45 protein-coding genes (1 of these 45 running past the window's edge) are annotated in these 55655 nt (G+C 71.6%); 26 read left to right on the top strand and 19 right to left on the bottom strand.

What is annotated here, in order from left to right; genetic code table 11:
• Window positions 1–164: 164 nt before the first annotated feature.
• Both Adu01nite_RS22095 and Adu01nite_RS22090 read right to left on the bottom strand, forming a co-directional pair.
• Window positions 165–1910 (bottom strand): alpha/beta hydrolase, encoded by a 1746-nt coding sequence (locus Adu01nite_RS22095; protein ID WP_203728822.1) that lies wholly within the window; start codon window positions 1908–1910, stop codon window positions 165–167.
• A gap of 268 nt (window positions 1911–2178) precedes the next feature.
• A complete protein-coding gene (locus tag Adu01nite_RS22090) occupies window positions 2179–3180 on the bottom strand; it encodes a CPBP family intramembrane glutamic endopeptidase (RefSeq protein WP_203728821.1) in 1002 nt (333 codons plus the stop codon).
• A gap of 124 nt (window positions 3181–3304) precedes the next feature.
• Between Adu01nite_RS22090 and Adu01nite_RS22085 the strand changes: the two genes are divergently transcribed.
• The 3 genes from Adu01nite_RS22085 (at window position 3305) to Adu01nite_RS22075 (ending at window position 7434) form a co-directional block, all read left to right on the top strand.
• Entirely contained in the window at window positions 3305–5899 is a 2595-nt protein-coding gene (locus Adu01nite_RS22085; RefSeq protein WP_203728820.1) for a sensor histidine kinase, read from the top strand.
• A gap of 100 nt (window positions 5900–5999) precedes the next feature.
• Entirely contained in the window at window positions 6000–6644 is a 645-nt protein-coding gene (locus tag Adu01nite_RS22080; RefSeq protein ID WP_239132613.1) for a response regulator, read from the top strand.
• A gap of 622 nt (window positions 6645–7266) precedes the next feature.
• Complete coding sequence (locus tag Adu01nite_RS22075) at window positions 7267–7434, top strand: hypothetical protein (RefSeq protein WP_203728819.1); 168 nt, start codon at window positions 7267–7269, stop codon at window positions 7432–7434.
• Window positions 7435–7846: 412 nt separating this feature from the next.
• Here the strand turns inward: Adu01nite_RS22075 and Adu01nite_RS22070 are convergent, their stop codons facing one another.
• From Adu01nite_RS22070 to Adu01nite_RS22055, 4 genes are all read right to left on the bottom strand, one after another.
• Window positions 7847–8611 (bottom strand): pectate lyase, encoded by a 765-nt coding sequence (locus tag Adu01nite_RS22070; protein ID WP_203728818.1) that lies wholly within the window; start codon window positions 8609–8611, stop codon window positions 7847–7849.
• 66 nt (window positions 8612–8677) lie between these two features.
• On the bottom strand, window positions 8678–10402 hold the full coding sequence (locus tag Adu01nite_RS22065; RefSeq protein WP_203728817.1) for an ABC transporter ATP-binding protein: 1725 nt from the start codon (window positions 10400–10402) through the stop codon (window positions 8678–8680).
• Window positions 10399–11946, bottom strand: a complete 1548-nt coding sequence (locus Adu01nite_RS22060) for an ABC transporter transmembrane domain-containing protein (RefSeq protein ID WP_239132616.1) — start codon at window positions 11944–11946, stop codon at window positions 10399–10401. The genes Adu01nite_RS22065 and Adu01nite_RS22060 overlap by 4 nt, the downstream gene beginning before the upstream one ends.
• 201 nt (window positions 11947–12147) lie before the next feature.
• A complete protein-coding gene (locus tag Adu01nite_RS22055) occupies window positions 12148–14223 on the bottom strand; it encodes a cellulase family glycosylhydrolase (RefSeq protein WP_203728815.1) in 2076 nt (691 codons plus the stop codon).
• Window positions 14224–14389: 166 nt separating this feature from the next.
• Here Adu01nite_RS22055 and Adu01nite_RS22050 point away from each other — a divergent pair, with 166 nt between their 5' ends.
• Complete coding sequence (locus Adu01nite_RS22050; RefSeq protein ID WP_203728814.1) at window positions 14390–15214, top strand: PhzF family phenazine biosynthesis protein; 825 nt, start codon at window positions 14390–14392, stop codon at window positions 15212–15214.
• A gap of 112 nt (window positions 15215–15326) precedes the next feature.
• The gene (locus Adu01nite_RS22045; RefSeq protein ID WP_203728813.1) at window positions 15327–15602 is read left to right on the top strand and encodes an excalibur calcium-binding domain-containing protein; all 276 of its coding nucleotides are present in this window, start codon (window positions 15327–15329) and stop codon (window positions 15600–15602) included.
• Here the strand turns inward: Adu01nite_RS22045 and Adu01nite_RS22040 are convergent, their stop codons facing one another.
• Both Adu01nite_RS22040 and Adu01nite_RS22035 read right to left on the bottom strand, forming a co-directional pair.
• Entirely contained in the window at window positions 15603–16286 is a 684-nt protein-coding gene (locus Adu01nite_RS22040; protein WP_203728812.1) for a response regulator, read from the bottom strand.
• On the bottom strand, window positions 16283–17794 hold the full coding sequence (locus Adu01nite_RS22035; RefSeq protein ID WP_239132612.1) for an ATP-binding protein: 1512 nt from the start codon (window positions 17792–17794) through the stop codon (window positions 16283–16285). The genes Adu01nite_RS22040 and Adu01nite_RS22035 overlap by 4 nt, the downstream gene beginning before the upstream one ends.
• A 96-nt stretch (window positions 17795–17890) precedes the next feature.
• Between Adu01nite_RS22035 and Adu01nite_RS22030 the strand changes: the two genes are divergently transcribed.
• Window positions 17891–19243 (top strand): cation:dicarboxylate symporter family transporter, encoded by a 1353-nt coding sequence (locus Adu01nite_RS22030; RefSeq protein ID WP_203728810.1) that lies wholly within the window; start codon window positions 17891–17893, stop codon window positions 19241–19243.
• Between the two features lie 49 nt (window positions 19244–19292).
• Here the strand turns inward: Adu01nite_RS22030 and Adu01nite_RS22025 are convergent, their stop codons facing one another.
• Complete coding sequence (locus tag Adu01nite_RS22025) at window positions 19293–21119, bottom strand: glycoside hydrolase family 5 protein (RefSeq protein ID WP_239132611.1); 1827 nt, start codon at window positions 21117–21119, stop codon at window positions 19293–19295.
• 153 nt (window positions 21120–21272) lie between these two features.
• On the opposite strand from Adu01nite_RS22025, the gene Adu01nite_RS22020 reads away from it, so the two are divergent.
• The 3 genes from Adu01nite_RS22020 to Adu01nite_RS22010 are packed head-to-tail and all read left to right on the top strand — an operon-like array spanning window position 21273 to window position 27273.
• The gene (locus Adu01nite_RS22020) at window positions 21273–24428 is read left to right on the top strand and encodes a hypothetical protein (RefSeq protein ID WP_203728808.1); all 3156 of its coding nucleotides are present in this window, start codon (window positions 21273–21275) and stop codon (window positions 24426–24428) included.
• Window positions 24425–25801, top strand: coding sequence for a hypothetical protein (locus Adu01nite_RS22015; protein ID WP_203728807.1), 1377 nt, complete (start codon window positions 24425–24427; stop codon window positions 25799–25801). The genes Adu01nite_RS22020 and Adu01nite_RS22015 overlap by 4 nt, the downstream gene beginning before the upstream one ends.
• Window positions 25798–27273 (top strand): hypothetical protein, encoded by a 1476-nt coding sequence (locus tag Adu01nite_RS22010; RefSeq protein ID WP_203728806.1) that lies wholly within the window; start codon window positions 25798–25800, stop codon window positions 27271–27273. Before Adu01nite_RS22015 ends, Adu01nite_RS22010 begins: the two co-directional genes overlap by 4 nt.
• Here Adu01nite_RS22010 and Adu01nite_RS22005 read toward each other — a convergent pair.
• Window positions 27230–28318: a Gfo/Idh/MocA family oxidoreductase gene (locus tag Adu01nite_RS22005; RefSeq protein WP_203728805.1), complete on the bottom strand. Its 1089-nt coding sequence runs from the start codon at window positions 28316–28318 to the stop codon at window positions 27230–27232. The two genes, Adu01nite_RS22010 and Adu01nite_RS22005, sit on opposite strands and share 44 nt — an antisense overlap.
• A gap of 82 nt (window positions 28319–28400) precedes the next feature.
• On the opposite strand from Adu01nite_RS22005, the gene Adu01nite_RS22000 reads away from it, so the two are divergent.
• The 4 genes from Adu01nite_RS22000 to Adu01nite_RS21985 all read left to right on the top strand — a co-directional run bounded on the left by Adu01nite_RS22000 (window position 28401) and on the right by Adu01nite_RS21985 (window position 34681).
• Window positions 28401–29432, top strand: coding sequence for a DUF418 domain-containing protein (locus Adu01nite_RS22000; RefSeq protein WP_203728804.1), 1032 nt, complete (start codon window positions 28401–28403; stop codon window positions 29430–29432).
• Complete coding sequence (locus Adu01nite_RS21995) at window positions 29429–30811, top strand: sensor histidine kinase (protein ID WP_203728803.1); 1383 nt, start codon at window positions 29429–29431, stop codon at window positions 30809–30811. Before Adu01nite_RS22000 ends, Adu01nite_RS21995 begins: the two co-directional genes overlap by 4 nt.
• Complete coding sequence (locus Adu01nite_RS21990) at window positions 30808–31464, top strand: response regulator (RefSeq protein WP_203728802.1); 657 nt, start codon at window positions 30808–30810, stop codon at window positions 31462–31464. The genes Adu01nite_RS21995 and Adu01nite_RS21990 overlap by 4 nt, the downstream gene beginning before the upstream one ends.
• A gap of 136 nt (window positions 31465–31600) precedes the next feature.
• The gene (locus Adu01nite_RS21985; RefSeq protein WP_203728801.1) at window positions 31601–34681 is read left to right on the top strand and encodes a TIR domain-containing protein; all 3081 of its coding nucleotides are present in this window, start codon (window positions 31601–31603) and stop codon (window positions 34679–34681) included.
• Here Adu01nite_RS21985 and Adu01nite_RS21980 read toward each other — a convergent pair.
• Window positions 34671–34928: a hypothetical protein gene (locus Adu01nite_RS21980; RefSeq protein ID WP_203728800.1), complete on the bottom strand. Its 258-nt coding sequence runs from the start codon at window positions 34926–34928 to the stop codon at window positions 34671–34673. The two genes, Adu01nite_RS21985 and Adu01nite_RS21980, sit on opposite strands and share 11 nt — an antisense overlap.
• A 361-nt stretch (window positions 34929–35289) precedes the next feature.
• Between Adu01nite_RS21980 and Adu01nite_RS21975 the strand changes: the two genes are divergently transcribed.
• Window positions 35290–35886, top strand: coding sequence for a helix-turn-helix domain-containing protein (locus Adu01nite_RS21975; protein ID WP_203728799.1), 597 nt, complete (start codon window positions 35290–35292; stop codon window positions 35884–35886).
• On the opposite strand, the gene Adu01nite_RS21970 is transcribed toward Adu01nite_RS21975, so the two are convergent.
• Genes Adu01nite_RS21970 through Adu01nite_RS21960 form a run of 3 tightly spaced genes read right to left on the bottom strand, consistent with a single transcriptional unit; the run spans window position 35883 to window position 37551 of the window.
• Complete coding sequence (locus Adu01nite_RS21970) at window positions 35883–36518, bottom strand: hypothetical protein (RefSeq protein ID WP_203728798.1); 636 nt, start codon at window positions 36516–36518, stop codon at window positions 35883–35885. The two genes, Adu01nite_RS21975 and Adu01nite_RS21970, sit on opposite strands and share 4 nt — an antisense overlap.
• Window positions 36515–37048: an RNA polymerase sigma factor gene (locus tag Adu01nite_RS21965; protein ID WP_203728797.1), complete on the bottom strand. Its 534-nt coding sequence runs from the start codon at window positions 37046–37048 to the stop codon at window positions 36515–36517. The genes Adu01nite_RS21970 and Adu01nite_RS21965 overlap by 4 nt, the downstream gene beginning before the upstream one ends.
• Window positions 37049–37089: 41 nt before the next feature.
• Window positions 37090–37551 (bottom strand): Lrp/AsnC family transcriptional regulator, encoded by a 462-nt coding sequence (locus Adu01nite_RS21960; protein WP_203728796.1) that lies wholly within the window; start codon window positions 37549–37551, stop codon window positions 37090–37092.
• Window positions 37552–37653: 102 nt separating this feature from the next.
• On the opposite strand from Adu01nite_RS21960, the gene Adu01nite_RS21955 reads away from it, so the two are divergent.
• Window positions 37654–39282 carry an alpha-keto acid decarboxylase family protein gene (locus Adu01nite_RS21955; RefSeq protein ID WP_203728795.1) on the top strand — a complete coding sequence of 543 codons (1629 nt, stop codon included), beginning with the start codon at window positions 37654–37656 and terminating at the stop codon, window positions 39280–39282.
• On the opposite strand, the gene Adu01nite_RS21950 is transcribed toward Adu01nite_RS21955, so the two are convergent.
• Window positions 39273–39932 carry a TetR/AcrR family transcriptional regulator gene (locus tag Adu01nite_RS21950; protein ID WP_239132610.1) on the bottom strand — a complete coding sequence of 220 codons (660 nt, stop codon included), beginning with the start codon at window positions 39930–39932 and terminating at the stop codon, window positions 39273–39275. The two genes, Adu01nite_RS21955 and Adu01nite_RS21950, sit on opposite strands and share 10 nt — an antisense overlap.
• A 20-nt stretch (window positions 39933–39952) precedes the next feature.
• Here Adu01nite_RS21950 and Adu01nite_RS21945 point away from each other — a divergent pair, with 20 nt between their 5' ends.
• A complete protein-coding gene (locus tag Adu01nite_RS21945) occupies window positions 39953–40600 on the top strand; it encodes a DUF4386 domain-containing protein (RefSeq protein ID WP_203728794.1) in 648 nt (215 codons plus the stop codon).
• Window positions 40601–40606: 6 nt separating this feature from the next.
• Here Adu01nite_RS21945 and Adu01nite_RS21940 read toward each other — a convergent pair whose 3' ends face one another.
• Entirely contained in the window at window positions 40607–42175 is a 1569-nt protein-coding gene (locus Adu01nite_RS21940; protein WP_203728793.1) for an amidohydrolase, read from the bottom strand.
• Between the two features lie 99 nt (window positions 42176–42274).
• On the opposite strand from Adu01nite_RS21940, the gene Adu01nite_RS21935 reads away from it, so the two are divergent.
• Window positions 42275–42865, top strand: coding sequence for a TetR/AcrR family transcriptional regulator C-terminal domain-containing protein (locus tag Adu01nite_RS21935; protein WP_203728792.1), 591 nt, complete (start codon window positions 42275–42277; stop codon window positions 42863–42865).
• Here Adu01nite_RS21935 and Adu01nite_RS21930 read toward each other — a convergent pair.
• Both Adu01nite_RS21930 and Adu01nite_RS21925 read right to left on the bottom strand, forming a co-directional pair.
• Complete coding sequence (locus Adu01nite_RS21930) at window positions 42848–44245, bottom strand: FAD-dependent oxidoreductase (RefSeq protein WP_203728791.1); 1398 nt, start codon at window positions 44243–44245, stop codon at window positions 42848–42850. The two genes, Adu01nite_RS21935 and Adu01nite_RS21930, sit on opposite strands and share 18 nt — an antisense overlap.
• Before the next feature lie 47 nt (window positions 44246–44292).
• Window positions 44293–45150: a LysR family transcriptional regulator gene (locus Adu01nite_RS21925; protein WP_203728790.1), complete on the bottom strand. Its 858-nt coding sequence runs from the start codon at window positions 45148–45150 to the stop codon at window positions 44293–44295.
• 69 nt (window positions 45151–45219) lie between these two features.
• Between Adu01nite_RS21925 and Adu01nite_RS21920 the strand changes: the two genes are divergently transcribed.
• The gene (locus Adu01nite_RS21920) at window positions 45220–46161 is read left to right on the top strand and encodes an EamA family transporter (RefSeq protein ID WP_239132609.1); all 942 of its coding nucleotides are present in this window, start codon (window positions 45220–45222) and stop codon (window positions 46159–46161) included.
• A 194-nt stretch (window positions 46162–46355) separates the two neighbouring features.
• Complete coding sequence (locus Adu01nite_RS21915) at window positions 46356–47174, top strand: hypothetical protein (RefSeq protein ID WP_203728788.1); 819 nt, start codon at window positions 46356–46358, stop codon at window positions 47172–47174.
• Here the strand turns inward: Adu01nite_RS21915 and Adu01nite_RS21910 are convergent.
• Window positions 47171–48301 carry a sulfatase family protein gene (locus tag Adu01nite_RS21910; RefSeq protein ID WP_203728787.1) on the bottom strand — a complete coding sequence of 377 codons (1131 nt, stop codon included), beginning with the start codon at window positions 48299–48301 and terminating at the stop codon, window positions 47171–47173. The two genes, Adu01nite_RS21915 and Adu01nite_RS21910, sit on opposite strands and share 4 nt — an antisense overlap.
• A gap of 182 nt (window positions 48302–48483) precedes the next feature.
• On the opposite strand from Adu01nite_RS21910, the gene Adu01nite_RS48530 reads away from it, so the two are divergent.
• The 7 genes from Adu01nite_RS48530 to Adu01nite_RS21875 all read left to right on the top strand — a co-directional run.
• Window positions 48484–51027, top strand: coding sequence for a tetratricopeptide repeat protein (locus Adu01nite_RS48530; protein ID WP_275414685.1), 2544 nt, complete (start codon window positions 48484–48486; stop codon window positions 51025–51027).
• 125 nt (window positions 51028–51152) lie between these two features.
• The gene (locus Adu01nite_RS21900) at window positions 51153–51431 is read left to right on the top strand and encodes an MSMEG_0570 family nitrogen starvation response protein (protein ID WP_203728785.1); all 279 of its coding nucleotides are present in this window, start codon (window positions 51153–51155) and stop codon (window positions 51429–51431) included.
• Complete coding sequence (locus Adu01nite_RS21895; protein WP_203728784.1) at window positions 51428–52738, top strand: MSMEG_0569 family flavin-dependent oxidoreductase; 1311 nt, start codon at window positions 51428–51430, stop codon at window positions 52736–52738. The genes Adu01nite_RS21900 and Adu01nite_RS21895 overlap by 4 nt, the downstream gene beginning before the upstream one ends.
• Window positions 52735–53550, top strand: a complete 816-nt coding sequence (locus tag Adu01nite_RS21890) for an amidohydrolase family protein (RefSeq protein WP_239132608.1) — start codon at window positions 52735–52737, stop codon at window positions 53548–53550. The genes Adu01nite_RS21895 and Adu01nite_RS21890 overlap by 4 nt, the downstream gene beginning before the upstream one ends.
• On the top strand, window positions 53547–54059 hold the full coding sequence (locus tag Adu01nite_RS21885; RefSeq protein WP_203728783.1) for an MSMEG_0572/Sll0783 family nitrogen starvation response protein: 513 nt from the start codon (window positions 53547–53549) through the stop codon (window positions 54057–54059). The genes Adu01nite_RS21890 and Adu01nite_RS21885 overlap by 4 nt, the downstream gene beginning before the upstream one ends.
• 1 nt (window position 54060) lies before the next feature.
• Entirely contained in the window at window positions 54061–55113 is a 1053-nt protein-coding gene (locus Adu01nite_RS21880) for an MSMEG_0568 family radical SAM protein (RefSeq protein ID WP_203728782.1), read from the top strand.
• Window positions 55110–55655: the 5' end (the start) of an MSMEG_0567/sll0787 family protein gene (locus Adu01nite_RS21875; protein WP_203728781.1), read on the top strand. The gene runs 855 nt beyond the window's last position; 546 of the gene's 1401 nt are visible here — the first part of the coding sequence; it begins with the start codon at window positions 55110–55112; the stop codon falls past the right edge of the window. The genes Adu01nite_RS21880 and Adu01nite_RS21875 overlap by 4 nt, the downstream gene beginning before the upstream one ends.

Genomic DNA, 55655 nt, shown 5'->3' with positions numbered 1-55655 from the left:
GCCTGCTCGCGCCCGGCCTGCTCGCGCCCGGCCTGCTCGCGCCCGGCCTGCTCGCGCCCGGCCTGCTCGCGCCCGGCCTGCTCGCGCCCGGCCCGCGTTGCCGGGCCGCTTGCGCCCGGCCTGGGCCGGGGCCCCGGCGTTTGCCTGGGCCCCGGCGGTTCTGGCTACGGCCAGACGTAGGGGGACGGGGTCTGGTGCGGCTCCCGCTTCTGGTTGTACGGGTGCGCCCGGAACTGGTCGCTGTGCAGCCCGAACGACCGGTCCAGCTTCGGCATCCAGTACGAGTCGGCGTGGTTGCCCGCGCCCAGTTGGTAGTCGTGCTTGACCCCCTTCGACGCCAGCGCCACGCTCATGTTCTTGGCCGCGGTGCCGAAGCCGTACTCGTCCTGATCTCCGCCGTCGAAGTAGTACGTGTGCTCGTTGAGCTGGGCCGCCGTCATCGCGGTGACCATCTTGATCGGCTGCAGGTTCGCGTTCGCGGCCTGCTCGGCGGGCGTGCCGACCAGCGGTGGCAGGCTCAGCGCGCCGATGTGGCTGGCGATCGAGCTGAACAGGTCGGGCCGGCCCAGCCCGAGCGTGAACGCGCCCTGGCCACCCATCGAGACGCCGGTGATCCCGCGGTGCTCGCGGTCGGAGATCGTCCGGTACTGCTTGTCGACCATCGGCACGATCTCCCCGACGATCATCGTCTTGTAGTTGCCGGCCGAGGTGTCCACATACCACCCGCTGCCGCCGTCCGGGAAGACCACGATGGTCTCCTCGAGGCCCTTGTCCTTGATCAGCTTGTCCAGGACGGTGTCGATGTCCCGGGCTTCCCACTCGATGTTGCTGCCGTTGAAGCCGTTCAGCATGTAGACGACCGGGAAGCGCTTCGCCGTGGTGCGGGTGTAGCCCTTCGGCAGGTACACGTTGAACTGAACCCGGCGACTCATCGCCGTCGAGACGTAGCTGTCCCGGAAGAACCGCGCGTGGTCGCCCAGCTCGACGTTCTTGCGCGGGTCGAGGTAGAGGAATTCGCGGGTGGCCGGCAGCAGTTCGGTGCCGTCGGTCGCGCTCCAGCTGCGGATGGTGTCGACCACGATCCGGCCCTGGCTGTCCACGAAGACCTCGGCCTGCGCGTCGGTCAGCGTGATCTTCTTCTTCTGGCTGATCCAGCCCTTCACCTCGGACAGTCGCCGGTCGGCGGTGTCGCCCTGGTGGAAGAAGCCGTCGGCCAGCGTCGACGCGTAGCTGCGCACGTCACCGGTGGCGATGGCGCGGTGCTGCTTGTTGAGGATCGCGCAGGCGTAGGCCAGCTGGGTCTTGGTGGCAGCCTTACCGGTGATGCCACTCAGCGCCCGCAGGTGCGCCTTGGTGTAGAGGCCGATCGGGCCCGCGTAGAAGCCGCCGCCGCCCGTCCCGTCATACATCCGGACCGCGACGGTGTTGCTGCCGCCCCAGTTGAGCAGGCCGTCCGCCGGGTAGTACTCCCGCGGGACCTCCCACGTGGAGTCGAAGTTGGGCGGGAAGCCGCCGGTCTTGCCGATCTCGGTGCCGTTCAGGAAGGTCTGGTCGGCGTCGTCGATCTGCCCGAGCGCGGCCACGATCGTCGAGTCGGTGACCCCGGCCGGCCGGGCCGGCAGCGTGAACGTCTTGCGATACCACGCGTACCCGTCGTACTTGGCCAGGGTGGCGTCGTTGTTCCAGTTGTCCGGGACCGTCCACGACTTCCAGTCGGTGTCGGCGAACGTGGGGGCGGCCCAGGCGAGGTCGTCGCCGGTGGAGAACTTCCAGCCGTCGCCGGCCAGATCGAATCCGAAGTCGACCGAGCCGGTGGTGGCGCAGCTGGTGTCGCCGCCGCCGGTGGCGAGGGCGGGCTCACCGGCGGTCACTGCGAACGCCGAGCCGGCCACGAGGGCGACGGCCAGCATGAGGCGAGGGCCTATTTGCTGAGGAAATTTGGTACGTGACATGGGAGTGGCTCCTTGCCGATGCCGCGAGTGTGCACAAAATCAAACACGAAACACGATGGTCGAACACTCGCAACAATCGTGACCGATGTCAACGGCTGTGCAGGCCAATCCTTTGCCCTGCCTGTGACGGCCTTGACGCAAGTTGCTCGTCCATGTTCGAAAATGTGCCGAACTTGCCGCGACCCCGGGTTTTCGCGGGCTTTCGAAAGTGGCGCCCCGCAACCTCTCATCGCCGAGCCGACGAACTGGGTGACAGGTGGCGGTTGCTGCTGTCCTGAGGGTCCTCCCGGTGATCCGCCAGGCCGGTCTCGGCCTCGGGACCGCGTGGCGGAGGGACGCGATCACAGGGCTCGACGCTGCTTTCGGTGGCGACGCCCGCTCCGCGGGCCAGCCGCACGACCACCCAGGCGTACGCCAGGAGCACCGGAACGTCGATCACCGCGAACTGCCACGGCATGTCCGCCGCCGTCTCGTCCATCCCCAGGTCACCCAGGGCGGCCGCCACCACGCTGCTGATCAGGTTGTTCGCCACGTGCAGCGCGATCGCCGCCTCGAGGCCACCGGTCCGCACCGTCAGCCAGCCCGCCACCAGCCCGAACATCACCAGGTCGGCGAACCCCCACGGGGTGCCCCACCCGTGCAGGGCGGCGAACACCACGGCCTGCACGCCGATCGGCAGCCACGGGCCGCGGCACCACGAACCCACCGCCTGCAGCAGCCAGCCGCGCATCACATACTCCTCGGCGGCCGCCTGCGGCGGCACCACCAGCACGAACACCGCCATCGACAGCAGGAACGGCCCCCAGCCGGCCAGCTCGGCGTCGCTCAACCCGGCGTCGACCCCGGTCGCCGCCGCGAACGCCGTGCCACCCGCCAGGAGCAGCACCACCGCGACCGCCGCCACCGGCAGGCACCTCAGCAGCCAGCGCCATCGCAGCCGCCCGGTGACCGAGGACAGCGTGCCCGCCGGCCGGTGCTGGACCCATCGGGCCGCGGCCAGGGTGGCCGGCAGCAGCGCCGCGATCATCAGGAAGGCGAGGGCCAGATCGGCCAGCTCGCCGAAGCTCGGCACCTCGTCCGGACCGTCCGGCCGACCGGCGATCGTGGCGGCCGCGGTGACCAGCAGGAAACCGGCGATGGCGAGGAAGGCCGTGGCGAGCACGATGAACAGCGTGCCCAACACGGTGCGGGAGGGCTTGGCACGGACGAGGCGGTGATAGCTCGACATGCCGGAAAGTGTGTCCGCCGAGGATGGTCGAGCGAATCGGACCAGGGTCTGAAATTGCCTTCGACCAAAGTTATAGACCAAGGTCGGTCCCCGCCCGAGACGCCCTCCCCCTAACCTGTCCCGCATGACCCGATGGACGACCTGGCTGCTGCCGGTGATGCTCGTCGCGGCCCAGTTCGCGCTGTGGCCGCGCGAGCCGTTGCGCCCGCTGCAGACGTCCGTGCTGGTCGTGACCGCCCTGACGATCGGCGCGGCGTTGCTGTGGCGGCGCACCCGCCCGGTGCTCACGCTGATCGTCGTCGGCGTGGCCATCGCCGCCGGCGTGCCGGCCGGCCCACCCGGCGCCCTGGCGGTGCTGGGCGCCGCCGACATCGTGGCCCTGTTCAGCGTCGCCGCCCGCCGCTCCGGCCGCACCACCGCGATCGCGCTGGCCGGCACGATCCTGCTCCAATCCGTGGTCACGGCCGCCGACGAGGGCGTCGACGAGGAATATCCGTATTTCGTGCTCCTGATCGTCGCCGTCTACGCCGTGGTCGCCGCGCTCGGCCGGCATCGCGGCCGATGGGTCCATGCCCGCGCCGAGGCCGCCCGCCGCCTGGCCGAGGCCGAGGAGGCCGAGCGGATGGCGGCCGCCGCCGAGCGCCGCCGTCTGGCCCGCGAGCTCCATGACGTGACCGCCCACCACCTGACCTCGATCGTCATCAACGCCTCCGCCGCCGAGTTGCTCACCGCCCAGCGCCCCGAGCTGCGCCCCGAGGCCCTGTCGTTCGCCGCCCGCACCGGCCGGGAGACGGTAACGGCCCTGCATCGCCTGGTCGCGATGCTCCCCGCCGACGAACTCCCACCCGACCCGGCCCTGCGCCTGACCGACCTGGCCGAGGCGTTCCGCCGGCTGGGCCAGCCGATGACGACCGACCTCCCGCCGGGCGACCCGCCACCGGCGATCGCCGAGACCGTCTACGGCATAGCCCGAGAGGCCCTGACCAACACGTTGCGCTACGCCCCAGGCCGCCCGGTCCGCCTCTCATTGCGCTACACACCGTCCCCTGCCGCAGCCGCCGCCCTCAACTCCGCCGCAGCCTCCGTCCCGGAAGCCACCACCTCCGCGGGCGCGACCACCTCCGCGGGTTCCGCGGCCGCCGGCTCTGCGGGCGTTGGCTCTTCAGCCATCTCCGCGGGGGCTATCGGCTCCTCGGCCCCCAAATCTGAAGCCGTCGCCCCGGCGGCCTTCGTTCCCGCGGCGATCGATTCCGCAGCCACTGGCTCGGCAGTCACCGGCTCCGCGTCGTCGCGGTCAGCCGCGGATCAGGCCGAGCTGATCATCGACGACGACGGTTCGCCGGACGGCCCGGTCGTTGCCGGTTTGAGTGGTGGTCGTGGCGTGCTCGGCATGCGCGAGCGGGCGGCCGCGATCGGCGGCACGGTGTCGGCCGGTCGGCGTGACGACGGTGGCTGGCGGGTGCGGGCCGTCCTGCCACTCACTCCGGTGCCGCCGGCAGCCGGCGGTCGCCAGTGGAGCCCGGTGGCCCTCGACCTGGTGCTGATCGCCCTCCTGCTGGTGATGCCGCTGAGCAGTCTCGCGCTGGCCGTCGAGGAAAACGGCGTCACCCGCACCGCAACGGTTCTGATCGTGCTGGCCGGGCTCGCCCACACCGCGCCCCTGCTCTGGCGCCGCACCCACCCCTGGTCCGTGCTGGCAGCTGTGGCCGCCACCAGTTGGCTGGGCCCACTGCTGGTCGGTTTGGGCGTGCCCCCACCCGGCACCGCCTGGTTGTTCATCTTCAGCGCCGGCGCGGAGTTCGCCGCGGTCTACGCGGTGGCCGCGTGGGGAACCCGCCCGACGCTGACCTGGCTGGCCGCCGCGGCGTCCGCCGTCTCGTCCGCACTGGCCCTGGGCGCCCTGGTCGCGCTGGACCTACCGGCGATCCCCGCGCCGGACGAGCCGACCACCGCGGGCCGTTACGTGGCCGCCGCCGTCCTGACCGTGATCCTCGCCCACTTGCTGGCCTTCCCGGCCGGCCTGAGCTGGCTGGCCGGCCACCTGACCCGCCGCCGCCGAGACCGCCGCCACGCCCGCGAGGAGGGCCAGGTCGAAGCGGCCCTGACCCGAGCCTCCTGCCAGGCCCGAGACGAGCGTTCCCGGGTAGCGACCGGCCTACGCGAAGCCGTCCTCCAGCACGCCGCCCAGGTCCCGGCCGCCGCGGAACAGAACGACCTACCGGCCGTGGTCACCGCCGCCCGCCACGCGCTGGCCGCCATGCGAGCCCTGCTCGACGGCCTCGCCCGCACCCCACCCCCGCCCACAACCGCCCCCGGCCTTCCCACCACACCCACCCTCAACCCGACCCCACCTACTTCGGCTGCGCCGATCGCGCCCGCGCCCGAGCCGATCCCACCTGCCCCGGCTGCGCCGATCGCGCTCGAGCCTGAGCCGATCCCACCTGCCCCGGCTGCGCCGATTGCGGTCGGCTCTGAGCTGCTCCCATCTGCTTCTGCTGCGCTGGTGGCGTCTCCCTCTGGGCCGGTCGCGCCTGCCTCGGCTGCGCCGATTCCGGTCGGCTCTGAGCCGGTCGCCTTTGCCTCCGCTGCACCGGTGTCGCCCGGCCTTGAGCCGATGTCGTCTGCCTCGACTGCGCCGATCTTGCTCACGTCCGTGTCGCCGGTGCCGATCTCTCGTCTCGAGTCTGCGATCTCCGGCGAGCCGGAACCTCCCTCCTGACCCGCCCCCAGCGCGGCGGCCCCTACGATCGAGTCGCCGGAATGAGGGCTGCCAGGCGGGCGGCCCCGTGCAGGGAGGTGCCGCCATCGCCGTCCGAGTGATGATCGTGGACGACCAGCTCATGGTGCGGGCAGGTCTCGCGGCCATCGTCGGGTCGCAGGATGACTTCGAAGTCGTCGGTGAAGCCGGGGACGGCGCCGCCGCGATCGGCCTGGCCGCGACCGCTGAACCGGATGTCGTCCTGATGGATGTGCGGATGCCGGGGATGGATGGCCTGGCCGCCACCGAGCGGCTCGCCGCGATTCCGAACCCGCCGAAAGTGCTGGTCCTGACCACGTTCCACCAGGATGCCGATGTCTTCCGGGCGCTCAAGGCCGGCGCGTCCGGGTTCCTGCTGAAGGACGCCGAACCGGCCGAACTGGTCGCCGCCATCCGGTTGGTCGCGGCGGGGGAGGCGATGCTCAGCCCGGTGGTCACCAGGCGCCTGATCGACGCGTTCGCGGCGGGCGCGGTGACCGCCGCGCCGGAGGCCGACCCGCGCCTGGCGGCCCTCACCCCACGCGAGCGAGAGGTGCTGCACGGCATCGCCCGCGGACTGTCCAACGCGGAGATCGGCGGCGAACTCGGCATCGGCGTGGGCACGGTAAAGGCACACGTGAACGCCTTGCTCTCGAAGCTGGGAGTCGCCAGCCGGGTGCAGGCCACAATCGTCGCCTACGACCTGGGCCTGGTCCGACCGCGCTGATCGCGCTGCCGGGCTGCCGGGCTGCCGGGCTGCCGGGCTGCCGGGCTGCCGGGCTGCCGGGCTGATTGTGCCGTCGGGCTGATCGCACTGACCGCGCTGACGGGATGCAGGCGCCGGGATCCGGGCCGGGTCGCCCCGGTGATTGCACCGCCGGGATCCGACCGCGAAAGCTCTCTGGTGAGTCTTCCCGGCGACGCGCGGGGGATGTTGGATGAGCTATCGACGCTGATCGACTGTGGCGGGTTCTTTCCGGGGCCGCTGTCCGGGACCTGGCGCCGCTGATCACCTGGGTGTTCTGCCGCTTCGGCGCGTGATGGTGCGGGCGGCGGGTCGAGGGACGTTTCGGATGGCTGGGCTTTGACAGTCGGCGGGGGGCGAACCGTTATCGACGGCGGTGTGCGGCGTCGGTCGCTCGTGGTTCCGGGGGTGATCGTCGGGACCACCGTCATTGCTGCGGTGGTCGTGCTGGTGGCGGGCGGGCCGGATCGCGGGGGCGTCGCGATGATGCTGCTGGTCGGGGTTCCGCTTCTTATCGCCCTGGGCGGCGGCTCCGATCATGGGTGGCAGATCACGCCGCGGTCGGAAGAGCCCACCTTGGCCCGGCATTTCGGGATCAGCCTGCTTGCCGGCGGTGCTGGGCCAGGTGGCGGTGCTGGTTCTGGCGGCGTGGCAGGTGATCAGGTCGGTGGAAGGCGGCAACGTGGTCTGTGCGGTGGCGCTGATCCCGCTCGCCCTGCTCGGCGGCTGGCGCGCCTGGCAGATCAGCCGCCGGATCGGCGCTGTGCGGTGAGCCGCCGGGTTGGCGGTGGGCGGTGAGCCGCCGGGTTGGCGGTGGGCGGCCGTCCGGTTGGGAGCGCCATCTTGACGCTTGGGCAGGCCGCGGTTTCTCGCACTCGCCGGTGAGCCGGCAGGTTGGCGCTGGAGGCCGTCCGGCTGGGAGGGTCTTCTTGCGCGTTGGTGGCTGCGGTTTGTCGTATTCGTCGGTTAGCTGGCGGGTTGGCGCTGGGCGGTCAGGCGTCGGACGGTAGGCCGTCGATTCTGCGCCGGCGGGTGCAGGCGCCGGAGCTGTCGCCGTTTGGCGGGTGGTGGGCCTCTGGTGGGTGAGCCCGGTGACGAAACCCGGGGGGCCTCTGGGATCGTCACCGGGCTCGGCCGGCTGGCGGGTGGAGGTCCGCCGCCGGCGCTGCCGGGGCGGGCGGCCGTTACGGGCCGGTCACCCCGGTGGCTACGCAGCTTGTGCCGTCGGGGCCCTCGCCGATTTTGGTCGGCTCTTCGCCGGTGTCGTTGCCCTCGAAGCGGTCGCACAGGGAGATGTCGTCGCCTACCAGCGTGATGCCGTTCAGGGTGACCTTGTCGCCCAGGTTGGTGTTGATGCCCGCCAGGGTGTTGCCGGGGGCGGTCGCGGTGATGTTCTCCAGCGTTGCCGTGCGAGCGGCCTGGGTGGAGCAGTTGCCGCACGAGCGGTAGAGCTTGCCGAAGTCGGAGACCGCGAAGTTGCGGATGGTCACCGAGCCGCCGGCGCCGCGGTTGTCCTGGAAGACCTTGTCGTCGGCGGAGGCCGCGCTGCCGCCGTCGATCAGGATGGTGGCGTTGGTGCCGCGGAACGTGGCCGCGTCCTCGCCGACGTCCTCCCATTTCACGTTGGTCAGCGTGCAGCTGCCGGCGCAGTGCACGCCGTCGGCGGCGGGGCTGCCGATCACCACGTTCGTCAGGGTGGCGCCGGCGGCCAGGTCGAACAGGGCGTCCTGGCCTTCGGCCTGCCCGCCGTCGCCGAGGTCGCCGCCGCCGATGAAACGCTGGCCGGCGCCGTCGAACACCCCGGTGACCTGGATGGTCTCGGTGACCACCTGGTCGCCGGCCGCGGTGGTCTCGGCGGCCGAGGCGAAGTTGGTGAAGACCACCGCCGAGCCGACGCCGACGAGTGCGATCGCCGCGGCGAGCAACCGCTTAGTCCGTGTCCGAGTCATCGCTGACCTTTCCGTAGCAGGAGTCGGTGGCAGTGATAGGTACGGACAAAACTGGTAAGCGGTTTCCTACTGATGGGAACTTTCTGCGGAGCCGTGCCACGAGTGCCACAGCGCGGCGTACGGGCCACCCGCCGCGACCAGCTCGTCGTGGGTGCCGAGCTCGATGATCCGGCCGTCGTCCATGACGGCCACCGCGTCGGCGTCGTGCGCGGTCTGCAGGCGGTGGGCGATCGCGATGACGGTGCGTTCGTGCAGGACGGCGGCCAGGGCGCGTTCGGCGGTGCGGGCCGTGGTCGGGTCGAGCAGCGCGGTCGCCTCGTCGAGGATCACCGTGTGCGGGTCGGCCAGCACCACCCGGGCCAGTGCCAGCTGCTGGGCCTGGGCGCCGTCGAGCGGCTGTTCGCCCAGGTCACGGTCGAGGTCGTCGGCCCAGTCGGCGCCGACGGTGGCCAGCGCGGCGCGCAGCTCCGGGTCGGGGGCGGGGACCATCAGGTTGGCGCGCAGCGTCTCCCGGAACACGTGGTGTTCCTGGGTGACCAGCACGACCTGGCGGCGGAGCTCGTCGGGCGCCAGGTCGGCGATCGGGACGCCGCCGACGGTTACCGTGCCGGTGGTGGGGCGGTCGATGCCGGCGATCAGGCGGCCGAGGGTGGACTTGCCGGCGCCGGAGAGGCCGACGATGGCCAGCCGTTCGCCGGGGCGGACGGTGAGGGCGACGTCGTGCAGGACGTCGGGGCCGTCGTCGTAGGCGTACCGGACGTTGCGTACTTCGATCCGGTCGTCGGTGGGGGTGGCCGTGGTGGGCGGCGGCGGGGCGGGGATGGCGGCCAGGCCCTCGACCCGGGCGAAGGAGGCGCTGCTGCTCTGCAGCTGTTCGATGCAGATCAGCAGGGTGTCCAGCGGGCCGACGAACTGCCGCAGGTAGAGCACGGCCGCCGCGGCGGTGCCCAGGCTCAGGTGCCCGTGGATGCACAGCAGACCACCGGTGACCAGCACGAAGACGGTCGGCACCGCGTACGAGGTCTCGACCACCGGGAAGAAGACGCTGCGCAGCCGCAGGGTGGCCAGCCGGGTGCGCCTGGTCTCGTCGATCGCGGCGTGGCCGGCGTCGAGGCGGCGCTGCCGCAGGCCGAACGCCTCGACGGTGCGGGCGCCCTCGGTGGTGGCGGCGAGTTCCTCGGCGAGCTGGGAGTTGGCGGCGCCCTCGGCGAGGTAGGCGGTGCGGGCGCGGCGAAGGTACCACCTCGTCACGATCCAGATGCCGGACAGCCCGGCCAGGCCGACCAGGCCGAGCAGCGGGTTGAGCAGCATCACCGCGGCGATGATGAAGACCATCTGGACGAGGCCGATGAAGACGGTGGGCAGGATGTCGCGCAGGGTGGCGGCGACCGCGTCGACGTCGGTGGTGCCGCGGGCGGCGAGGTCGCCGGCCGGGACCCGTTCGATGACGGCGGCGGGCAGGTTGAGCGCGCGGTTGAGGTAGGTGTCGCGGATCCGGGCGGCGGTGCGCTCGCCGAACCGGTAGCCGATCAGCAGGGCCCACCGGGAGAGCAGCGTCTGGGCCACGGCGCAGGCGAGCACGCCGATCGCGAGCCGGTCCACCCGGTCGGCGCCGCCGCGGACGGTGACCACGTCGACGATCCGGCCGAGCAGCCACGGGCCGCCGAGACCGGCCAGGGCGGTGAGCGCGTTGAGGCCGAGCATGGCGGCGACGGAGCGCCGGTCGACGGCGATGAGGCGCAGCGCGGCCTTCCCGACCGCGCGCTGGTCGGCGATGGGCAGCGCGGTCATTCGTCCTCCCCGAACGCCCGGGTGACCAGGGCGCGGTACTCCGGGGACGAATCCAGCAGCGAGCGGTGGGTGCCGGTCGCCGCGACCCGGCCGTCGGCCAGGTAGTGCACGACGTCGGCCCGGTCGAGCACGACCGGTGAGGTGGTGGCGACGACCGTGCCGCGGCCGGCCCGGGCGGTGCTGAGCCGTTCGGCGATGGCCGCCTCGGTGTGCGCGTCGACGGCCGAGGTCGGCTCGGCGGCGAGCAGCATCTCCGGGTCGGTGTAGACGGCGCGGGCGAGCCGGACGCGTTGCCGCTGGCCCCCGGAGAGGTTGCGGCCGGCCCATTCGACCGGGCGGTCGAGAGATGTGGCGACGTCGGCCGCGGCGGCGGTGCGGATGGCGGCGTGGACCCGGGGGTCGTCGGGGTCGCGTGGCCCGGCGATCACCGCGCGCAGCGGCCCGGCGAACAGGTCGGCGTCCGGGTCGGCGACCAGGATGCGGGCTCTGACCTCGGGCTGGGCGATGTCGCCGAGGGGCAGGCCGCCCCAGGTGGCGTCGGTCGGGCCGTACGCGCCGAGCCGGTCGAGGATGGCGGCGGCCTCGCCCGGCCGGTCGCTGACCAGGGCGGTGAGCAGGCCGGGCTCGGCGACGACGCCGGACCGCGGGTCGTGCAGGGTGGCCGGTGCGGGTGGGCCGGTGGTGCCGGCCGGGTCGTCGGCCGGGATGACCAGGAACGAGGTGACCCGGCGGGCGGCGACCAGGCCGCGGGTGATGTCGAAGCCGCAGAAGATCAGGATGTTGACCGGGATGACGAGCATCGCGGTGTAGCCGTACACCGCGATCAGCTGACCGACGGTGATCTCGCCGCCGGCCGCGAGGCGGGCCGCCAGCCAGATGACCACGCCGATGAACACCACCGGCAGGCCGTCGCCGACCGCGCCGATCCAGCTGGACGGGCCGCCCACCCGGTAGCCCTGGGCGCGCAGCCGTTCCGACTCGCGCCGGTAGCGGGCCTCGTGGGTCTCCTTGCCGCCGAGTCCGTTGAGGATGCGCAGGCCGCCGAGCACGTCGACCAGCCGGGCGTTGAGCCTGCCCTGCTGCTCGCGGTAGCGGGCGCCGGCTTTCTGGGTGCGGCCCAGCAGCGGCCCGACCGTGACCGCGAGCACCGGCATCCCGATCAGCACGACCGCGGCGAGGGTGGGCGAGGTGTGGAAGAGCAGCGCCGCGATCACGCCGGTGGCCAGCACCGAGGCGATGCCGACGCCGCCGGCGTTCATGGTGCGGCCGACGGTCCACACGTCGGAGATGCCGATCGTGACGACCTCACCGGCGGTGACCCGGCGGGGGAGGGCGGCGCCGAGCCGGGTCGCGTGGGTCATCACCAGGTCGGCGGTGCGCAGGGCGGCGCCCTGCCGCAGCTTGGTCATGGCGCGGTGCCGGCTGATGCCGAACCCGGCGTTGGCGACCCCGACGATCAGCACCAGCGTGGCCCACTCGAGCAGGGCGCCGGTGCGCCGTGGACGAAGACCGTGGTCGATGGCCTGGGCGAGGAGCCAGGGCATGGCGGCCAAGCTCAAATACCACAACGAGGCGAACGTCGCGCCGAGCGCGACCCGCCCTCGAAGCTCCCGGGCAAGCCACCACAGAAAACGAACCGGTCCCCGTACATCCACGTTCGTCATGCTGCCACGGGGGTCCGACAGAGTCCGGCCAGTTTCCACCCGGACGGGTGGCCGGGTGGAAACTGGCCCGGACGGTGAAGATCAGGACAGGGTGCCGGCGACCGCCGTGCCCGACCTGGTGACGTAGTAGGTGACCGTGGCGCCGCTCCAGAAGTGCAGGGTCAGCGTCACCTTGCTGCCGTCGGTGACCTCGCCGAAGAAGGTCGAGGTCAGGCCGATCGTGCCGGCCGTGTAGTCGGGCGTGAGGTTGGCGCCGAACTCCTTGAACGGCGTCCAGTTCTGCGGGCCGGCGTTGGTGCCGTCGGCGTACTTCGCCTCCATGGTGGCCAGCACGTCCCCGCGGAAGGTGGTGGGGATGGCGAACGCCGAGGTGGTGCCGGTCGCGGCGGCCAGCACCGGGATGTCGGAGGTGCGGATGTCCAGCCGCCAGGGGACACCGGCGGAGAAGACGACGGAAAGCTGCGCATTCACGCCGTACGCCCGGGAACCTGTCAGTCGCGTGAGTGCGGCGGCAGTGAGCGTGAGTTGATCGCCGGAGAGGGAGTAATCCGTGCCCTGCACGAGGTTTTTGCCGTTCTGCCGCAGGGCGGTGAACGTCGTGCCGTTGAGGTTGAGGGTGATCGTCCTCGCGGGGATGGTGCCGGATTTCGGCAGGAAGATCTGGTCGGTCGACGCGGTGCCGGAGCGGGTGGTCCAGCTCGACTTGATCTGGCCGTAGAGCTCGGGGTCGTGCCATACCAGCGACGTACGGTCGAAGTGCTGGCCGTTGTCCCACAGCATGGTGGTGATCTTCTTCTGCCGCGCGTAGTAGCCCAGGTACTCGAAGAACTTCAGCTTCTCGCCCTGCTCGATCGCGCCGATCGCGGTGTCGAAGCCGAGCAGGCCGTACTCGCCGAGGATCACCGGGATGCCCTTGGCGGTGAACGCGGCGTTCGCCCGGTCGAGGTATCCGACCAGGTCGGCCTGGGTGGTGGCGTCGAACGTGGTGGTGCCGGCGACGTTCACGCTGAACGGCCAGTAGCCGTAGTAGTGCACGGTGGCGGCGACGTTCCTGTCGCCGAGCGCGGCGATCGTGGTTGCGAGGGAGTCGAGTTTGGCCTGGTCGGCCGAGGTGTTCAGGGTCGGCAGCACGAGCAGGCGGGTCGCGTTGGTGCCGCCGGAGTTGCGGACGATCGTGCGGAACGACGTGTTCAGCTCGTTGAGCAGGGCCGGGGCCTGGGCCTCGTCGGTGAACTGCGGCTCGTTGACGCTCTCGAAGACCAGCTTGGCCGGCTCGTCGCGGAACGCGGTGGCGATCTGCGTCCAGGTCGCGTTGTAGCGGGTCAGCACGGTGTCGTGGCTGGCCGGCATCGTGTTGATCCACTGCCACGAGTCGTGATGAATATTGATCATCACGTAGAAGCCGTCGGCGAGCGCCTGGTCGACGACCTCCTTGACCCGGGTCAGATAGGCCGAATCAATGGTGTACGCCGGGGCCGCGCCCTGATGCTGACCCCAGGTGACCGGGATCCGGATGCTCTTGAAGCCCTGCGCCTTGACGCCGTCGAGCAGCGCCTGGGTCACCTTGGGGTTGCCCCACGAGGTCTCGTCCGCCCCGGTGGCGTCGAACGAGTTGCCCAGGTTCCAGCCGGGCTGCATGGCCGCGACGGTCGCCTCGGCGTTCCCGGCGGGCGGCGTGGTCGTCGGGGCTGTGGTGGGCGCCGTCGTAGGAGTGGTGGTCGGTGCGGTCGTCGCCGTCGCGCCGGTGCAGGCGGTGCCGTTGAGGGTGAACGCGGTGGGCACCGGGTTGGAGCCGGTCCACGACCCGTTGAATCCGAAGCTCACCGATCCGCCGCTCGCCACGTTTCCGTTGTACGAGGCGTTGGTTGCGGTGACGGCCGTTCCGGCCTGCGTGACCGTCGCGTTCCACGCCTGGGTGACGGCCTGCCCGTTCGCGTATGCCCAGGTCAACTTCCATCCGGACAGCGCGTCGCCGAGGTTGGTGATCGCGACGTTGGCGGTGAAGCCACCGGACCACTGACTGCCGACCTTGTAGTCCACCTTGCAGCCGGCCGCCGCGGCGCCCGCGGAGGTTGTCGCCGCGGCGATGCCGCCGGCGGTGAGCGCGGCGGCCAGGCCGGCCAGCGCCAGCCGCCTTCCGCGAGAGATCCGAGTCATGGGGGGTCCTCGTCGATCGTGGGTGGACGCGCACGTTAACGTCATGATTCGAACGAGGTCAATCAATGAGTTCACATATTGGGAGCGCTCCCATAACAGGTGAACAGAGCCGCAACCCGGAGATTGGCCGTCGACCGGCGCCCGTTGCGCTCGTAGCGTCATTGACGTGCGAATTCGGATCATTGACGCGTTCACCGACCGGCCGTTCGCCGGCAACCCCGCGGGCGTCTGCCTGCTCGACGCCGGCGACTGGCCGGACGAGACCTGGATGCGGCGGGTGGCGGCCGAGCTGAACCTGTCGGAGACGGCATTCGCCCGGCCGCTCGGGAGCGGCGGCGAGGATTGGGCGCTGCGCTGGTTCACCCCGGCGGTCGAAGTGAAGCTGTGCGGGCACGCCACGCTCGCCACCGCCCACGCGCTTGCCACCGACGCCGGTGGGCCGGGAACGTATCGGTTCGAGACGCTCAGCGGCCTGCTCACCGCCCGGGTCGCCGGCGACGGCCTCATCACGCTGGACTTTCCGGTTTCACCGCCGGTCGAGGTGCCGGCGCCGGCCGGCCTGACCGCGGCGCTCGGCGCGACCGCCGAGGCGATCTTCTGGTCGGAACAGCTCGGCGACCTGCTTGCGGTTCTTCAAGACGAGACTTGCGTACGGACGTTGCGCCCGGACCTGCGCGCCGTGGCCGGCCTGCGCCCCGGCACCGGAATGCGCGGCGTCGTCGTCACCGCGCCCGCCGACCCGGGCGGCGACCACGACTTCGTGTCCCGCTTCTTCGGTCCCGCGGTCGGCGTCGACGAGGACCCGGTGACCGGCAGCGCGCACACCATGCTCGCGCCCTACTGGTCGCAGCGTCTGGGCCGCACCGAGCTGACCGGCCTGCAGGTGTCCGCCCGCAGCGGCGTGGTCGGCACGGCCGTGCGCGGCGACCGGGTCGAGCTGACCGGCCGGGCGGTCACCGTCCTCGACGGAACGCTACTGCACCGACCGTGATTCATTGGCACTGACCGGATCGGCCGATCCGGGGTCGCCCTTGCGGGCGATCGCGGCGGCCCACCGACGGCGTTTCAATGGCGGCTCGTCCACCGACAATTACGGAGAGCTGATGACCCGCAAGACGGTTCCGATCGTCGTCGCCGCTGTCACCGCGTTCGGGCTGTTCGGCCTCGCCGCACCGGCCCAGGCCCTGCCGAAACCGGTGAAGTACAAGAACTGCACGGCGCTGCAGAAGGTCTACAAGCACGGCGTCGCCAAGAAGGGCGCGAAGGACAAGGTCAAGAGCGGCAAGCCGGTCACGACCTTCAAGGTCTACACGGCCGCCTACAACAAGAACAAGGCGCTGGACCGCGACAAGGACGGCGTCGCCTGCGAGAAGAAGTAACTACACCCGGCGGTACTCCACCTCGGGCCGGCCGGGACCGCCGTAGCGGGGGCTGCGGACGACCCGGCCGGTCTCGGCCAGGTGCTCCAGGTAGCGGCGGGCGGTCACCCGGGACGCGCCCATGCGGGTGCCTACCTCGGCGGCCGACAGGCCGGCCGGGCCGGGGGCCGCGCGTAGCGCGGTCAGGACCAGGTCGAGGGTTTTCTGGTCCAGGCCCTTCGGGAGGGTGTCGGGGGACGAACCCCGGAGGGCGGCGAATGCCCGGTCTATCTCGTGCTGGGCGGCGGCCGGCTCGGTGCTCAGCAAGGCTGTTCGGTAGCGGGCGTAGCCCAGCAGCTTTTCGCGGAACGTGGCGAACGTGAACGGCTTCAGCAGGTAGTGGGTCACGCCCAGGGAGACCGCGGCGCGGACCACGGCCAAATCTCGGGCTGAGGTCACCACCAGGACGTCGGTGGCCATGCCTGCCGCTCGCAGTGAGCGGCACATGTCCAGGCCGTTCATGTCTGGCAGGTTCAGGTCCAGCAGGAGCAGATCCACCGGGGTGGTGCGCAGCGTGGCCATCGCCTGCTGGGCGGTGTGGGCTACGCCGGCTACCGCGAAACCCTCCACCCGCAGGGTGTAGGCCGCGTGGGCCTCGGCGATCAGCGGTTCGTCCTCGACCACCAGGACTCGGATGGTGGTCATGACGGCACCGGCAATCGGACCGTGATCACGGTGCCGCCGCCGGGGGCGGGGGCTACCGAGTGCTCACCGCCGTACCTCTCAATAACCTGCCGGACCAGTGACAAGCCGACGCCTCTCCCTCGTTCTTTCGTGGTCCAGCCGCGCCGGAAGGCGGCGGCCTCGTCGGTCATGCCGGGGCCGGTGTCGCTGACCTTGACCCGCACCTCGCCGTTGTTCGCCACCAGCAGCACCGTCACCGTTCGGGGCAGGGGCGTGCCGGTCACCGCCTCGAGGGCGTTGTCGACCAGGTTGCCGACCACCGTGAGCAGGTCGCGGCTGGCCAGGGCGGTCTCGTCGATGTGTGAACCATCGTCGACGATCAGCTGTACGCCGCGTTCGGCGGCCTGGGCCGACTTGCCCAGCAGCAGGGCCGCCAGGGCCGGCTCGCTCACCGCGCCCATCACCTGGTCGGTCAGCTGCTGGGCGATCTCCAGCTCGGCGGTGGCCAGGCGGACGGCCTCGTCGGTGCGGCCCAGCTCGACCATCGTCAGCACCGTGTGCAGGCGGTTTGCCGCCTCGTGCGCCTGCGACCGCAGTGCCTCGGTGAGGCCCCGCACCGAGTCCAGCTCGCCGGTGAGTTCGCGCAGCTCGGTGTGGTCGCGCAGGGTCAGGACCGTGCCGACGGTGTGGCCGCCGGAGCGGATCACCCGCTGGTTGGCCACCAGCACCCGGTCGCCGACCAGCACCGGCTCGTCCTCGGCCGGCTCGGCGGCGGTGAGCAGCCGGGTGATCGCCGGCGGCACGCCGGTCTCGCCGGGGCGCAGGGAGAGCAGGCGGCGGGCCGAATCGTTCATGAGGGTGACCTGGCCGCCGCGGTCGACCACGATCAGGCCCTCGCGGACCGAGTGCAGGACGGCGTCGTGGTACTCGTACATCCTGGTCATCTCGGCCGGGCCGAGGCCGTGCGTCTGCCGGCTCAGGCGGCGGCTGAGCAGCCACGAGACCGCCGCCGCCAGCAGCAGCGCCAAGGCCGTCGGGATGAGCACGACGGGGGCGCGGTCCAGCAGCCGCTGGTTGATCGCGTCGGTGATGATGCCGACCGAGACCAGGGCGATCACCGTGCCGTCGGGAGCATGCACCGGCACCACCGTGCGCACCGATTCGCCGAGGGTGCCGACGTGGGTCTCCACCACGCGGCCGCCGCCGAGGGCGGCGTCGATGTTGCCGATGAACGGCTTTCCGATCAGGGACACGGTGGGGTGGGACCAGCGGGTGCGGTCCGGCGCCATCACCACGATGAAGTCGGTCCGGGTGGCGATCCGGACGCTTTCGGCGTACGGCTGGAGCACCGCCGACGGATCGGGCGACCGGACGGCGTCGATGACCGTGGGGGCGTGCGCGATCGACTCGGCGATGCCGATCACCTGGTCGACGGCGGCCTGGGCCGCGTCGTCCCGGGCGAGCAGGGCCGCACCGGCCGTGCCGATCGCCACCAGCGACGTCACGACCAGGACCTGCAGGACGAACAATTGGCGCGCGATGCTCCAGCGTGTCCGGTTTCGGCGTGGTGAACAGAATGAACGCAATGGTGCCCCCGGAGTGAGACCTGGGCCACATTCTGCGGTATGGAGCCCACATCCCCACCGGTCCGGCGGGACCGAACTCACTTCCTGTACCTGGCGGTGATCGTCGCGGTCCTGCTCGGCATCGCCGTCGGCCTGCTGTTCCCGGATTTCGCCAAGGAGCTGAAGCCGATCGGCACCGGCTTCGTCAACCTGATCAAGATGATGATCGTGCCGGTCATCTTCTGCACGATCGTGCTCGGCATCGGCTCGATCCGGCAGGCCGCGAAGGTCGGCCGGGTCGGCGGGCTGGCCCTGGGCTACTTCCTGATCATGTCCACGGTGGCCCTCGCGATCGGCCTGATCGTCGGCAACATCATCCACCCCGGCTCGGGGCTGCACCTGAACGACGCGGCGGCCGCGGCCGGGCAGAAGCAGGCCAGCGGCGCCGCCCACACCGGGCTGGCCGACTTCCTGCTCGGCGTCATCCCGAAGACGCTGTTCTCCGCGCTGACCGGCGGCGAGGTGCTGCCGGCGCTGCTGGTGGCGCTGCTGGTCGGCTTCGCGGTGCAGGCCCTCGGCCGGGCCGGCGAGCCGGTGCTGCGCGGCATCGAGCTCACCCAGAAGGTGGTCTTCAAGATCCTCGCGATGATCATGTGGCTGGCGCCGATCGGTGCGTTCGGCGCGATGGCGGCGGTGGTCGGCGAGACCGGGGTGGACGCGCTGAAGAGCCTCGCCCAGATCATGCTCGGCTTCTACGTCACCTGCGCGATCTTCGTGTTCGGGGTGCTCGCGGTCATCCTGTGGACGTTCGCCCGGATGAACATCTTCCTGCTGCTGCGCTACCTGGCCCGGGAGTTCCTGCTGATCGTGTCGACCTCGTCGTCGGAGTCGGCGCTGCCCCGGCTGATCGCGAAGATGGAGCACCTCGGGGTCAGCAAGCCGGTCGTCGGCATCACGGTGCCGGTCGGCTACTCGTTCAACCTGGACGGCACGGCCATCTACCTGACCATGGCGTCGCTGTTCATCGCCGAGGCGATGGGTGACCCGCTGTCGATCGGCGAGCAGGTATCCCTGCTGGCCTTCATGATCATCGCCTCGAAGGGCGCGGCCGGCATCACCGGTGCGGGCCTGGCCACCCTGGCCGGTGGGCTGCAGAGTCACCGGCCCGACCTGGTCGACGGGGTCGGCCTGATCGTCGGCATCGACCGGTTCATGTCGGAGGCGCGGGCGCTGACCAACTTCGCCGGCAACGCGGTCGCGACGGTGCTGGTCGGCACGTGGACCCGGGAGATCGACCGGGAGCGGGCCGACCTGGTGCTGGCCGGCGAGCTGCCGTTCGACGAGGCGACGATGCTCGACGAGCCGCCCGCGGAGAAAGATCCGGTGCCGGCCGCGCCGGCCCGGGAGTCCTGACCGCTGCCCGGCTTCTCCCCACCGCCATGGGGAAGAGCCGGGCAGTTCTTTACGCCAGGCGGCGGCAGTAGAGCGCGTCCGGAGTGCGGGACGAGCCGATCCGGCCGGTCCAGGCGATCCCGGCCACGTATTCGTCGTTCGCGCACTGACCCTTGTAGTTGCCGGTGGCGAATTCACCACCGGGATTGCCGGCCGGACGGTTGTCGCCGCGGTCGAACCAGACCGTCCGGCCGGCCCCGGCAAAAGCGCCGGTGGCGGCGCAGAGGGCGCTCGACATCGCGGCGCCGCGGACCGCGTAACCGACCAGCAGGGAACCGGCCGGGCATTGGAACTTCGTGTAGCCGGACGCCCAGTCGGTGGTGACATAACGCTCGTCGGTGACGGACTGGTAACTGGTCCAGACGGCGGCGCCTGAGGTATCCGTACACAATCCGCGGTTGCCTTTGTGGGCCAGGCCGATCAGGCGTTGCCCGTCCGGGCACGCGGCTTTGCGGGCGCCCGAATCCCAGTCCGGGCGGTCGCGCAGCAGCGACGACGCGATGAAATCGCCGCGGTCGGGGCTGAGCATCGACCAGCGCGCGACCGGCGCGACATAACCGGACTTGCCCGAGGTGACCAGGCGGTTCCAGGCGTCGTAGCGCCAATCGCTCCGCACCGAGTCGAAACCGCCGGAACGGTCCCAGAACAGCAGCGCCCAGTTGTTCACGCCACGGTTCTCCAGCCAGCCGACGGCCGGCCAATAGGCGAAGTCGGCGTCGGTCTGAATGAGGTAGTCGGTGAAGTTGGCGAACCACTGCCGTTGCAGCGAACCGGGGGCCGAACCCGCGTCGACCCCGAATTCGCTGATCCAGACCGGCGCGGTGAAATGCTGACCGGCTTCTCCGCTGACGAAAAATGCGTCCCGGTTCAGCACGTTGAACAGCTCGTCGCGGGACATGTCCCGGTAGCGCGGATCGCTCGTCTCGCCGATGCCGGTCGCGCCGCTGTGATTGGGGCCGGTGTAGTCGTAGAAGTGCGCCGAATAGACGAGCTTCCCCGACGTGACAAGGGTGTGCGAGAGGGTGCGGACCGGGGTGAGGGTGGGCCGGCCGTGCGCGAAACCGTCGACCGGAATACCGGTCCAGTTGATGCCCTCCACGATGATCAGCAGATTCGGATTGGCCTCGCGCAGAATCCGGTCGCCGAGGTGCTGCGACGCCGCGAACCAGTCGTGGTCGTCACCGCCGCCCCAGTTCGGGTCGTCGAGGACGTTGCGGCGCACCTCGTTGTAGAGGTCGGCGCCGACCACCCGCGGATTGTCGCGATAGCGCCGCACCATGAACAGCCAGTTCTCCTCCCACTCGGCGGTGGTCTGGGCGGTGTTCCAGCGTTCGTTGCCGTCGACTCCGCAGCACCACTTCGTGGTGTTCGTGTGGTTGTTCAGAATCACCGCGAGTCCCGCGCCGGTCAGGGCCGCGACCACCCGGTCGTACACCTGAAGTGGGGTCAGGCCGTTGAGGCCGGCGTCGAAGGCGCCGGTGACCGGCGTCGCGTCCCGCAGCATTTCGTCGGAGAAAGGCAGCCGCACGCTGTTGATGCCGATGTCCTGGAAACTCGCCACGATGGTGCTGATCGACGCCCGGTCGAGGCCCATCGGAATGCGCCGGGAGTTCTCCCCGGAATGGTGATCGGCGTCGTTGTTCACGTCGCCGGAACCGTTCCAGGTGCCGCTCGCGCCGTGCCAGTTCGCCGAGCGGAGCTTGAACCGATCGCCGTTCGCGTCGACGATGTAGCGCCCGCGGGTGCTCAGCGGAGCGGCCCAACCAGGGTCGGCAGCGGCCGCCGGCGCCGGCGTGAAAGCCGTCAGAAGTAGAGGTATCAGCAGGGCCTTCAGCATCACCGGCTCCTCGCACATCGATGTGTGCGGATATTGAAACTTGTCCCCAGGGAAACCACCAGAATCTCGGGCCGGATTGCTGACAGCTCATGCCCTCCCGATCACCGTATGGTGCCCCCACGCTCCCCATCGGACTTGATCAGAGAAGGCAGCATGCCCGAAGAGAACCCCGTCACGCCCATCCTCGGCGGCGACTCCTGCACCGCGAAGCTGCCCACCTGGGGCGTGACGCGCGAGTTCCGGTTCGGCCAGTTCATCCGGCTCTACAACGAGACCGTCACCGACACCGGCCGGGTCGTGTCCATCCCGATCGTGCTGAACACCGGCGGCGACATCGTCGAGACACCGGCCCGGATCACCCGCACCCAGCGCCTGGCCCTCAAGGCCGGCCTCAACGGCAACGGCGCAGCCGGGCCCGGCCCGCTCTCCACCGCCGGCGCCGGCGCCGCCCCGGTCCTCGGCCTCAACGTGATCGCGGCCGGGGTCGACCCGTCCCGCGCGGTCAGCGGCACCGCCGACCTCACCCTCGCGGTGTCCGATGTGGATGGTCTGGTCGGCACCGGCACCGTGATGATCAAGGACCAGAAGTTCGCGGTCGACCTGGGCGCGGCCGCCGCGGCCCGGCTGCGCGGCGGCGAGAGCGTGCTGACCGTCGCCACCGAGCCCGGCGGGAAGAGCGCCGTCGTGCGGCTCGCCCCCGAGGTCACCGCGGTCACCCTGGAGGCCGCCGCGGTCGACAAGGCCCTCGCGAGCCGGCAGATCGGGACCGAGCTGGGCACCGTCACCCTCGACGAGAACGGCATCCGTGACCTGCTCGCCACCGGCACCCTCACCGCGCCCGCGGTCCGCGACGGGGTCGCCACCGGCCTGGCCCGGATCAGCATGCCGGGGGCCGGCGAGGTGCCGCTGTCACCGCCCGCCGCGCTCGCCATGGCCATCGGCGACCTGGCCGAGTTCCTCGCCTACCCGGTGGTGCCGACCACCAGCGGCGGCGGCATCGTGCTGAAGCTGGGCGCCGAGGAGATCCGCGGGCTGCGCCGTGGCGAGCAGATCACCACCCGGGCCGGCGACGACGAGATCAAGCTGGTGGTGCCGCGCACCGGCGACACGCTGCCCGAGGGGTTCGAACTGCTCGGCCGGGCCCGCCCGATCAACCAGCTGGACATCCGCTACGACCTGCGCTGGATGACCCGGGACCTGGCCCATTCCTACAACATCAAGAACGGCGGCGGGAGTACGCCCACCCAGCAGCCGCCCACCCAGAACACCACGCCGACCGGCAACGGGCTGATCGACCTGTCCACGGTCGGGCTGCCGGTGGCCGTGCTGCTGCCGTGGAAGCAGACCTGGACGCTGAAGGGCTTCACCCGCGGCAACCTCATCTCCAGCCTGGCCATGGCGCCCGGCGAGGAAACCACGATCACCGTCTCCAGCTGGGAGCGGCGGTCGAAGTCGCTCGTGCAGAGCGCCGAGACCGACATCGAGCAGTCCTTCGACTACAGCTCCTCGACCCGCGACACCGAGGACGTGATGCGCGAGGTGACCAGCACCAACGAGTTCGACGCGCAGGCGTACGGGTCGCTGGACGCCTCGTACTCGCCGGGCGTCGCCTCGATCCGGGTGCAGGTCGGCGGCGAGGTGTCCAACGCGCAGAGCCTGGCCAACGCCACCAAGTCGTCCACCCAGCACGTGCGCGAGTCGACAAACCACGCCGCCACCCGGGTGCGGTCGCGGCGGGTCACCACGATCACCGAGAGCATCGAGACCGAGCAGCGGACCAGCGTGGTGCGAACCATCCGCAACCCCAACCAGGGGCACACGCTGACGATGAACTTCCACGAGGTGCTCGCCCACTACGACATCAACCTGGTCTTCAACAAGGCCGGCGTCCGGATCGTGGTGCTGGTGCCCAACCCGGTCGAGATCGCCACCTTCACCGAGCTGCACGTGCGGGTCAACGAGGCGACGCTGCGGGCCGGGCTGCTCGACTCGGCGCTGGTCGACGGGTTCGAGGCGTGCCGGCTGCTGGAGGCGTACAAGCAGGCCGCCGACGAGCTCCGCTACCTGGCCGGGGCGGCCAAGTCCGAGCGGGACCTGGACCGGCAGCGCGAGACGCCGACCGCGAGTCAGCCCGCCAAGCCCGGCAACCCGTACACGGCGACGGTCAACTCGATCCTCACCGACCTCAAGCGCCGGGCCGCCGCCTTCACCTCGGTCGACGTCGGCGGGGCCCTCACCTCGATCGCCGCGCACCGCTCGCCCAGCGCCACCGAGCTGTCCTCGGCCCAGCGCTGGCTGTGGAAGCGGCTGGTCGGGGCGAAGTTCGGCACCGGCCTGACCACCGAGCTGGACCGGCTCACCGGCGCGACGATCAGCCCGGAGGCGGCCCGGTCGCTGCTGTCCGCGGTGCCGCCGGCCGGTTCGGCGCCCGCCCTCGACTCACTCGGCGGCCTCGGCGACAAGGACAAGGAGGACGCCGGGCTGGCTGGCCGGATCACCGCGATGCCCGGCTACGTGTTCTGGGACTGGGGCACGTTCTGGTACCCGAACGGCAAGAAGGAAGGCATCTACGACGTCGAGGACGGCGGCATCCCCGGCGCGCTCGCCCAGCTCAAGACCGCCTTCCAGAACTGGGAGGCCAAGGAGGCGGAGGGCAGCGGCCAGCAGGCGGCCGCGGCCGTGGTCGCGGCGGCGAGCGAGGAGCAGACCACCACGACGATCGCCGACAAGCTGGAGATGAAGTTCGGCGCCGAGATGATCGGTTCCGCCCGGGAGCGCAGCCAGACCCTGCTCACCCACCTCAACCAGCACCGCGACTACTACCGGTACGTCTTGTTCCAGGCCCTCCCGCCGAGCGAGCAGCTGCAGCGCCTGATGGAGGGTGCTCCGCAGCTCAAGATCGGCATGTTCGAGCCGCACGTGGTCGCCTCGGACGGCCCCAACCTGGCCATCCCGCTCGCGCCGCTGGCCGAGAGCACCCTGATGAAGGTCATCAACAGCCTCGCCACCGAGATGGAGAAGGCCACCCGGGAAGCCGAGGCGTCCGGCGACCGGATCGCCACCGACACCGTCATCCTGCCCACCCCGGGCATCTCGGTGGAGTCGTGGCGCGGCGACTGCGAAGCCCTCGAGGATCACCTGGTCGAGCTGCGCAAGGCCGAGGCGCGGCGGGCCGTCGCCGAGGCCCGCTCGGCCGAGCTGGAGGCCGACCGGCGGGCCGCCCGGATCGCCGCCGAGGACTACAGCGACCCGCTGACCCCGCCGAACGCGTTCGCGGTCAAGGTCGAGAGCGTCGACTCCGAAGGATGACCGCACGCATCACGATGCCGGACGGGAGCACCATGATGGTGCTCCCGATCGGCGACGACACGACGGCCGACCAGATCGCCCGGGGCGGTCACCTGCTCGGCGGGTGGGCCTGGGTGGAACGGACCCTGGCCCTGCTCGTGGCCCGGCTGCGGACGGCCCGCGAGACCGAGTTCGGGTCGGCGCGGATAGCCCGCGAGCATCCCGGATGGGGGGAGGCGCCGCTGCGGGCCTCGGTCGAGGGGCGGACCCTGGCCGACGAGACCGCGCCGGCCCTCACCGCCTGGCGGAACGCGCGGGGGCGGCTCGCCGTCCGGGTCGCCGCGGACCTGGCCGAGGTCGAGAAGGTGGCCCGGGGCATCGCGCTGCGCCGGCTCGACGCCTCCGAGCTGCAGATCAAGGCCGAGGCGGACCGCTACCTGGCCGGCGACTTCAAGACGCCGGCGACGGTGAAGCTGAAGCCGGGCCCGGCGGTCGAATCGCTGCGGTCGGCGGTCACCGAGCTGGCCGCCGCCGAGGCCGCGGCGGCCGCCGCGAACGCCAAGGAGGGGGCGGACGCCGCCCTCGCCACCGCCGTGCTGGGCGTCCTCGGCGGCGCCCCCGGGCTGCTTGCCGGCAACATCCTCAAGGTGGCCCCGGCGATCCAGAAAGCGGTGGCCCGCGGCGTCGAGCTGGCCGCCCTGCGCGCCCGCCTCGGCGCCGAACACCCGGTGCTGTTCCGCATCGCCGCCGTCAAGAAACCCACCGACCAGCAGCTCCGGGCCGCGATCGCCGAAGCGCTCAGCACCACCTGGGAGGCGGCCCAGGCGGTCCGCGGCCGGGTCGCGTCGCCGGTCTGGGACGACAAGTTCCGCACCCACGACGAGGGCCCGGCCGGCGGTCTCGCCCAGGAGCTACGCGGGCGCGGCATGCGCCGCGGCCTGCCCAGCCTGCTCGACCCGAAGTTCGGGCCGTGGGCGTTCCAGCAGGTCCTCGCGGACGCCGTGGGCGACCTGTACGGCCCCGGGCCCAGCTCCACCGGGCAGGCCGTGCACGACGTCTACCTCGCCATCGACCCCAAGTTCGCCGACGAGTTCGGCTCGGCCCTCGGCCTGATGGGCGGCCTGCTCACCCTGCACCTGGTGGCGCCGCCGCTGGCGATCGTCGCCGACGTCGTACTCGCCGCCAAGGGCATCCTCGAGGCCTGGGCCGAATACCTCCGCAACGCCGACGCGTTCCGCTGCTCGCTCGACCCGGCCGACTCCCTCGGCATGGAACCGTCCACCGTGAAACTCGCCCTGGAGTGCATCGGCGAGGTCGCCGGCGCCCTCCCGGCCGGCAAACTCGCCGGCTCGGTCACCGTCCTCGCCCCGCTCGCCGCCGGATTGGTCCCATGAAACCGCGCACGTCCGGCGCCCTCCGCCGGGTCCTGGCCGCCCTCGAACACATCGTCCAGCGCGGCACGCTCAAGCTCGGCGCGAGCCCGCTCGACGCGCTCTGCCGCGCCCACCCCGACTTCCACGCCGCGTTCGTCCACCTCGACCTGCGCCTGCGGATCGCCCGGACGCTGCCCGGCGCCGACCCCGGGCAAGCGGCGGTCAAGGCGGCCCGGCGCGACCTCGACGCGATCCTCGGGCAGCTCACCGACGAGCAGTCCGAGGCCGCCCGCGCCTGGCTCCGCCAGACGGTCGGCAGGACCCCCGCCGCGAAGGACACCGACGGCCTGCTCAAGGCGGTCCGGCGACGGCTTGATGTGGAGTACGCGCTGAAAGACGCCCCCGCGACCCCCTTTCCCGCCGCCGTCGCGCGGCTCGCGGCCGCCCTGCCGAAGACCGCGTTCGACAAGCTGTACCAGGTCGCCGCCCGGGACGGCCTGGTGGCCCGCGCGCTGCAGGCGTTCGAGCGCTCCTGCCTGCTCGACACCCCCGAACAGATCGCCGCCGCCGGCCGGAACCTGCAGAACGCGGTCCTCGCCGCCGGCCTGCCCGCCAAGCAGCGCAACCGGATCACCCAGGCGGTCGAGACCGTCGTGCTGGGCTTCGGCCGCACCCAGACCAGCGCCGACGGCCTGGCCGTGGTGGAGAGCTTCTTCCGCCGCTTCAACCGCCTGCACCCGACCGACCCGATCGTCGACGTCTACGCCCGGCTGCAGTCCTGGCTCACGACGGACGACCTGGAGATCCTCGGCACCGCCCTGTCCCGCTGCACCCCGGTGCCGAAGGTGGCGACGACCGCCGAGAAACTCGCCGACCAGATCGGCGGCCGGGTCAGCGTCTACGTCGGACTGCTCGGCCAGCTGATCGGCCAGAAAGGCCCCTACCGGCGACTCTTCGAGACCGAGCTGCGGCGGGCGGCCGCGTTCGCCGAGAGCAAGGCCGGTGCGGGCTACGCGGTGCGGATCGGCCGGACTCCGGTGCGGGCGTTGAACAAGAACGCCAAGAGCTTCGCCCAGTTCTTCGACGACACCATCCTGCTCGTCGACAAGGCGAACAAGAAGGTCGCGATCGCGTTCCGCGGCCAGTTCAAGGCCGGCGACGCCGCGTCGCGGGAGGTGCTGGCCCAGCTCGACTCGGACGACGCCCGCAAGGCGCTGGGCAAGTTGCTGCTGGACGGCGAACAGTACGAGATCGTCGACGGCCTCCTGCCGGAACGCTCGGCGATCGTCACCACCACGCTCGGCGTAACCCAGGAGGAGACCTGGAAGAACGGAAAGAAAGTCGTTACGCGTACGTCCACCGACCCGGCCGCCGTGGCCGACGCCCTCGGCGACCGCGAGGTCACGTTCCTCCCGATGCCGGTACTCCCCGACGACCTGCGCGCCTTCGTCAAGTTCCTGCTGGAGGCCGCCGAGAAGGTCCCCCGAAGCTGACCGCCGACCACGGCTCGGTGGTCGTGGTGACCGGGCGGTCGGTGTCGGCCGCCTCCTCGATGGCCAGGGTGAGCAGTTGGTCCTGGGCGCCCTCGGCGAGCGGATAGGGCGGCGGGCCCGCACCGCGCACCCACGCCGTCATCGCGTCCAGCAGCGTCGCCACCGCGATTTCGTCATCATTCAAACGCTTTCCGGGGTACGGGTTCCGATGGAGCACCCGCGTTCCCAGCGTGATCGTCTCGGTGTCCATGCCGCCCACGTCCAGGTCGTGGCCGCTCTGCCGGCGCACCAGGGGGGTGCGGGCGATGGTCTCCGGCTCCGGCATGTGCACGATCTCGTCGTCGTGCAGTTCGCCGTGTGTGCCGCGGACCAGCAACCGGCGGAACCGCAGCAGGTTACGGGTCTGGCCGGTGGTGAAGTCGTAGACGCCGGAGCGGCCGTCGCCGAAGTCGAGGGTGGCGATGGTGGTGGTGGCCGGTTTCGGCTCGGGGTCGCCGGTCCAGCCGCCGCGGTCGAGCGGGTCGAGCAGCGGGGCGACCGTGCGGACCGCGCGGACGGTGGCCGGGGCGTGACCGGTGCCGAGCAGGCCGCGGATCAGCGAGACCGCGTGGTGCTGCTGGGTGGAGGAGACCTGCACCTGGGTGGGGGTACCGATGATGCCGGAACGCACCGCGGCGAGCCGGGCCGCGTGCGAGGGCATCAAAAGGTACTGCTCGGCGATCTGCACCAGCCCGGACGGTCCGGCCGCCGTCCACAGTGCCCGCAACCCGTCGAGGTCGCCGGCGGGCGGCGTCTCGGCCAGCACCGGCAGGCCCCGCTCGACAGCGGCGGTGACGAAACCGGGGTTCGCCGACTTGGCGACCGCGGTGACCAGGAAGTCGGGCCGGCCGTCGCGCAGGCATTCGTCCAGGTCGCGGTAGGCCGGCACCGGAAGCGCACGCGGCTGCCGGACGATCGCGCCGACGCAGTCCAGACCCGGCAGGATCTGGGCGATCCGGTGGATCGCCGCCGCACGGAAGCCGAAGCCGGCCAGAGCGAACCTCACGGTGGCCAAAAGTACTACGTCCCGCTTCCATCGTGGACTTCTGACCGACGAATCCTCATCCCCGCCGGCGCAGGCTCTCCCCATGTCAATCCACCGCCCAGCCCGGCCCGCCGTGCGCCTGTCGGGGGAGCGCATCGTCGCGCTCGACGTGCTCCGCGGCTTCGCCCTGTGCGGCATCCTGCTGGCCAACGTGAAGCCGATCGGCCACCGCGGCGGCGCGCTCAGCGCCGAGCACCTGCCCGAGACGGCCGCCTCGACCGTCCTGCACATGCTGGTCGACCAGCGGTTCTTCCCGATCTTCTCGTTCCTGTTCGGGGTCGGCTTCGCACTGCTGACCTCCTCGGCGGAGGCCCGGGCCGAGCAGCCGCGGGTGGTGCTGCTGCGCCGCCTGCTGGCCCTGCTGGCGGTCGGCCTGCTCCACTTCCTGTTCCTGTGGAAGGGCGACGTTCTCACCGTCTACGCGTCGTTCGGCCTGCTGGTCCTCCTGCCGTCCACCTGGCTTCCGCGGCGGGTGGTCGCGGTCGCCGCCGGGGTGCTCCTGGTGCTTTCGGTGGCCCTGCTCGGCGGGTGGTATTCGCTGGTTCCCGGTCTGTTCCTGCTCGGCGCCGCCCTGACCCGCTACGGCGTGATCGCCCGCATCCAGTCGGCGCCGCGCACCACCGCGATCCTGGGATCGATCCTCGCCCTGGCCGCCGTCCCGGCCACGGTGATCCAGTTCCGGGCGGACGGCCCGGCGGCCCGGATCGCCTACCCGGTGGCCGGGCTGCTGACCGCCGCGGCGTACGTGTGCGCGATGGTGCTGCTGCTCCGCACCAGACTGGCCGGCCCGCTGACCACCGTCTTCCGGCCGTTGGGCCGGATGGCCCTGACCAACTACCTGACCGCGACGATGCTGGTCCTGGCGATCACCGGCGTGATCGGCGGCTCGGACCGCTGGTCGGCCGGCGGGGTGGTCCTGGTCGCGGCGCCGATCCTGCTGCTGCAATGGACCTGGTCGGTAATCTGGCTGCGCCGATTCCGGCAGGGGCCGGCCGAGTGGCTGTGGCGCTGGGTGACGTGGTGGCAGCGACCGCCCCTGCGACACGCCCCCGATCGAGCAGGGAAAACCACATGACCTTCGCCGGCCGGCTGACCGAGCCCGCGTTCGGGGTGCTGCTCGCCGCCGGTCTCGTCATCGAGGTGGCCGCGACGGCGAGCCGTCATCCGGTGTGGCCGGTCGGGGCGGCGCTGGTGCTGATCACGGCGGCGGTGTGCGCGGCAGCCCTGCTGCGCCGACGGGCCCCGGTCCGGGCGGCGGCCGCGGCGGTCGTCCTGTGCGCATCCGCCGAGCTGATCGACTGGCAGTCCGGGCAGGTCGGCCAGCCGGCCCCGATCGCCTGCCTGGCGCTGCTGGTGGTGGTCGCGTCCGCGGTGCGTTACCTGCCCGCCCCGGCGGCCGTGGCGGTGGCCGGCGGCTCCGGCCTGGTCGCCGCGGGCACCGTGGAGCGCTACGCGATCTACTTGGCCAACGGCATCCCGAACGCCCGGACCGCGACGCTGGTCATGGTCACCGCGTGGCTGGTGGCGGTCGCGGTGGGCCTGCGACGGCGCCTCGGCGACACACGCCGCCAGACGATGATCGACGAGGTCCGGCGACATGAACGGCTGGCCCTGGCCCGAGACCTGCACGACGTGGCCGCACACCACCTGACCGGTTTGATCATCCAGGTCCAGGTGGCCCAGCTGACCCCCGCGGCCGGCCCCGCCGCGATAAGCGCCGCGTTGGCCGAGATCGAGGCAGCAGGCGCCCAGGCCCTGACGTCCCTACGCCAGGTGGTCCGCCTACTACGAGACGACGACAAGAAACCCGCACCAGCCCCGGGTTCACTGGCCGACCTGGTAACCAGCTTTACCGGCCCCGGCCCCGGCCCCGGCCCCGGCCCCGGCTCGGACGTCAGCTGCGGCTCGGGCGCCGGCGCCGGCTCGGGTGCCGGTCCCAACCCGGATGTAGGCCCAGGCCCGGCCGCGGGCCTTGCCGGCCGAGGCGGTGGCGGCGGTGTTGGGGTTCGGGCTCGGCTTGAGTTGCCGGACGGGCCGATGCCGGACGGCTGGCCACCGGAGGTTGCCGTCGGCATCTACCGGATCGTGCAGGAGGCGCTGAGCAACGTGGCGCAGCATGCCCGCGATGCCCGCAACGTCACGGTGACGCTGGCGCACGACGCGCGAAGTGTCCGGCTGCGCGTCGTCGACGACGGGCAACCGGGCCGCGTCGCCGGCCCCGGCGGGCACGGGCTGGTGGGGATGCGGGAGCGGGCGGCCGCACTCGGTGGCCGGTTGAGCGCGGGTCCGGGCGTCCTGGGTGGATGGACGGTCGAGGCGACGATCCCGGCGCCGGCCGACGCCGGGGTGGCGCGTGTTGGGGTGGCCGCCCCCAGGTCGGCGGGCGGTGGGTCGGCGGGCGCTGGGGTGGCGGGCGCTGGGGCGGCGGGCGCTGAGACAACGGGGGAGTCATGACCATCCGGGTGCTGGTCGCTGAGGACGAGGCGATCGTTCGTCGGGGGCTGCGACTGCTGTTGGAGAGTCATGCGGACATCACGGTGGTCGGTGAGGCCGCGGACGGCTTGGAGGCGATCAGCCTCGCCCGTGAGCTCCGGCCGGACGTCTGCCTGGTGGACATTCAGATGCCGCGGCTGGACGGCCTCGACGTGACCCGCGCGCTTGCCGGCCCCGCTGTGCGCGACCCGCTGCGCGTCGTGATCATCACGACGTTCGACCTGGACGAGTACGTGTACGGCGCGCTGCGGGCCGGCGCAGTCGGGTTCATCCTCAAGGACTCCGGGCCGGCGTTGCTCGCCGAGGCGGTCCGGGCCGCGCACGGCGGCGACGCCATGGTTTCGCCGTCGATCACGATGCGGCTGCTGAAGCAGTTCGGGGCGACCAAGCCGCGGTCGCTCCTGAGCCCGGCGGTGCCGCTGACCGACCGGGAGGTCGAGCTGGTCAAGTGCCTCGCCTGGGGCCGCACCAACCAGGAGATCGCGCAGGAGCTGTTCATCTCGCTCAGCACGGTGAAGGCCCACGTCGCCAACATCCAGGACAAGCTGCGCCTGCGAAACCGCACCGAGATCGCCGCCTGGGCCTGGCAGAACCGCCTGGTGACGGAGAGCTGACACCGGTCGAGCGCGTCGGCTCAGTGGCGGCATGTGATCACCTTGAGTGTCTGCATGACTGCAAACTGTCACCGCCTGTCTTGACCCTGCCACCGGCGGCCATGAGACTGCAGGAGGCGGAGCGCGGGAGGCGACGATGGAACAGGGCGGCGCGCGCGATCAGATCAACATCTTCCTTTCGTACGCTCGGGAGGACGGCAAAGCCCACGTGCGGCGCTTCTTCGACGAGCTGTCTCGGACACCTCGCTATTCGGTGGTGTACGACCGGCACTTCCGGCCCTCGGTCGGGGTCGACCGCTCGATCGAGGCCACCATCAAGGCGGCCGACGTCATGATCGTCGTCCTGACCGATGCCGCGGCTCGCAGCGAGTGGGTGCGGCGGGAACTCCTGCGGGCCGACGCGCTGAATCGGAACAAGCCGAGAATTCGGGTGATCGTCGCCCAGATGACCGAGGACCCCGACGTGCCGTTGACGATTCAGGAGCTGCCCCCGCTGAACTTCCACACCGACCCGGACGCCTGGGCGCTGCTGTACGCGGAGCTGGAGCAGGAGTCCTCGCCGGTGAACGGTGCCCAGGTCTTCCGGCCCGGCCCGGCCGACGAGCGCCATGCGGCCGCCGCGCGTGAGGCGGCCGAGCGTGCGCAGGAAGAACGGCGTCGCGCCGATGACCCGGCCGGCGCCGAGCGGCGGCTCCGCGAGCGGGTCGACGCCGAATGGCAGCGCGAGCAGCGCGACGAGGGCGCCGTACGTACCGACAACGCGGTGCTCTTCATCAACGAGATGCCCGAACTGCCGGAGGTCGAGTTTCAGGACCGGGTGCCGAAGATGACCGAGCTGGACGGCTGGTTGTCCGGTCCGGAAACGCGCCTCGTCCTGATCACCGGCGACGGCGGCACCGGCAAGACCGCGTTCCTGCGTGAGTTACGCCGTCGTCTGGCGGACCGGAAACTCACCGCGCCGGCCGAGGCGTTCGTCTACCTGGCGGTGCGCGGGTATCGCCAGGTGTCGGCGGCGGCGCTGCTGAACGATCTCGCCCGCGCCGCGTCGAACGCCGGCGACCTGCAGCGGACCATCCGCGGCCGGAAGGAGTCCTGGCGCGAGCGACTGAACACGGTTCTCGGCGCGCTGGGCCGGACGCCGGTGATCGTCGCGATCGACGACGCCGAGGAACTGCTCGACGACCAGCGCGGGGAGATCTTCGATCGCGACCTGCGGCTGGTTCTGAACGAGCTGATCAAGCGCTCGGAGCATCGGATCCGGATCCTGATGGTGGTGAACGAGAGAGCCCGGCACCCGATCCGGGAGGCCTTCCCCGGCGTGGTTCAGGTCCTGGACCTGGAGCGGGGGCTGCCCGCCGACCACACGACCGCGTTCCTGACAGCGCTGGACTCGACGGGCCTGCTGGCCGTGGACACCATGCCGGCGGCGGACCTGGATCGCCTGGCCGTCGTCAGCAACGGCAATCCCCGCTTCATCGAGCTCACCTACTGCCTGCTGCGCTCCGACCCGGATCTCACCCTGGCCGACATCTTCGAGGAGATCGACGCCCAGCACGAAGAGGTCGAGCGGGATCCCTTCCCGCTGCTGGTCCAGGCGGTCCTGGACCGCCTCGACCGCACCGAGCGCCGGGTGGTCCAGGCGCTCGCGGTCTACGGCGGGCCGGTCCGGCCGGAGGCGATCGACGAGCTTCTCTCGCCGTACGTTCCGGGCGTCGCCAGCGCGTCGTACCTCGGCTCGCTGACCGCCCGGGCGCTGGTCCGGCGGGACGGCGACCGCTACTTCCTGCCGCCCGCGCCGGACGTGCACTGTGTCCTGGCCGGCCTGCCCCCGGGCGGCGAGGATGACTGGCGCAGCGTCGAGCCGCTGTTCACGCTGCCGTTCCTGCAGCGGCGTGCGGCCGAGTTCTACGCCGAGATCTGCCGGCGGCAGCCGGTACACGGCCCGGACGACCTGGAGCCCTGGCTCAAGCAGATCGGGCTGTGGATCGCGGCTGGAGACCATGCCCATGCCGTGGATCTGATGGAGGAGGTCGACCAGCAGTACCTGACCAAGTGGGTGCAGAGCGGTGTACTGATTCGGTGGCGGGAGCGCGTCGATCGCGAGATCGGCCGGGGTACCCGCGAACGGGGTCGCAACCTTTCGTTCCTGATCTCCGCACACTCCGGCGAGGAGGACCACACCGGGCAGTGGGCGACCCGCCTCACCGAGGTGCTGACCGAGCCATGGATGCGGAAGGACCCGGAGGACCGAATCCGGTTCGGTATCCAGCTGGCCGAAGTCCGGATGGACAGCGGTGACCTCGGCGCCGCCGTCGAGCTGTTCGGCGATGCCGCCCGGCGGTGCCGAGGGAAGTCGATGCGCTTCGAGGCGGTGATGGCGCGGGCGTCGCGGGGCCTCTGCCTGGCCAAACTGGGCGCGTTCGGCGAGGCTGGCGACGACTTCGAGTTGGCCCGCAAGGGACTACGCGGGCTGAGCGGTGAACAGCACGACGAGGCAGCGAGTTTGCTGGGCCTGAACGAGGGTTGGATGCTCGGGCAACTCGGTGAGCCGCGGGCCCAGGAGGTGTTGACGGAAGGCCTGGCCATCGCCCGGAAGAGTGCGGATGCGCTGCTGATCGCAAAGCTCCTCGACGGCCTGGCTGTCGTGCACTGCGACAACCGGCAGATCGACGACGCGGTCCGGCTGGCGCTCGAGGCGGCGCGGATCGCCATGCGTACGGGTAATCCCAGCCTGACCCGCCTCACCAACGTGACCCTGGCGCTCGCCTACCTGTTCCATGACGACCGCACCGACAACGCGGCCACCGCGGTGCACACGGCATGCCAGCAGCCGCCCGGTCACCAGGCGCTGGCCGCTCGCGCCGTTGAGGGTGTCGTCGAGTTCCGTAAGGGAGACCTCGCCGCCGCGCGGGCCGCGTTCCACACCGCCTGCACCGAAGCCTGGCTGCGGCTCGATCGCGCACCCGGGGAGTTCGAGGTCTTCGACTGCGTCGGTCTCGCTCTCACCGGATTGCAGTTGTCCGACGAGCCGTACCGCCTGCCGCGAGCCCTGGACATGTACCAGGAGGCTCGCCGGATCGCTCCGGTGCCGGGTGCCCGCCGCAGGGCCAAGGCGCAGCTCGCCCTGCTGAAGCCGGTGACCGATCCGTCGGTGGTGGAGGCGGCTCAGCGGGCCGCGGACGGCGACGACGTCGGCGCCCGCCGACTCATTGTTTGACCAGGCTGGACAACGGCCACCAGGTCGCCGGCCCGCCGGTCTGCCACCTGACCCGAGCCTGGCCGTTCGCCAGTTCGATGATCACGCCGGGGGAGTGCCGTGCGCGGGCCGCGGGATCGTCGTAGTGCGGGACCACCACGGTGCCCAGGGCGAGACTCGCCGCGGCCGGGTTGGGCACGATCCGCGGAACACGGGTGGACGGACCGGCGACCCGTACCCGGCCATGCCCGAAGCTGTCGTTGACCATCTAGCCGCCTCCCCTCAACCGGTCATGTGATGCCAAGACCACGACCACGACGAAGATGAGGACAAACGCCGCCAGGACGAGCAGGGCCCGTAGGCAGCCACCCTCGTCCTTCTTCGGTTCCTTCTTCGTCACCCGGATCCGTACCATCGCAGGCCTCCGCCATCAGCCATGCGCTTCCAGTACCGGCACCGTAGGTTCCGCGTCGTTCGCCGGTCCATGACCGACCGGCTGGCATGATCGGGCAACATCGATCGGCAACCTGTCAGGTCCATGCCACGTCATGGCAGCCGGCCGATGGATCCTGGCGTCCCCGAGCGGGCGACCATGGCGGTGCAACAGTTCATCGGCCGGGAGGAACCGCATGACGGTCCGGGTCGCCGTGGTCGGCCACCTGCCGATGTACGCGCGCGGTCTCGCGGCCACCCTCGCCGATCACGGTCATCCGGTGGACATCCCGGCCGATGTCCTCGCCTGGGCCAGGCAGGCCGGCGACCCGGTCGTGTTCCTCACGCTCGCGCATGAGAGCGACTGGGCCCGGCTCGCGTCGCTGACCAAGGCGCGAGCGGACGCGGTGATCGTCGGCGTGGTCGCCGACCCGGGCGTACGCGATCTGGTCCGCGCGGTCGCCTCCGGCGCGGTGGGCGTCATGCCGCTGGATGCCGACCCCGCCGCGGTGGGTGAGACCTTGCGCGCCGCCCTGGGTGGCCGGAGCCTCCTTCCGACGGACATGTTGCGCGCACTGGTGTCCGGCTCGGCCGGCGACGACCGTCCGGTCACCGAGGCGGAGGTCCGCTGGCTGCGCGAACTGGCCGACGGCACCACGGTGGCCCGGCTGGCCGAACAGGCCGGCTACTCGGAACGGATGATGTTCCGCCTCCTGTCCGGCCTGTACACCAGGCTGGGTGCCACGAACCGGACCAGCGCGCTGATGCGGGCCCGGGACGAAGGCTGGCTCTAGAAGGCCTGCTCGAACAGGTCGAGCAGGCCGGGGATGTCGGACTCGCCGCTGTAGCCGCAGATCATGATGGTGCCCTCGTTTGCGGCTACCAGGTAGCTCTTGCCCACCTCGAACGTGCCGCTGCCCAGCATCGTCTCCGAGGTGTTCGGGGCCTGGTCGACCTGCACCAGCGTGGTCTGCGTGCCCTTGTAGACCTTGGACACCGACAGGGTGACCACGTCGTTCTTGTCGATGGTGGTCACGGTGCCGGCGAAAGCGAAGTCGGCGTTCGTGGCCAGGTGGGCTGCCTGGGGTTCCATGCATTTGGCGCTGCCGCCGGCCGGGGCGGCCAGGAGCACCGGCGCCACCGCGGGGGTGGAGGCCGTTGCCGGGGCGGTCAGGAGGTTGCTCTCGATCGGCTGGTCGGGGCGGAAGATCAGCCAGCCGGCTCCGGCGATCAGCAGCAGGGCCGCGGCGGCCAGTACCGGCAGCAGCCGGCGGCGGGGTGCGGTGGGGGTGTGGGTGGTGGGCGTGGCTACGTCGGCGGACATCGTTTTCTCCAGGAGTCGGGCAACTCGGTCGGGAGGCAGTGGTGCCGGCGATGGGGCCGGGTCGGCGTTGCGCAGGCGGCTGCGCAGGTCGTCGTCGGTCATGGCCTTCTCCCTTCGGTCGACTCCTCATGTCCGGCGGTGCCGCCGGTCTTTCGTAACTCGTCGCGCAGGCGCTGTTTGGCGCGGTGCAGGCGGATCGACGCGGCGTTCGCGGTGATGCCGAGGGTCACCGCGATCTCGGCCGGGGCCAGCTCCTCCCAGGCCCACAGGCGCAGCAACTCGGCGTCCTCGTCGCGCAGTCGGCCGATCGCCGTGGCCAGCTCCTCGTCGGGTGGCTCGGGGCCGTCGGTGGTGGCCGGCGGTGGGTCCAGCACCGAGATCCGGGCGAACAGCCGCGCCTGGCGGCGGTGGGACCGCTCGGCGTTGGCGAGGCAGTTGCGGGCCACGCCGTACGCCCACGGCAGGTGCTCGGCCGGCATCTCGTCAAGGCGCCGCCAGCAGATCAGCAACGTCTCGGAGAGCACGTCGTCGGCGGTCGCCGGGTCGGTGCGCCGGGCCAGATACCGGCGTACCGCCTCGATGACGGCCGGCGCCAGGGCCTCGAACCGGGCCCGCCGCTGGTCGGTCTTCACAAGCTCCACCCTCACGTATGTCCGGCACCCGGCCCGGTCTTTCAGCTCGCGGCGAGTCGCCTCAGCAAGGGGGACAGGCGTAGCGGCACCACCTGGCGCAGGACGATCGCGGTGCTGGTGCGGACCACGCCGGGGACGGCCAGGATCGACTCCGTCACCCGGTGCAGGTCGGTGGTGTCCCGGGCCACCACCCTGGCCAGGAGGTCGCCGTCGCCCGTCGTGGCCAGCAGCTCGATCACCTCGGCTATCTCGCCCAGCGACGTGGCGGCGTGGGAGCGGTCGCGCTGGCTGATCGACAGCGTCATCAACGCCATCAACGGGTAGCCCAGCGCCTCCGGCTCGACCCGGCGGCTGTGCGGGCCCAGTGACTCCATCCGGCGCAAGCGGGCGTGCACCGTGTTGCGGGCCAGGCCCAGCTGCTCGGCCAGGGCCACGACCGTCGCCTGCGGGTTGTCGTCGAGGGCCAGCAGGATCCGTGCGTCGGTCGGGTCGAGAGCTGTCATGATGCTCAACATAGCGAACCCGATGGCGATTCATCGAAGCAGAATGCTCAACAAAAACAAGATCTATTGCGCATCCTGACCTGCGGAACGCACGGTAGGCGCATGGCATCCACGATCACCCTGGCCGAATACCTCGGGCGCCGCCTCCGGCAAGCCGGAGTCGGGCACCTCTTCGGGGTGCCGGGCGATTTCAACCTCACCCTCCTCGACCACCTCACCCAGGTGCCGGGGCTGGCCTGGGTGGGATCACCCAACGAGCTGGGGGCCGGCTACGCCGCTGACGCGTACGCCCGTAGCCGCGGCCTCGCGGTGCTGGTCACCACCTACGGTGTGGGGGAGCTGAGCGCGCTCAACGCGGTCGCCGGGAGCGCCGCCGAGGACGTTCCGGTGGTGCACATCGCCGGCAGCCCGTCGACCTCCGCCGTCGCTGCGCGCCGGCTCGTTCATCACACCCTCGCCGACGGTGAGTTCGGGCGCTTCTCCCGGGCGTACGCCGAGGTCACCGTGCACCAGGAGACGGTGACCGCGGACCGCGCCACCGCGCAGATCGACGCCGCGCTCGCCGCCGCGATGATCAACCGCAAGCCGGTCTACCTGAGCATCCCGATGGACCTGGCCACCCTCCCGGTCGACCCGGCGCCGCTGGCGAACCCGCTGACCGGCGCCTCCGACCCGGCGGCGTTCGCGGCGGCGCTGAAGCCGCTGATCGACGCGGCCGAGCGCCCGGTGATCGTGGCCGGCCACCTGGTCAGCCGGTTCGGGGCGGCCGACCTGACCGCGGTCGGCGTTCCGATCGTCACCACCCTCGCCGCCAAGGGCGTCATCGACGCCGACGACCCGCTAAGTTACGGCGACTACGCCGGCACCATGGTCGACCAGGACACCGCGGACCTCGTCGGCCGGGCCGACCTCGTGATCGAGCTCGGCACCGTCGCCACCGACGTACTCTCCGGCTTCTTCACCCACCGGCCGGTCGACGACCAGGTGGTGACGGTCGGTGCGACGGCGGCCACGATCGGCGTCGACGAGGTGTACCCCGTGCACTTCGCGGACGCCGTACACGTACTCGTGGAACTTCTTTCCGCCAAGCGTTTCGTGCTTCCGCAGCGTGCGCCGAAACTCGCTGTTCCGGCGCCCGCGCCGGACGCGCCGCTCACCCAGGCGGCGTTGTGGCAGACCGTGCAGGGGTGGCTGCCGGCCGGGACCGCGGTGCTCGCCGACACCGGCACGTCGTTCTGGGGCGCGGTGTCGCTGACCTTCCCGGCCGACACCGTCTTCGTCGCCCAGCCGATCTGGAACTCGATCGGCTACGCGCTGCCGGCCGTGCTCGGGCAGGGGCTCGCCGAACCGGAGCGGCGGCCGGTGCTGTTCATCGGGGACGGCGCCGCGCAGATGACCGTGCAGGAGCTGAGCACCATCGCCGCGGCCGGGATCAACCCGATCATCGTGCTGCTGAACAACGAGGGGTACACGATCGAGCGGGCCCTGCAGAGCCCGGACGCCGGCTACAACGACGTCGCGGCCTGGGAGTGGGGCACGCTCGTCGAGGGGTTCGCCGGGCCGAAGGCCGACTACCGGCGGGCACACACCGCAGCCGAGTTGCGTCACGCTCTGGAGGCGGCGGCCGAGGCGACCCACACGCTCTGCTTCGTCGAGGTGGTGCTCGACCGGTACGACGCCCCGCCGCTGCTGCGGGTGCTCGCCGAGCGCAACGGCGCCGATCAGACGTAGAGCCGCCGGCGCAGGCCGTCGAGCAGCAGGTCGAGGGTGAACTCGAACTCGACCTGGGTGTCGCACCAGCCGAGCGTCGGATCGGCGGCGTCGTGCAGCTCGGCGGCCATCATGGCGGTCAGGTGCGGCATGGCCGCCGCCATCGCGGCGAGGTCGGCCTCCGATGCGTCGGTGTCGGTGCCGGAGGGGGTGAAGAGCTCCTGGACGAAGCCGAGCGCCATGGTGCCGAAGGCGTGCAGCGCGCGGTGCGCGAGGTGCGGCGGGAAGCCGCCGGCGGTCAGCGTGCCGACGATCTCGTCGTAGTAGGCGAACAGCGCGGGCGGGATGGCCGGCCGGGAGCCGAGCAGGGCCGGCGCCCATGGATGGCGCAGCATCACGTCGCGGGCCAGCAGGAAACGCTGCCGGAGCTGGGCCTGCCAGTCGCCGCTCTGGCCGGCCGCGCCCACCGCCGCCGCGATCTCCGCGATCACCGTCTCGGCCAGGCCGTCGAGAAGACCTTCCTTGCCGGGTACGTGGTGGTAGAGCGACATCGCCTCCACGCCCAGGCCCGCGGCCAGGCGGCGCATGGTCAGCGCCTTCAGGCCCTCGGCGTCGACGAGCGCGACCGCCGCGGCGAGGGCGCGTTCGCGGCTGAGCGGTTCCCTTGACACGACTGCCTACCTTACGTTGTATGGCTACCTTACAACGTAAGGCTCGCGTCACCGGTCTCTTCTATCTGGGCCTCGCCGTGGCCGGCGCGGCCGGCTTCCTCACCGTCCGGTCGGTGCTGTTCGTGGCCGGTGACCCGCAGGCCACTCTCGCCAACCTCACCGCGCACGAGCCCCTGGCCCAGCTCGGCGTCGCCCTCGAACTGCTGGTCGTGCTCACCCAGGCGCTGGCCGCGGCCGGTTTCTACGTGCTGTTCCGGGAGGAACGGCCGAACGCGGCGGCCGGCATCGCGGAGTTCGGCCTGGCCAACGCGCTGGCGATCCTGACGAGCGCGGCCCTGCTCGCGACCGCCGTCGACGTGGCCGACGACCCGTTCGGCGACGCGGCCGGCACGGTCCAGCTGCTCTACCTGGTCAGCGGCCACCTCTGGAGCGTCGGCGGCATCTTCTTCGGACTGTGGCTGATCCCGATGGGCTGGGCCGTGCTCACCACCGGCTGGATGCCGCGGCCGCTGGGCTGGGTGCTGATCGCCGGCGGCATCGGCTACGTGCTCAGCACCTTCGTGGCCGGCATCTGGCCCGGGGTGGCCGCCGTGCTGGTGGTGCCGGCCTCGATCGGCGAGTTCTGGATGGTGAGCTACCTGCTGATCTACGGGGTCCGGCCCCGGTAGCGGCGGTCAGGCGGTGCGCCGGCCGGCCAGCCACGTGCCGCGGACCGGGACGGCCGGCAGGGCGGCCGGGTCGATGCCGGTCGGGTCGGCGCCCAGGTGGACCAGATCGGCGCGCATTCCCGGGCGGATCGAGCCCTGGGTGCGTTCCTCGAAGGCCAGGTGGGCGGTGCCGCTCGTGTAGCAGCGGACGCCGCGGGCCACGCCGACCCGCTGGTCGGGCAGCCAGCCGCCGCGGGTCGCGGCGGTGGACAGGATGTGCAGCGGCTCGGGGCGGGTGATCGGCCAGTCGCTGGCGAACGCGACCGTCGCGCCGGTGGCGAGCATGTCGGCGATCGCGTACCGGCGGTCGCCGCGCTCGTCGCCGAGCCGGGGCAGGGTCAGGTCGGTCATCACCGCGTCGGGGCGGGCCCAGTGGGGCTGGAAGACCGCGATCACGTTCAGCTCACTGAAGCGCGGCAGGTCGGCCGGGTCGACCAGTTGCAGGTGGGTGAGGACCGGGCGGCGGTCGCGCGGGCCGTTGGCCCGGGTCGCGGCCTCCACCGCGTCCAGGGCGGTCCGCACCCCGGCGTCGCCCATCGCGTGGATGTGCACCTGGAAGCCGTCGGCGTCGAACGCGGTGACCGCCGCCGCCAGCTCGGCCGGTTCCCAGTTGAGCAGCCCGCAGCAGTCGGCGTCCAGGTACGGGTCGAGCAGGGCTGCCGTGCCGCCCTCGACGATGCCGTCGGCGAAGAACTTCACGGTGCGTACCGAAACGCCGTCGGAAAGGGTGTCGTGCCGCAGCGAACGGAAGTGTTCCTGCTGCTCGCGCCAGGTGTGCGGGTCGGCGCGCAGCGCCAGGTTCATCCGGGTGGAGAGCCCGCCGGTGCGGGCCGCGTCCACGTAGGCGGGCACGTCGGCGGCCTCCACCCAGGCGTCCTGCACCCAGGTGACGCCGGCCGCCGCGAGCCGGCGGGACGCACGGCGCAGGGCGAGCGTCTTGTCGGCCGGGCCGGGCGCCGGCACCAGGTCGAGGGCGGGCTGGAACGCGCCCCACTCGCGCAGGGTGCCGCAGGGGGTGCCGTCCGGGTCGCGGTCGAGCCGGCCGTCGACCGGGTCGTCGGCCAGGTGCAGCAGGCCGGCCCGGCGCAGCGCCGCGGTGTTGCACCAGACCGTGTGGATGTCGCTGGAGCGCAGCACGACCGGCCGGTCGGCGACCACCTCGTCGAGCCATGCGGCCCGGAACACGCCGCCGGGGGCCAGGGTCAGCTCGAAGCCCTCGCCGTAGATCAGCCGCTGGTCGGGGTGGGCCCGGGCGTAGGCGCGGACCCGGTCGCGGACCTCGGCGACGGTGCGCGATCCGCGGATCGGGGCGTACCGGTCCTCCAGGCCGCCGATCAGCGGATGGGCGTGCGCGTCGCCGAAACCGGGCAGCAGCGCGCCGCCGTCCAGGTCGTGGATCTCCGAGCCCTTCGCGGCCGGCAGTGCGCCCGGGGTGGTGACCGCCTCGATGACTCCACCCGCGACATGCACGTCGGCCGGCCGGGCTCGTTGACCATTCCAGGCCAGGCCGTTGACGTACACTCGCCGCGTTGTCACCAAGTCTCCTAGCTGCCGTTATTAATGCCGTTAGGGAAATTCCTAACGACGTTAGGTTCGCGCAGAGGACGCCCTTCGTCAAGATCAGGAAACGCGAGGATGGCAAAGACCCTCGACCAGCAGACGATCTATGCGGCCGCCCTCGAGCTGATCGACCGGGAAGGCACCTTCAGCCTCGCCCAGCTCGCGAGCCATCTGGGGGTCCGGGCGCCGTCGCTCTACACGCACGTACCGAACAAAGAGGCAATCGTCGAAGGCGTCCGGCACCTGGTCGTCGCCGGCATCGACCACACCCCGTTCGCGCTCACCCCGTGGCCCGAGGCGCTCTCCGCGTGGGCACGCTCCTACCTGGCCGCGTTCGCCGCCCACCCGCACGCGATCCGGTTGCCGGCCGCCGCGCCGGTGCGCACCGGCGCGCTGCTGCGGCAGTACGAAGCGGCGGTCGGCTGCCTGCTGCGGGCCGGCTGGCCGGACCACGAGGTGATGCACGTGATCACCGCGGTGGAGTCCTACGTGCTCGGCGCGGCCCTCAGCGGCGCCCCGGCGGTCCCCGCCGACGGCGACTATCCGCTGCTCACCCGGGTCCTGACCGGGCCGGCGGTGCGCGTGCACGACGGCTTCGAGGCCGGCCTGACCGCCCTGCTGGCCGGCTTCGCGCAGCGGCTCGCCGCCCTAGAAGGTGACCCCTAGGTTTTCCAGTGCTTCGCCGGCGGCCGCATCCGGGTCGTCGTCATCGGTGGCCCACCAGACGTAGCCGTCCGGCCGGACGATCATCGTGGCCGGGCCGCTGGCCACCCGGATGCCGAGGCGGGTGGCGGTGATCGAGGCGTGCGGCAGCGGGCGCGGGGACAGCAGCACCGGCCGCGCGTCGGGCAGGTCGGCCTCGGCCACCCGGGTGCCGGTCAAGGGGTGCGCGCCGGGGTCGGCCGGCGGGTAGGACACGTCGATCGCGGCCAGTCGGCGGGCCAGCCGGTCGGACACCGCCGGGAAGTCGGCGAGCAGGCCGCTGAGCAGCTCGCGCAGGGCCAGGCCCTCGGGGCCGGTCGCGGTGATCAGCGCGGTCTGGGCCATCGTGTGCCGGGCCACGTCGTCACCCCACGGGCGGCGCTCGGTGTCGTAGGAGTCGAGCAGCTCCTCGCCGGCCCGGCCCTGGATCACCGCGGCCAGCTTCCAGCCCAGGTTGATGGCGTCCTGCAGGCCCAGGTTGAGGCCGACGCCGCCGGCCGGGAAGTGCATGTGCGCGGCGTCCCCGGCCAGCAGCACCCGGCCCTGGCGGTAGGACTCGGCGACCCGGGTGGTGTTGTCGAAGCGGGACAGCCAGAGCGGGTCGTGGATGCCGAAGTCGCGGCCGGCGATCCGCTCGCAGATGCCGCGCAGCTCGTCGAGGGTGATCTCGCGGCGGCCGTCGTGCTCCTGGTGGGCGGGGTCGTAGCCGGCGATCCGGTAGACGCCGCCGGGCATCGGGGCCACCATCATCGCGCCGTGCTCGTTGACCACGTGGAAGCCGGGCGGCGGCGGGGAGTCGGCGAGCACGTCGCCCAGGTAGGAGTAGAAGCTCGGCTCGATGCCCGGGAACGCGACGCCGGCCGAGGTGCGGACCGCCGAGCCGGCTCCGTCCGCCCCGACGACCCACTTCGCCTCCCTCGTGGTGCCGGTCGCGCTCTCCACGCGTACGCCATCGTTCTCCTGCGAAACGGCCGTGACCTGCTCGCCTCGGGTGACCGTGGCACCCAGCTCGGTGGCGTGCTCTTCGAGGAGGGCCTCGGTGCGGTTCTGCGGGTGGGAGAGGACGAACGGGTAGGGCGAGTCGAGACCGGTGAAGTCGACCTTGGTGCCCAGGAAGCCGAAATGCCAGCTCGGCAGCCGCACCCCGGCGGTCAGCAGCGGCTCGGCGAGACCGCGCATGGCCAGCTGCTCGACGGTGCGGGCGTGCACGGCCATCGCCTTGGTGTGCGGGCCGCGCTCGGCGCGCTGCTCCAGCACCGCGACCGAGACCCCGGCCAGGCGCAACTCGCAGGCGAGGAACAGTCCGACCGGCCCGCCCCCGACGACGATCACCTCGTGATCCACGCCCTCAGCCTAGGCGACAGTCCTCTATGTACGGTGCCCCGGAAAGCCTACGGTCGGTAGGCCTCGCACGTCATGGTCAGCAGGTCCGGCAGCAGGGGTGGCGGGTTGTCGCGCCACCACGCCAGCCACACCAGGATCGGGGCCGAGTCGCGCACCGCGCGGTAGGCGACGCCCGGGCGTGGGTTCTGGTTGGCGGTGGCCTCCGAGGTCAGGCCGACCGCCTGGCCGGCCGCGATCAGGGTCAGCCACTCGTCGACGCCGTGCGTGGTGCGGATCCGGGCCGGGCCCGCTCCCGGCGCCCACAGGTCCGGGGTGGTGGTGCCGGTGCGGTCGTCGATGGCGACCGTGTAGCGGCTCAGGTCGGCCAGCCGCACCGAACGCTTGCGGGACAGCGGGTTGTCGGTGGCCACCGCGGCCACCCGGGACTCGGTGCCGACCAGTGCCGTCGCGAACCGGGCGTCGCCGTCCAGCGGCTTGCGGACCACCGCGACGTCGGCGGTGCCGTCGCTCAGGCCCGCGGTCAGCGTGGACGACTGCACGAACACCAGCGGCACGTCCGGGTGCGCGGCCGCCCACGTCTTCTGCAGGCGGCGGGTGTGTTTGCCGAGCGCCGCCCACGCGTAGCCGATCCGCAGTTCGGCGCCGTCGGTGGCGACGATCTGCTCCAGGTGGGCGACCTCCTCCAGCACGCGGCGGGCCGCCGCGTGGACCTGGGTGCCGATCACGGTGAGGGAGACATGGCGGGTGGTGCGTTGCAGCAGGCGTACGCCGAGGGCCGCCTCCAGCGCGGCCACCGACCTCGACACCGCCGCCTGGGAGACGCCGAGCGCCACGGCCGCGTCGGTGAACGTCCCCGCCTCCACCACCGCGATGAACACCCGCAACCGGCGCACCTGCACATCCATACGCTCAGCGTATAAGTGCGGCGGCCCATGCATTTCCGGTATCAGTCGCCGCCGCCGATGCTGGAGCGTATGACCGAGCGGCGACTTCTCAGCGGCGTTGCCACCATGCTCGCCAGCGCCACCAGCAACCAGGTCGGCGCGGCGGTGGGTGCGCACGCCTTCCCGACCATCGGACCGGCCGGGGTGGTGGCGGTCCGGCAGTTCGTGGCGGCGGCCGTGCTTCTCCCCATCGCCCGGCCCGACCTGCGCCGCTTCACCTGGCCGCAGTGGTGGCCGGTGCTGCTGCTGGCGCTGGTCTTCGCCACCATGAACCTCAGCCTCTACACCGCCATCGACCGGGTCGGCCTCGGCCTCGCCGTCACCCTCGAATTCCTCGGGCCCCTGTCCGTGGCGCTGGCCGGGTCGCGCACCCGGATCGACCTGCTGTGCGCGCTCGCCGCCTGCGCCGGGGTGTACGTGCTGGTGCTGCCCGGTCCGACCAGTGACTACCTCGGCGTCGGGCTCGGGGTGCTGGCGGCGGTCTGCTGGGCGGCGTACATCCTGCTCAATCGCCTGGCCGGCACCCGCATCCCCGGCCTCGCCGCCCCGGCCGCCGCGACCCTGGTGTCGGCGGTCGCCTACCTGCCGGTCGCCGCCGTGCTGATCGCCCGCGGCCGGATGGACGCCACCGGCGTCCTCTACGCGGTCGGCGCGGGCCTGCTCAGCTCGGTCGTCCCCTACGCGGCCGACCTGATCGTGCTGCGCCGCGTCCCGTCCCGCTTCTTCGGCGTCTTCATGAGCGTCCACCCGGTGCTGGCCGCCCTGGCCGGCCTGGTTCTCCTGGGCCAGGTCCTGGACCTGCACGAATGGCTCGGCATGGCGGTCGTGGTGTCCGCGAACGTGGCCGCCGTCCGCACCGCCGCACCCGGCCGGCGCCGTGGTCTTTGGTCCTTTGTGCTTCAACTGCACGTGGCGCTCGGTAATCGCCGTCCTGATCGGCGGGGAATGGCCGTAGCGGACGGTAATCATTAATAGTGGCGGTGAGCTGCCGTTTTCCGGCTTTCCCGGGCCCCTATTCGGAAATCATCGCATGCGCACACTTGACAGTTCGCGGGTGATCATATGGGCGCCGGCCGAGATGCGGCCTGAACTGCGTAAAGGCAGCTCAGAACGGGCCCGGGAAAGCGATCTTAAGAGGTATTGACGCATAGTCCATGATGGGTCGCGTGGCAGCTGAATCACACGACTTCGCGCGCGCCAAACATCGACGCTCACCCGAGCCGAGGAGCTACCTCAACCATGTCGTCACCAGCCGACGTGGATACGCAACGTCACCGGACACTCACCTCAACCCGGTCGATTTTGAGCACGCTGAGCAACCGGCGCGCGGCGAGGCCATCCAGGCGCTCAACCGTGACGTCCTCATCCGGCGGTCGCTCGAGGTCTCGCCGAACGGCTTCATCACGATCATCAGCATCATCCAGGGCGTCGCTCTCGCCCTGCTCGCCCAGAACACCTTCCCGAAGCCGACCTTCCTGGTCGCGGTGCAGGGCATCGCGCTGCTGCTGGTGTTCGTCACGGTCTTCTACTACTACCTGACGATGAGCGTGCTGATCCGCTGGGCGCCGAGCTTCCTCGACTGCTTCCTGCCGTTCGCCATCGCCGGCCTGGAGATCCCGCCCGCCTTCTTCCTCGGCGACGTCAGCTCCTGGTGCACCTGGCTGGCCGCGTTCTGGTTCCTGACCATGGCCGGGCTCTGGATCACCGCGAAATGGTCGCCGCAGTCGCATTTCGGGTCGGCCCGGCGCACCCACGACCTGTTCCACACGTTCCTGCGCGAGCTGCAGATGACGACCGGCGTCGGCGGGCTCGTCGTGCTGCTCTGCGGCCTGCTGGCGGCCGGCGACCCGTGGCACAAGACCCTGTGGGGCCTGCTCGGCTGCGCCGCGGTGGTCGGCACGGTCGCGATGATCGTGGCGCGCACCGAGGTGCGCGCGTCCCAGATCCACGCCTACTACGGGGTCAACCGGCCGCCCTTCAACTAGGTGTAGGGGAGGAGGTTCGCGTCGATCGACTCCCACCTGGCGCTCAGCTCGGCGACCAGGGCCGGGTTCGCGGCCGAGCGGTCGGCCTGCTCGCGCGGATCGACCCGGATGTCGAAGAGGGTGTCCTCCGCGGTGGTCTTGTCGCGCAGGAACTTCCAGTTGCCGCGGCGCAGCGCCCCCGCGTCGTGGGTGCGCCAGAACAGGTCGCGGGCCGGCGCCCGGTCGCCGCGCAGCAGATAGCCGGCCAGGCTGACCCCGTCGCCCGGATAGGCCGGGTCGGGGCGCGCGCCGGCCAGCTCGAGCAGCGTGGCCGTCCAGTCCTGGGTGACCACCGGCTCGTGGCTCACCTGGTGCGAGCGCAGCCGGGCCGGCCAGCGCAGGATGTTCGGCACCCGGATGCCGCCCTCGTTCAGGTTGCCCTTGCCGCCGCTCAGCGGCCAGTAGTAAGAAAAGCGCTCGCCGCCGTTGTCGCTGGAGAACAGCACGATCGTGTCCCGGTCCTGGCCGGTCTCCCGCAGCGCGGCCAGCACCTTGCCGACGTTGCGGTCCATGTTTTCCACCATCTTGCGGTAGATGTCGAGGGAACCGCCGTCGAAGTGGAACAGCGCGGTGGCGTTGCCGAAGAACTCGTCCCAGCCCGAGCGCAGTGGGCTGAACCAGGGCAGGAACCCGCAATGCCACTTGCCGAACATGGCGGTGGCGTAGCCGACCCGCTTGAGCAGGGACGCGAGCGTGGGATGCGTGGGCGGGATGCCGTTGTCCGGGGTGTGTGCGCCGATCGGCTCGGGCAGGCCACCGGGAAGGCGGCCCGGGTAGCGGCCGGTGTAGAGCGCGATGCGGGTGGGGGAGCAGACCGCGGCGGCCGAGTAGCCGTCGGTGAAGCGGATGCCGCCGGCCGCCAGGCCGTCCAGGTGCGGGGTCTTGATGTGGGTGGAGCCGTAACTGCTCAGGTCGGCCCAGCCGAGGTCGTCGCCGAGGATCACCAGGATGTTGGGGCGGCGCCTCGACCTCAGGCTCGGGTCGGCGGCGAATGGCTGCTCGCCGGGCGCGCCGGTGAAGGCCGCGGCACCGGACGCCAGCCCGGCCAGGCCGGCGATCACACCACGACGGGACAGGTTCTCACCCACGGAATACCTCCACGCATCGCCGATGCTCTTTGGAGGAACCTAACCAGTCGGATAGATAGGATTCAATAGTGGATGGCCGGCCCGGACGGTCGGACGTCCCCGACCGCCCGGGCGCGGGATCCCTGGGGTGCCACCCCCGTGTCGGCACCCCGTCCCGCCGTCGTGGAGTAATGTCCATCGACGTGCGTGACGACGATTCTTCAGCGTCACCGAGCGGCGGCGGGGAAATCCAAACGAATCCGGACGCCGGGCTGCCCGACCCGGGCGCGGCCGCGACCCTCGACGATCTGGTCGTGCTGCTGCGAGCCCTGAAGATCTGGGCCGGCAACCCGTCGTTCGACGTCATCACCCAGCGGATCAACGCCGGCTGGACCGCGGCCGGCCGCCCGGCCGCCGAGCTCGCCCGGCGCGGCACCGTCGTCGACTGCTTCAAGACCGGGCGGCGCCGGGTCAACGCCGACCTGATCGCCGCGGTCGCCCAGGCCCTGCACCCGGACGCCGGTTACGTCGCCCAGTGGCGGCAGGCGCTGCGCGTGGTCAGCGGCGAATCGCGGGCCGCCGCCCAGGTCCGCGCGCAGGACCGGCTGCCCGACGACCTGGCCGAGTTCACCGGCCGGGCCGCCCAGCTGGCCCGGCTGCGGGACGCGCCGCCGGTCGTCGCGGTCGAGGGCATGGCCGGGGTCGGCAAGACCCGCCTCGCCATCCACGCCGGGCACCTGCTCGGCCCGTTCGACCAGGTGCTCTTCGCCGACCTGCGCGGCTTCCACCCGGCCCAGCCGCCGGCCGACCCGGCCGCCGTCCTGGAGAGCTTCCTCGAGTTGCTCGGCGTGCCCGCCCAGCGGATGCCGCACGACCTCGACGGGCGCGCCGCGCACTACGCCGACCTGCTCGCCGGGCGGCGCACCCTGGTGGTGCTGGACAACGCCGTCGACGAACAGCAGGTGCGGCCGCTGCTGGCCGGCACCCGCACGATCGTCACCAGCCGGCGCCGGCTCGACCTGCCCGGCGCCCGCCGGATCGCGCTCGACGTGTTCAGCCACGCGGAGGCGGCCGCGTTCCTCGGCCAGGCCGTCGCGGGCGTGCCGGTCGGCGCCGACCCCGGCGCGCTCGGCCGGGTCGCCGACCGCTGCGGGCGGCTGCCGCTCGCGCTCGGCCTGGTCGCCGGGCACATCCGCACCACCGCCGGCTGGACCGTCGCCGACCACGCCGACCGGCTCGACGAACGCCACCGCGACCGGCGGCTCGACACCGGCGTCTCGCTCGCGCTCGACCTGTCCTACCAGCACCTTCCGGCCGACCGGCGCCGGCTGCTGCGACTGCTCGCGCTGCATCCGGGGCACGACGTCGACGCGTACGCCGCGGCCGCGCTCGCCGGGTCGGACCTCGACGCCGCACGCGGGCACCTGGACGATCTCGCCACCGACCACCTGCTGCAGCGCACCGAGACCGGCCGGTACGTCTTCCACGACCTGGTGCGCGCGTTCACCGCCGAGCGGACCCGCGACGAGGACGCGCCCCGGGCCCGGCAGGCCGCCGTGACCCGGCTGTTCGACCACTACCTGGCCACCGCGGCCGCCGCCATGGACGTGCTGCACCCGGCCGAGAAGCACCGCCGCCCGGCCGTCGACCCGGTGTCCACCCCGGCACCCGATCTCACCGACCCGGACGACGCGGTCGCCTGGCTCAACCGGGAACGGGTCACCCTGATCGCGGTCGCCGCCCAGCGTTCCCCGGCGCACACCGTCCGGCTCTCCCGGACCCTGTTCCGCTACCTCAACGGCGGGCACAACGCGGACGCGCTGATCCTGCACGGGCACGCCCGCGCGGTCGCCCAGCAGACCGGCGACCTCACCGCCGAGGCGCAGGTGCTCACCCAGCTCGGCACCGCGTACACCCGGCTCGGCCGCTACGACGAGAGCGCCGACCACCTGCGTCAGGCCCTGGAACTCTTCCGGCGCGGCGACAACCGGTCCGCCGAGGCGCCCACCCTCACCAACCTCGGGCAGCTGGAGGTACGCCTCGGCCACTACGAGGCCGCGGCCGGCTACTTCGCCGAGGCCCGGGACCGGCACCGGGAGGCCGGTGATGTGGTCGGCGAGGTGCGCGGGCTGGCCGGCCTCGGCCTGGTCCAGGTGATGCTCGGCCGGCCGGACCGCGCGGTCGAACACCACACCGAGGGGCTCGCGCTGGCCCGCAAGGCCGGCAGCCGGATGCTGGAATGCGAACTGCTCAGCAGCCTCGGCGACGCCGAACGGCGGGTCGGCGACTTCGAACCGGCCGGGTTGCACCTGCGCGAATCCCTGGCGATCGGGCGGCAGCTCGGCAACCGCACCACCGAGGGCTTCACCCTCGACTGCATCGGCATCCTGGAGACCGACCGGGGCAACACCGCCGCCGCGGTCGAGCTGCACGAGCAGGCCCTGGTCATCTTCCGCGAGACCGGCGACCGCGAGGGCGACGCCTCCGCCTACAACGGACTCGGCGACGCCGCCAACGCCGACGGCCGGCCGGCGGAGGCGATCAGCGCGTACGGGATGGCCCTCGGCACCGCCGTCGAGATCGGCGATCGCTACGAGGAGGCGCGGGCGCACACCGGTCTCGGCCGGGCGTGCGCGGCCCTCGGCCGGCCCGGCGAGGCCGACCGCCACTTCGGCACGGCGATCGAGATCTACACCGCCCTGCACAGCCCGGAGGCCGACCGGGTCAGGGGCTTCGCACGCCGGTAACCCGTCCGAAACGGACGGCCCCAGTGAGGACCATCTAACGCCCGGTTGTTCCGGATGAAACAACGGGGAAATCCGCGCTGCCTTGACTTGGGCTCACCAGCGACGAGAACGGCCAGGTGAGAGCCATGCCGGAACGGTACGTGTCGGTGCGGTGGCCGGATGGCCAGTCGCAAGAGATCTATTCGCCCTCGACCGTTGTCGAGGACTATTTCCACGCCGGACAGACGCTTCCGGTGGCCGAATTCGTGGCCCGCAGCCGGGCCGCCCTCACCATCGCCGGCGATCGGGTGCAAGCGGCCTACGGGTTTCCGTGCAGCCGGGCCGCGGCCTCGATCGCGGCGATTGCCGCCGGGGCGGCGGAACACGGCCAGGGTGACGTCACCGTCGAGAGGATCACGGCGTGAACAGCCATTACAGCGTCGCCGTCATCGGTGGCGGGCAAGCGGGGCTGTCGATGAGCCGGCTTCTGCGGCAGCGCGGGGTCGATCACGTGGTGTTCGAGCGGGACCGCGTCGGGCACGAGTGGCGCACCCGCCGCTGGGATTCGTTCTGCCTGGTCACCCCGAACTGGCAATGCAACCTTCCGGGGTACGCCTACCAGGGCGACGACCCGGACGGCTTCATGGTCGGCGCGGACGTCGTCGACTTCCTGGAGAAGTACGCCGCCAGTTTCGATCCGCCGCTCCTCGAAGGGGTGGAGGTGACCCGGCTACGGCGTACCCGAGCAGGGGTTTTCGCATTGGACACGTCGGCCGGCCGGACCACCGCCGACCAGGTCGTCATCGCCACCGGGCCCTATCACGCGCCGGCCGTGCCGCGGATCGCCGAACGGCTGCCGGCCGAGCTGGTGCAGGTGCATTCGTCGCAGTACCGGAACTCCGGGCAGCTTCCGCCGGGTGCGGTGCTGGTGGTCGGCACCGGGCAGTCCGGCTGTCAGATCGCCGAGGACCTGCACCTCGACGGGCGGCAGGTGCATCTCGCGGTCGGCAGCGCCCCGCGCGCGGCCCGTCGCTACCGGGGGCGGGACACGCTCGCCTGGCTCGACGAGATGGGGCACTACGCCCGCGGGATCGACGAGTTCGGCGACGCCGACGAGGTGCGGCTGCGGGCCAACCACTACATGACCGGGCGGGACGGCGGCCGCGACATCGACCTGCGGGCATTCGCCCGGGACGGCATGCGGCTGTACGGGCACCTGCGCGCGATCTCCGCGACGCGGCTCGACTTCGCCGGCGACCTGGCGCAGAGCCTCGACAACGCGGACGCCGTCGCCGAGGGCATCAAGGACGCGATCGATCGGTACATCGACAGTGCGGGGATCGTGGCGCCGGCAGAGGCCCGCTACGTCCCCGTCTGGCGACCGGATTCGTCCCCGAGCGTGCTCGACCTGGCCGCTTCCGGGATCTCCGCGGTCGTGTGGGCGACCGGATTCCACCGGGACCACCGGTGGATCGAGGTGCCGATCTTCGACGGGCGCGGCTACCCGACCCACGAGCGGGGCGTCACCGGCTGCCCCGGCCTGTACTTCCTCGGACTGCCCTGGCAGTGGACGTGGGGGTCGGGCCGGTTCGCGGGGGTGGCGCAGGACGCCGCGTACCTCAGTTCCCGCATTCTCGATGCGCGGCGGCAGCGCTTCACCGACGAGGTCAGCTGGCTCGCGGGCACGCCGACCGAGACGTATCCGCAGGTGGAGTGGTGGGCCGCGGCATGACTTTGTATGACGCGCATCGCCATCTCGGCGTACTTCCGGCCTATCCGTTCTATGGGGGACCGGCGGTCAACCCGGACGTGACCGCCCGCGGGACCATCGCTGGGCTGCGAAAAGATCTTGATCGTGAGGGCACTGACCGGGCCCTTGTCATCCCGAACTACGGCGTGCCCGACCCGGACGTCGCGTTCGGCTTCAACGAGCTCGTCGTCGAGGCCGCGCAAAAGGACGATCGGATCCGGGCCGGGCTGTGGGTCTCCGCTCGCGAAAGCGACATTTCCCGCACAGCTAAGGCGCTGAAGCTGGCCGGGGAGCCCGGAGTGCGGGCGCTCAAGCTGAGCTTCCTGCTCGGCGGCGGCGTCGAGGATCCCGGCCTTTCCACCATCTTCGCGGCCGCCCAGGAGCACGACCTGACGGTCCACGTGCACACCTCGCCCGGCGCCGGCAGCGACATCGACCAGGTCGGCAAGCTCGTCGATCGGTTCGGCGACGACGTCCGGATCCATCTCGTGCACTTCGGCGGCGGGATGAGCGGTCACATCAAGCTGATCGGCTCGCGGTTCTTCGACTGGATCGCGGCCGGCAAACGGGTCTACACCGACCTGTCCTGGGCCATCGGGTTCGCACCCCGCTGGCTCGTCACCGAGATCGACCGGCGTGGCCTCGGCCACGACCGGGTGCTGTTCGCCAGCGACGAGCCGTGGGGTGACCACGCCGGCGAGCTGGCCCGGCTGCGCGCGGCGGCCGACGGGGGAGAACTGTCCACGGCCGTGTTCCAGACCAATTTCGAGACGCTCTACGGAGGAACCCGATGACCGACCTGAACGAACTCGAGCAGCAGAGCCTCAACGAGATCCCGCACCCGGCGCTGCCGGACGGCTCGTCCATCTACGGCGGCACCAAGGTCTTCCCCGACTACAAGGCCGAGGAGGGGCAGAGCTACTTCACCCTCGTGCACGGCATCGCGCACGAGTCGTCGGTCAGTTTCGTCGCGATCCTGCAGGCCACCCGGGCGCTGCGGAAAGGGTTCGAGTCGGCGATCTACTTCTACGGGCCGGGCTCGCTGAACGCCCTCGCCACCCGCGGCTTCCCGACCACCGGCGCGTCCGCGTTCCCCGGCGAGCACAACATCAACAACTCGCTGAAGACGTTCATCGCCGAGGGCGGCAAGGTCTACTGCTGCCGCTTCGGCCTGTCGCTGCACGGAGCCCGCGAGGAGGACCTGATCGAGGGGGTCATCCCGACGCACCCGCTCGACGTGCAGGACGCGCTGATCCACTACGCGCGCAAGGGCGCGATCATCAACTCGACCTACATGTTCTGACATGTCGCTCGACGTCCACGCAAACCTCGCCGTTACCGGCGTGCGGGTTCCCACTCCCGTGCGCCGGCCGGCGGGGGCCGGCCCCAGCGACGACGGCCACGTGGTGGTCGACGGCCGGAATGCCGCTTTTCCGGTCAACCCCACAAGCCCTTATGACGTACGCGATGGCCGCGTGTGGCTCGGCGAGATCAACACCGGCCTGTCGCTAGAAGTCGTCCGACGCCCGAAATTTTATGACTTGTCGACGGCGGACGGTATTTCCTACGAGCAGATCGCCCGTCTCCACGGGAAGGACGTGCTCGCCACCACCGTCGTGCAGACCTGTATCCGGTACGCCGACGACCAGCGCTGCCGTTTCTGCACCATCGAGGAGTCGCTGCGGTCGGGCGCCACGGTGGCCGCCAAGACTCCGGCCCAGCTCGCCGAGGTCGCCGAAGCAGCGGTCCGGCTCGACGGCGTCAAGCAGATGGTGATGACCACCGGCACCACCACCGGCCCGGACCGCGGTGCCCGCAACCTGGTCCGCTGCGTCCGGGAGGTCCTGGCCGCCGTCCCGGGCCTGCCCATCCAGGTCCAGATCGAACCGCCCGGCGACCTCGCGGTGATCGACGCGCTGAAGATCGCCGGGGTCGCATCGATCGGCATCCACGTCGAATCGCTGGACGACGACGTCCGGCGGAAATGGATGCCGGGCAAGGGTTCGGTGCCGATGGCCGAGTACGAGGCGGCCTGGGACCGCGCGGTCGAGGTGTTCGGCCGCAACCAGGTCTCCACCTACCTGCTCGTCGGCCTCGGTGAGGACCCGGACGACCTCGTCGCGGGCGCGGCACGGCTGATCGAGCGGGGCGTCTACCCGTTCGTGGTGCCGTTCCGCCCGATGGCCGGCACCCTCGCCCGCCGCGACGGCGTGATGGCACCGCCACCGTCGCTGATCCGCGACATCAGCGCCCGGGTGGGCGCCCTGCTGCGCGACGCCGGGATGCTCGGCGCCGACCAGAAGGCCGGCTGTGCCGCGTGCGGAGCGTGCGGGGTCCTGCAGGCGGCCGGCGGATGACCGCCCGCGACTGGCCGGTCCTCAACGAGGAGCCGCGCACCGCCGATCTGGCACCGGCCCTGGTCGGGCCGCACTTCATGGTCGAACCGGCCGACGACCCGGCCGGCTACCACGCACTGCGGCGCCGGGTGTTCGTCGGCGAGCAGGGCCTCTTCGACCTGACCGACCGCGACGACCGGGACGACGACCCGCGCACCGTCGTGCTGGTCGCCCGGTCCGCCCGCGGCGAGCTGCTCGGCGGCGTCCGGGTCGGCCCGGCCGAGGACGGCCCGGACATCGGCTGGTGGCAGGGCGGCCGCCTGGTCGTCGACCCGGCCGCCCGGGGCACCCTCGGCATCGGACCGGCGCTGGTCCGGGCCGCCTGCGCCTACGCCGAGAGCGCGGGCGCCCTGCGTTTCGACGCCACCGTGCAGCGGCGCAACGAGCCGATGTTCCGCCGGCTCGGCTGGCAGCCGGTCCGGCACGTCACCGTCGCGAACCGGCCGCACACCCTGATGCGCTGGCCGATCCGCCGGCTGACCGCGCTGGCCGCCGCCACCAAG

Source organism: Paractinoplanes durhamensis (genome assembly GCF_016862175.1).
GTDB classification, from domain to species: Bacteria; Actinomycetota; Actinomycetes; order Mycobacteriales; family Micromonosporaceae; genus Actinoplanes; species Actinoplanes durhamensis.
The sequence above is the reverse complement of the archived record's forward strand: the minus strand, read 5'-3'. Positions and strand labels throughout refer to the sequence as shown.

What these genes read in the sequence shown, in the direction of transcription:
- Adu01nite_RS22095 (WP_203728822.1), bottom strand. Translation starts at nt 1,910, where the DNA reads ATGCTGGCCGTCGCCCTCGTGGCCGGCTCGGCGTTCGCAGTGACCGCC.
- Adu01nite_RS22090 (WP_203728821.1), bottom strand. Translation starts at nt 3,180, where the DNA reads ATGTCGAGCTATCACCGCCTCGTCCGTGCCAAGCCCTCCCGCACCGTG.
- Adu01nite_RS22085 (WP_203728820.1), top strand. Translation starts at nt 3,305, where the DNA reads ATGACCCGATGGACGACCTGGCTGCTGCCGGTGATGCTCGTCGCGGCC.
- Adu01nite_RS22080 (WP_239132613.1), top strand. Translation starts at nt 6,000, where the DNA reads ATGATCGTGGACGACCAGCTCATGGTGCGGGCAGGTCTCGCGGCCATC.
- Adu01nite_RS22070 (WP_203728818.1), bottom strand. Translation starts at nt 8,611, where the DNA reads ATGACTCGGACACGGACTAAGCGGTTGCTCGCCGCGGCGATCGCACTC.
- Adu01nite_RS22065 (WP_203728817.1), bottom strand. Translation starts at nt 10,402, where the DNA reads ATGACCGCGCTGCCCATCGCCGACCAGCGCGCGGTCGGGAAGGCCGCG.
- Adu01nite_RS22060 (WP_239132616.1), bottom strand. Translation starts at nt 11,946, where the DNA reads ATGCCCTGGCTCCTCGCCCAGGCCATCGACCACGGTCTTCGTCCACGG.
- Adu01nite_RS22055 (WP_203728815.1), bottom strand. Translation starts at nt 14,223, where the DNA reads ATGACTCGGATCTCTCGCGGAAGGCGGCTGGCGCTGGCCGGCCTGGCC.
- Adu01nite_RS22045 (WP_203728813.1), top strand. Translation starts at nt 15,327, where the DNA reads ATGACCCGCAAGACGGTTCCGATCGTCGTCGCCGCTGTCACCGCGTTC.
- Adu01nite_RS22040 (WP_203728812.1), bottom strand. Translation starts at nt 16,286, where the DNA reads ATGACCACCATCCGAGTCCTGGTGGTCGAGGACGAACCGCTGATCGCC.
- Adu01nite_RS22030 (WP_203728810.1), top strand. Translation starts at nt 17,891, where the DNA reads ATGGAGCCCACATCCCCACCGGTCCGGCGGGACCGAACTCACTTCCTG.
- Adu01nite_RS22025 (WP_239132611.1), bottom strand. Translation starts at nt 21,119, where the DNA reads ATGCTGAAGGCCCTGCTGATACCTCTACTTCTGACGGCTTTCACGCCG.
- Adu01nite_RS22020 (WP_203728808.1), top strand. Translation starts at nt 21,273, where the DNA reads ATGCCCGAAGAGAACCCCGTCACGCCCATCCTCGGCGGCGACTCCTGC.
- Adu01nite_RS22015 (WP_203728807.1), top strand. Translation starts at nt 24,425, where the DNA reads ATGACCGCACGCATCACGATGCCGGACGGGAGCACCATGATGGTGCTC.
- Adu01nite_RS22010 (WP_203728806.1), top strand. Translation starts at nt 25,798, where the DNA reads ATGAAACCGCGCACGTCCGGCGCCCTCCGCCGGGTCCTGGCCGCCCTC.
- Adu01nite_RS22000 (WP_203728804.1), top strand. Translation starts at nt 28,401, where the DNA reads ATGTCAATCCACCGCCCAGCCCGGCCCGCCGTGCGCCTGTCGGGGGAG.
- Adu01nite_RS21995 (WP_203728803.1), top strand. Translation starts at nt 29,429, where the DNA reads ATGACCTTCGCCGGCCGGCTGACCGAGCCCGCGTTCGGGGTGCTGCTC.
- Adu01nite_RS21990 (WP_203728802.1), top strand. Translation starts at nt 30,808, where the DNA reads ATGACCATCCGGGTGCTGGTCGCTGAGGACGAGGCGATCGTTCGTCGG.
- Adu01nite_RS21985 (WP_203728801.1), top strand. Translation starts at nt 31,601, where the DNA reads ATGGAACAGGGCGGCGCGCGCGATCAGATCAACATCTTCCTTTCGTAC.
- Adu01nite_RS21980 (WP_203728800.1), bottom strand. Translation starts at nt 34,928, where the DNA reads ATGGTCAACGACAGCTTCGGGCATGGCCGGGTACGGGTCGCCGGTCCG.
- Adu01nite_RS21975 (WP_203728799.1), top strand. Translation starts at nt 35,290, where the DNA reads ATGACGGTCCGGGTCGCCGTGGTCGGCCACCTGCCGATGTACGCGCGC.
- Adu01nite_RS21970 (WP_203728798.1), bottom strand. Translation starts at nt 36,518, where the DNA reads ATGACCGACGACGACCTGCGCAGCCGCCTGCGCAACGCCGACCCGGCC.
- Adu01nite_RS21960 (WP_203728796.1), bottom strand. Translation starts at nt 37,551, where the DNA reads ATGACAGCTCTCGACCCGACCGACGCACGGATCCTGCTGGCCCTCGAC.
- Adu01nite_RS21955 (WP_203728795.1), top strand. Translation starts at nt 37,654, where the DNA reads ATGGCATCCACGATCACCCTGGCCGAATACCTCGGGCGCCGCCTCCGG.
- Adu01nite_RS21945 (WP_203728794.1), top strand. Translation starts at nt 39,953, where the DNA reads ATGGCTACCTTACAACGTAAGGCTCGCGTCACCGGTCTCTTCTATCTG.
- Adu01nite_RS21935 (WP_203728792.1), top strand. Translation starts at nt 42,275, where the DNA reads ATGGCAAAGACCCTCGACCAGCAGACGATCTATGCGGCCGCCCTCGAG.
- Adu01nite_RS21925 (WP_203728790.1), bottom strand. Translation starts at nt 45,150, where the DNA reads ATGGATGTGCAGGTGCGCCGGTTGCGGGTGTTCATCGCGGTGGTGGAG.
- Adu01nite_RS21920 (WP_239132609.1), top strand. Translation starts at nt 45,220, where the DNA reads ATGACCGAGCGGCGACTTCTCAGCGGCGTTGCCACCATGCTCGCCAGC.
- Adu01nite_RS21900 (WP_203728785.1), top strand. Translation starts at nt 51,153, where the DNA reads ATGCCGGAACGGTACGTGTCGGTGCGGTGGCCGGATGGCCAGTCGCAA.
- Adu01nite_RS21890 (WP_239132608.1), top strand. Translation starts at nt 52,735, where the DNA reads ATGACTTTGTATGACGCGCATCGCCATCTCGGCGTACTTCCGGCCTAT.
- Adu01nite_RS21885 (WP_203728783.1), top strand. Translation starts at nt 53,547, where the DNA reads ATGACCGACCTGAACGAACTCGAGCAGCAGAGCCTCAACGAGATCCCG.
- Adu01nite_RS21880 (WP_203728782.1), top strand. Translation starts at nt 54,061, where the DNA reads ATGTCGCTCGACGTCCACGCAAACCTCGCCGTTACCGGCGTGCGGGTT.